The following is a 47,632-nucleotide window of genomic DNA, read 5'->3' as shown; positions in this document are numbered from 1 at the left end:
GTCCGCGACCTCATGTTCGGCGGCGCCCGCGTCCCCACCCGCCACCACCACTGAACCACCCGGCCCTCGCCCGGTCCGCGGGAGCGGCCCCGGCGGGCGTTACCGACGGGGCTGCTCCCGCGGCGGGGCTCAGCCGCCGGAGGGCGGCTCGGCGGCCCTCTCCTCGGTGCCGGACAGCGGACGGCCGGAACCGGAGGACCGGTGCCCCGGCCGGGGGGAGGCGGTGAGGCTGCCGAGGATGGCGAGCCGGTCGCGGGTACTCGACTCCGGCTGCGGCCGGTAGATCTTGACCAGCAGGTCCGGGGACGCGCTGGGCCGCAGCGTCTCGTAGGTGAGGTCGAGGTCGCCGACCTGCGGATGCCGCAGCAGCAGCGTGCCCGACGTCTTCTCGTGCACCTCCGCCTGCTGCCAATGGCGGGTGAATTCCTTGCTGTGCACCGTGAGTTCGCCGACGAGCGACCTCAGCTCGGTGTCGCCGAGGCGATGGCTGGCGGCGGCGCGCAGCGCGGCCACGGTGGAGGCCGCGACCGTCTCCCAGTCACGGAAGAAGGTATGAGAGGTGTCGTCGATGAACAGCAGCCGGGCGAGGTTGTCCGCGTGCGGATGACCGACGTACAGGGCGGCGCCGAGCGCGTTGGCCGCGACCACGTTCATGCAGTGGTCCGTGACGATGGCCGGGTGGGCACTCCAGTCGTCCAGCAGGGCGAGCAGGTTCGGTCCGACTTCCCGGCCGGCGGGCCGGGCGAGCCTACCGGCCGCATCGGGGGAGGCGAGCGCGAAGAGGTAACGCTGGGCGTCGGGGTTGAGTTGCAGCACCCGGGCCAGCGCCTTCAGCACGCTGGTCGAGGGGTGCCGCTCCCGGCCCTGTTCCAGCCGGGCGTAGTAGTCGGCGCTGAGACCGGCGAGCGCGGCGACCTCCTCGCGGCGCAGCCCCGGCACCCGCCGGTACCCGGTTCCCTCGATGAGTCCTGCCTGCGCGGGGGTGATCCGAGCACGCCTGGCCTTGAGATACTGTCCCAGCTCATTGCGCTCCTTCATACCGTTCAGGCTAAACGCCGCATCCGCGGCCAAGGGGGACGTGTCACACCCTGGAAGTCGCCGCAACTGGGGGACACGGGGTTCGCCGGTCGCCGGATCCGCGGGTCATCCGACGGTGACGACGACCTTGCCCAGGGCCCCGCCCTGCTCCAGCCTCCGGTAGGCGGCGTGCGCGTCCGGGAACTCGACGGTGGTGTCCAGCACGGGTTCGATACGGGGCTGCGCCACCGCGCGGACCATGTCCCGGAACGTCGCCACAGGACCGCAGTTCGTGCCCGTCAAGCGGATCGTCTTGAGATCGAGCGGCAGGCCCGGGAAACGCAGCTCGAAACCGCTGACGAATCCGACGACGCCGATCGTGCCGCCGACCGCGACCGCGGACAGGGACCGCGGGAACGTCTCGGCTCCCCGGTCTCGACGACCAGATCGGCTCAGCTTCGCGTCCGAGCAGGACGTGACGATCACCCTGGCCCCGGCGGCCTTGGCGAACTGCGGGGCGAACAGGCTCACCCCACCGGTTCCCAGCAGCAGGACCGTCGCCCCGGGGCGCACCTCACCGGCGCGCAGGACGCCCCAAGCGCTGGTCGCGGCCACCGGGAGCGTGGCCGCCTGCGCGTAGGTAGAGATGGGCAGGCACCGGTACGACGCTGCCGGCGGGAGCGAGCAGGTACTCGGCCAGGGTTCCCTGCTCCGTGACACCCCGCTGCCGAAGCGGGTTTGTCGAGGGTCATCGGGCCGCCCTTCCAGTCGGGCATGAAGTGCGGGATCACCCGTTGCGCCCGGTACGGGGGGCGTCGAGTAGTACGTTCGCAGATATGTTCCCAGGTGTCACATAACCTGGCAGACACCATTACTCACCTTTAAACTAGCAACCAAATGGAACTATGCCTCACAAGTGAGTATTAGGAGACGAATAATGTCAGTCTGGTTTGTCACTGGTGCTTCGCGAGGCCTGGGCCGCGCGATCGTGGAGGCCGCCGTCGCCGCCGGCGACCAGGTGGTGGCCGCGGTACGCGTCCCCGACTCCGTGGCCGACCTGGCCTCCGACCAGGTTCTCGTGGTTCCGCTGGACGTGCGGGAGGAGGCCCGGGCCGCCGCGGCGGTGGAGGCGGCCGTCGAGCGCTTCGGGCGTATCGACGTGCTCGTGAACAACGCGGGCTACGGCCTGCTCGGTCCCGTCGAGGAGACGAGTGATAAGGAGGCGCGCGAACTCTTCGACGCCAACTTCTTCGGCGTCCTCAACGTCACCCGACAGGTCCTCCCGGTGCTGCGGCGCCAGGGGTCCGGCCGTGTCATCAACATCAGTTCGGTGGGCGGCTTCACCGCGCTGCCGGGATCGGGCGTGTACGCCGCGACGAAGTTCGCGGTGGAGGCCGTCACCGAGGCCCTCGCGGCCGAACTCGTGGGCAGCGGCGTGACCGTGCACGTCGTGGAGCCGGGCGCGTTCCGCACCGACTTCCTGGACAAGTCGAGCATCCGCACCACGGCCGCCGAGCCGCTCGCCGCCTACGAGGCGACGGTGCACTCGGGCCGGCCCGCGTTCCTGGCGGCCAACGGTTCGCAGCCCGGCGACCCCGCCAAGGCGGCGCGGGCCATCCTGGCGCTCGCCACGACGGACCAGCCGCCGCTGCGCCTGCCGCTCGGCGCGGACAGCGTCAAGCGCGTGGAGGCGAAGCTGGAACTCGTCAAGCGGGAACTGGACGCCTGGCGCGAGCTGAGCCTGTCCACCGGGTACGACGACTGATCCGCCCGGCGCCGCCTGCCCGCCGGGCGGCGTCCTGCCCGCGCCGCGCCGCTCCCCCCGGTGCGGGCGGAGCGACGACCGCGCCCGGTGGGCTCCGAGAATGCCTCCGGACTGCGGCCGTCGACGCGCGAACGCCGCTGTCCGCGGCGAACCGGTGCGTCACCGGCACCGACCGTGGGACCGCAAGGCATCCGTGTACGACTTGCTCGAATGGGATGGGAAATGACTCTGCAGCGCTGGCGCGAGTTCACACGGTCTGAGACCGGTGGCACAGCATCGCTCACCGTGGCTGTGCTGACAGCGCTGATCTGGTCGAACACGAGCCTGGGCACCTACGAGGCCACCTGGTCCGCACGGTTGTCCGTCACTGTCGGGCCGTACGCGCTCGGACTGACGTTGCGGGAGTGGATAAACAGCGGGCTCATGGCGTTGTTCTTCTTCCTCGTCGGGCTCGACGCGCGCCGTGAGCTGGACATGGGCGAGCTGCGGGACCGGAGATGGGTGCTTCTCTGCGCGATCGGCGGCATCGGCAGCATGGCCGCACCCGCCCTGATCTACCTGTCCTTCAACGCCGGCCTGCCGAGTGCGCACGGCTGGGGCGTGGCCATGTCCACCGACACCGCCTTCGCACTGGCGGTCCTCTCCCTCGTCGGATCGCGTCTCCCGGCCTCACTGCGGGCCTTCATGCTGTCCATCTCGGTGATGGACGACGTCGTGGCGCTTGTGGTCATCGCCGTCTTCTACGGCCAGGGGTTCCGAGCCCTTCCCTTCCTGGTCGCCTCCGGAGCCGCCGCGGTCATCGTCTGTATGCGACTGGCGAATTTCCGCAGCGGCGTCGTCTGCTGCGCCGTCTCCCTGGTGATGTGGTGTGCCCTTCTCAAGGCGGGGGTCGATCCCGTCGTGACCGGTCTGACCGTGGGCCTCCTGGTGATCACCGCACCGGCGGGACGGGACGATCTGGAGCGCGCCACCGGCCTGGTCCGGAACTTCCGGGAGCAACCGACCGCGGAACTCCAGCAGACGGCGGTACGTGGGCTCGTAGCCGCGATCTCACAGAACGACCACCTTCAGAGCAAGTTCACCCCCTGGGTGAACTGTGCGATCGTCCCCCTCTTCGCGGTCGCCAACTCCGGTGTGCCACTCGGCCCCGGAACGGTCGTCGCGGCTTTCACCTCACCCATCACCTGGGGCATCGTCTGCGGGTACCTCGTCGGTAAGGTCATCGGAGTAGTCGGCTCCCTGTCCCTGGTGACGGCCCTGTCCGGCGGCCGGCTGCGGCCCAACGTCGGCTGGGGAGCGGCAACGGTGGGGGGCGCCGTATCGGGGGCCGCGTTCACCGTGTCACTGCTCATCGCCTCGAAGACGTTCACCGGAAGCGATCTCGCGTACGCACGGACAGCCATTCTGTCGACCGTCGTCGGAGCCATGGTGTCCGGTCGTATCACCACCGGAGTCATACAGCTCATGGCCCCGCGACGCCGCGCCCGGGCACTTCTGGGGCGGGCCCGGCCGCTGACCGATCTGGTCACGCCGGTGGACGCCATCCGCGATCGCATACGCGGCCCTGTCGACGCTCAGATCACCGTCGTCGAGTACGGAGATTTCGAATGCCCCCACTGCGGCCGGGCCGAACCGGACCTGCTTGACATGCTGGCGGGTGGCGACGACGTGAGATACGTGTGGCGCCATCTGCCGCTCCCGGATGTGCACCCGCATGCCCAGCAGGCGGCCGAAGCGGCCGAGGCCGCAGGTGACCAGGGCAGTTTCTGGGAGATGCACGACCTGCTCCTGCGGCACCAGGATCATCTCGCCGCGGCAGACCTGGTCGGATACGCCGAGCAGCTCGGGCTGGATGTGGAAAGGTTCCGCCAGCACATGAGAGCCCGTCGGGGACTGCGGCGCATAGAGGAGGACGTGAGCTCGGCGGAGCTGAGCGGTGCGGTGGGAACGCCCACCTTCTTCATCAATGGGCGCCGTCATTACGGATCCTTCGATTCCGACGCGCTCACCTCCGCCGTTCGACTGGCCCGGCAGCGCCTTCTCGCCCGCAAGGCCTCCAGCACCGTACGAGCCGGAAGCCCGGACGGAACCTGATCCGGAACCGACCGCCGTGGGGTTGTCCCGAAGATTCCGGATCGGGATCGTCCCAGCCCACCCTGGTGGCTGCCTGACAGTTTCGTGGCGAACGGCCTCGGAGACTGGGAATCGCTCCAAGAGAAAGGAGGCTGATCGTGAACTCGACCCGGTCGGCCACGATGACGGCGGCGGATGCGAACCCTGCACCGGACTGGGCGCCCACCGGCCGCACCGTGACGCTCCTGGCCTGCGCGGGTGTCCTCGTCGTCGGTCAGCTGTACACCGTCCTGGCCCTGTACCACTCGATGGCACGCGGTTTCGGCGTGCCGGCGTCCTCGGTGGCCTGGACCTCCACCGCGTTCGGATTCGCCTACGCGTTCGGTTTCCTCGTCGCCGGACCCTTGTCCGACCGGCTCGGCCCGCGGAAGGCGATCACGATCTGCCTGATCGCGACGGCGGCGACCACCGCCCTGGTGCCGGCGGCCACGACCCTCGCGGTCGCCGTGACGTTCCGGGCGCTCCAGGGACTGACCGCCGCCCTGTTCGCCCCGGCGGCGTACGCGTACGCCACCACGCACATACGTCCGCAGCGTCGGGCGGCGGCGCTCAGCGTGGTGGCGGCCAGCCTGCTCGCGGCGGCGGTCATCATGCAGGTGGCGGCGCAGTTGATCGGGGCAGCACTCGGTTGGCGGGCCGTGTTCCTCTTGTGCGCCCTGGCCTTCCTGGTCCTGGCGGCGTTCTCCTGGCGCATCCTGCTCCCCGCCGCTGCTCACCGCACCGTCCGGATGCGCGATGCCTTCGCGGCCATGCCCCGGCTGCTCACCACGCCGCGGCTCACGGTGCTCTACCTGGGCGCCATGACCCTGCTGGGCGGTTTCGTCGCGGTCTACGCGAGCATCGCCCTCGTCGGTCCCCGGGCGGTGACCGGTTCCCCCGGCGCACTGCTCGCGCTGCGGGCTTCCTCGCTCCCCGCCATGGTGGCGGTCCCCCTGGCAGCACCCCTGCTCGCCAGGACCAGTCCCGTCCGCCGCATAGCGGCGGCCATGACCACGGCGGCCCTCGCCGTGCTGGCCGCTGGGTTCGCCGCCGCCTCACCCGTCGGGCTGGCGGTGGCCGTGTTCGTGTTCGTCACGGCGGTCCTGGTGGCGGCTCCCGCGTACGTCGAGGCCATCGGCGCGCACGCCGGCGCCCACCGTGGCAGTGCGACGGCCCTGTACGCCTTCGCGATGTTCATCGGCGGCAGCGTCGAGAGCCAACTCGTCGGAAACTTCTCCCACCTCGGATTCTTCCCGATCGTCATCGGCGTCTCCGCCGTCCTGGGCGTGGGGGCGTTGCTCGGCTTCGTCTCCGTCCGGCGTCCATGACCCGTTGAGACAGGAATTCACGAAAGGAACCACGTCATGCGGTCAGTAACCATCGGCGGTCTGGTGGTGTCGGCGCAAGGGCTCGGTTGTATGGGCATGAGCGAGTACTACGGGCCCACCGACTGGGACGAGTCGATCGCCACGATCCATCGTGCGATCGACCTCGGCATCACCCTCTTCGACACCGCCGACCAGTACGGCAGCGGGCACAACGAGGTCCTTCTCGGCCGGGGTGTGGCCGGCCGTCGCGACAGGGTGTGTATCGCGACCAAGTTCGGGATCGACCGGAGTTCGGGCGACGCCGCCCGCACCGTCCGCGGTGACGCGCCCTATGTGAAGCGCTCCGCCGAAGCGTCCCTCACGCGCCTGGGAACCGACGTGATCGACCTGTACTACCTCCACCGCCCGCCGCAGAACGCCGAGATCGAGGAGACCGTCGGCGCCATGGCGGAACTCGTGAAGGAGGGCAAGGTGCGGTACCTCGGCCTGTCCGAGGTGGACGGCGATCTGCTGCGCCGGGCGTACGCCGTGCACCCGATCGCGGCCGTGCAGAGCGAGTACTCCCTGTGGACGCGTGACGTCGAGGCGCTCACTCCGGTGATGGCCGAACTCGGCGTGGGTCTGGTGCCCTACTCACCGTTGGGGCGAGGGTTCCTGACCGGCGCTTTCGACCCCGGCGCCGTTTCGGCGAACGATGTGCGCGCCCACAACGCCCGCTTCACGGGCAGCGATTACGAAGCCAACCAGGTCATCGCGGACACGGTACGCAAGATCGCCGCCGAGCGCGACCTGGAGCCGGCGCAAGTCGCGCTCGCCTGGGTCACCGCCCAGTCGGAGCGGCTCGCGGTGCCCGTCGTGCCCATCCCCGGCACGAAGCGCGTCCGTTGGCTGGAGCAGAACGCGGCGGCTGCCGACCTGACACTCGACGAGGACGCGCTCAGCCGCCTCCAGCCGCTTGGGGACATGGTCCACGGCAGCAGGCAGCTCACCGCCTACAGCGCCAGGAACAGCCGACCGTCGTCCTCGGCGGTCCAGCGGTCGCCGCACTCCCGCTGAGTGTGAGAACGGTGACCTGAAGGGGCGGCGGGCCGCCGACCCCGCTGCTGCGGACAGAGCCGCGGCCCGTGTCACCGCCGGCCGGGGACGTCGCGATCGCACGACCCCGTTCACCCGGTCGCCCGGCGGCGAGGGACTTCTTGTCCGCCGGCACTTCCGGGCGTCGGCCGGCGAGGTGCGGTCGGGCAGGGAGGTGAACGGCGTGCGCTCCGGGTACCGGGTGAACGCGCCCCGCACGGGGATGGCCGCGTTGTCCTCCTGATTCGTCGGGTGGACCCCGATCGCTCGTACGCACCGGGGACTTCCGTGTGTGGTGCGGCACCGGCCTTCCACCGGGCGGCGATTCGGACGGCCCGGCCACGGCCTCCGGCAAGGCGGCCCATGCTGGTGGCAGCGCGACCTACCGCCGGCCGACCTGACGGCACGTCGATCGGCAGCCGGTCGACGTGACGACACGTCAACCCGGTGACGGTGCGACCGAGAGGTTTCTCATGGCCGGCTCAGCTTCGTACGGCGATGTTCCCCCCTACGACAACGCCCCTCGCGGCGGGCCCGGTTACCAGTCGCCGTCCGGGCCGCGGTCCGTCGCGGCCGCCCGGCCGTGGGCGACCGGGGCCGCGACCGCGGTGGTCGCCGCCCTGGTCGCGGTGGTGGCGACGATGCTCGTGCGCGGGGTCCTCGGCATCGCGGTGTTCGCGCCACGGGAGGCGGGCGCCTGGGGGGACGCCACGACGGGGTACCTGGCCGCGTGGGCGGCGGCCGGTGCCGTCGTGGCCACCGGGCTGCTGCACCTGCTGCTGACCGTCGCCCGGCCGCGCGCCTTCTTCACCTGGATCGCCGGACTCGTGACCGTGGCGCTGGCCCTGCTGCCGTTCACGGCGGACCTCGCCCTCGCCGCCGAACTCGCCAGCGCCGCCGTGTTCCTGGCCGTCGGCGGCACGGTCACCGGCCTGCTCTCCGGTACGGCGTACCGCGTCGTGCCTGAACCGGAGCGGCGAAACCCGGTGACGGCGGGTGCGCCTTCCCACCGCCCGCCCATCAGACGGTGGACCAGAACTCCTCCAGCGCGGTGTTGAAGGGGACGCCGGTGTTCTGCACCGCGTGACCACCGGGCACGACCAGGCGGCGGGCGCCCAGTTGCTCGGCCAGGGCGTCGCTGATCCGCTCGAAGACCGGGCGCGCTCCCCCGCTGACGATCAGGACCGGGAAGGGCGCCGCGCGCAGTTCGCGGACCGGCACCACCGCCTCCCACGGCCAACGGGTGTCCGGCGAGAGCCGGCGGGCGGAACGGGACAGCTCTTCCGGCAGCGGCGCCGGATACCGGACGGTCGGATCGATCAGGGCGAGCAACTGGCGGAGGAAGGCGTCGGGGTCGGCGGGCGGACGGGTCACCAGCCGCCGGGCGGCCCGCTCATAGGCGTCGACGGCCTCACTGCCCCGGGCCGCCGCGCTGGCGGCGCTCTCCACCAGGGTGAGGGAGCGGACCGCCTCCGGGCGCCGGAGGGCGGCCAGCATGGCGCCGAGAGTGCCGTAGGAGTGCGCCACGACGTGGGTCGGCCGGGTCAGGAGTCCGGCCAGGAGCCGGCCGTCCGTGACGTAGTCCTCCGGGCCGTGCTCCTCGCTGCGGCCGTAGCCGGGCCGGGAGACGACCAGGAGGCGGTGGCGTGCGGCGAGGGGCTCCTGCGCCCGCCATGATCCGGGCCCGGCGAAGCCGCCGCCGTGCACCAGCAGCACCGGGTCCCCCGTGCCCCGCTCGACGACGTGCACGCCGCCGGGAGCGAAACGTTCGACGCCGGCGGGCACGGGAGCTGTCGGACCGCGGCCGACGGCGGCCGAAAGGCCGTCGAGACGGGCCGCCAGGTCGGTCAGGGTGGCTTGTTCGAGGAACCATTCCACGGGGGCGTCCACGCCCAGATCCGCGCAGAGCAGATCGCGCAGCTCCACACCGAGCAGCGAGTCCAGGCCCAGGTCGGTCAGCGGCGTCTCCACGTCGACCGGCGCGGAGGCACGCCGCCCGTCCGCGACGTCGACGGTGTCGGCGCCGAGCACCTGGGCCGTACGGCGTACCGCCAGGGCCAGTACGCCGCCGGCCTCCCGAGCCCGTGACCACGGCTCATCCGCGGGACCGGGGCCGACGGCTTCCGGGACGCCTGCGCCCGCTTCGGCGCGGAGGGTCGTGTCCGCACGGCGTCGGGGGCTCGCCTCCGGCCAGGGGCCCGCGTCGGACGAGGGGACTGTACCGGGCCGCGGACCGGACCCGGGCCGGGGTTCGGCGTCGGGCCGGAGTCCAGCGCCAGGTGACGGAGCGGCGGGACGGAGTCCGGTGTCACGCGACGGAGCGGTGGCAACCCGGGAACCGGCGCCACACGACGCGGTGGCGGAGTGCCTGGATCGGGCGGGTGGTGCGGAGTCCGCGAGGGACGCCGGGAGCGCGTAGGGCACGGGGGTCGTACGAGACACCCGGCCTGCCGGGGACGCGGAGTCCGCATGGGGTGCCGGGCCCGCCTGGACTCCGGGGCCGGCGGGCCGGTGTGAGGTATCGAGTGCGCGCAGGAGGGTGTCGCGGCCCGCGGCCCGCATCCGCACCCCGCGCAGTTCCGCCACCCGTCGGCCGTCGTCGAGGAGTTGGACATCGGCGGTGATCACGCCGCTGGACCGCGCGGTCGGCCGTACGGAGAAATGGCACAGCAACGGACCGCCGTCGTGGCCGTGGAAGGCGTACTCCTCCAGCGACACCAGCAGGTACACACGGTCGGCGGGGGCGTCCGGGCCCTCGCAGGCGAAGACGAGCTGGAGCGCGGAGTCGACCACGCCCGGATGCAGCGCGCAGCCGTCGGCCTCCTCCTCCGCGTCCGCGGCCCGCAGCACGGCGAGCGCCTCTCCGTCGCGCCGCGCGACACTGGTCAGCCAGCACGCCGACGGACCCAGGTGCAGGCCGCGCCGCCACAGGGCGCGGTAGTACGCGCGACCCGTCAGTGTCGTCGCGCACCGGCGCCTGATGGTGTCGAGGTCCGCCGCGCTCAGCCGGGCCGGGGGCCCGGAGCCGGGGAGCACCGTGCCGCGAGCGTGGGTGCGCCACGCCTCGTCCGGCGCGACACGGCCCTGGTGGGTGAAGTCCGTCCCGGCGCCGGTGGCCCGGGTGAGCGTCACGCGTGTGTGGACGCCGCCGTCCTGCGGCAGGAGCATGGCGTGCGGCAGGGTCAGACCCGTGAGACGTACGTGCGTGGTGCCGTACAGCTCCCGCGCGGCGCGTACGGCCGCCTCGATGTGGAAGCCGGCGTTGACCACGGCCGTACCGCCGCTGACACAGTCGCCGAGACCGGTGTGACCGTCGGCGGTGAGCAGCCGTTCATGCGGGGGACCAGCCGGCGGGACGGTTCGTTGCGAGGCGGGGGCGGGGGGTTCGGCGGGCTGGTCCGCGGAGTCCCGGGCCACCGGTGGGTCGGCCGGGCGGGCGGTGGGAGCCGGGGCGGACGAAGGGGCGGAGTGCCCGGAGGCGGACGACGGGCCGGCCGTCGGGGTGGTGTGTCCCGGGCCGGCCGGCCGGGCGGTGCGGGGAGCGGGCGGCGGTTCGGGGGTCCGCGGGCGCGTCGGGTACCAGTGGCGGTGACGGGTGAAGGGGTAGGGCGGGAGCGGCGCCCGGGCCCCGGCCATGCCCGCGTACACCTGTTCCCAGTCGAGCTCCGCCCCCAGGACGTAGAGCTCGGCGAGCGCGGGCAGGAGACCTGTGGGGTCGTCGGGGACGGGACACGGGGCCACGACGTGGCGGGGCGGGGCGGCCGGGGGCTCGTCGGCGGGAACGGGTCCCTGGGCGCCCACGTGCAGGTACAGGGCGCAGTCCAGAGCGTCCGGGCGGGGATGCGCGGCGGCGGGTTCCCCGCCCGGCCCGGCGGCGCGGTCGAGCATGTCGCGCACGGCCTGCCCGTTCCCCGCGACGAGTTCGCCGCTCTCCGCGCAGACCAGCGGCAGCCGGGGCGCCTCGCACGCGGCGTCCGCGGCCGGGTCGGCGATCAGCGCGAGGGCGTCCGCCAGGCAGACCGCGCCGGTCGCGACGGCGGCGACGTGGCTGCCGATGCCGCCACCGAGCACGGCGGCGGGACGTACGCCCCAGCGTTGCCACAGCCGGACCAGCCCGTACCGCACGGCGAACTCCGCGGCCCGTTCCCCGGTTCCACGGGCGACCGGGTCCGCGGCTCCGGTCCGCGCGAAGAGGACGTCCGACAGGCCGGGGCCGTGCGGGAACCGCTCGGCGAACAGGGTGTCGCACCGGTCGACATCGGCGCGGAACGCGGGATCGGCACCGTACAGCGCTCTGGCCGCCGCGGGGGACACGGCGCCCCGCCCGGTGAGCACCAGACCGATGCGCGGCGGGCGGGCGGGCGCACGGCCGACGCGCACCCCCGGGACCGGCCGGCCGTCGAGGTACGCCGTGAGGCGGGCACGGTACTCCTCGGGTGTCGCGGCCGTCACGGCGAGCCGGTGCCGGAAGTGCGTGCGGCCGGTGGCCGCGGTGCGGGCGAGGTCCGCGAGCGGGGCCGGCGCCGCCGCGCGATGGGCTTCGGCCAGCGCCCGCAGTGCCACCTCGTCGCGGGCGGACAGCACGATCAGCTGCTCACGTCGCGCCGGCCGTACGGCGGCCGGCTCCGGCTCCCGCTCCGGTGTGCGCGGGGCTTCCTCCAGGACGACGTGCACGTTGGTGCCGCTGGCGCCGAAGGAACTGACACCGGCGAGGCGGGGCCGCTCACCGCGTGACCACGGCCGCACGGCGGTCGGCAGGAGCAGCGGCAGCGCGTCGATGCCGATGGCCGGATTGACGGTGCGCAGATGGGCTATGGGGGCGATGCGCCCGGTGCGCAGGGTCTCGATGGCGTGGACGAGCCCGGCCAGCCCGGCCGCCGCCTCCAGGTGGCCCACGTTGCCCTTGATCGCGCCGAGGACCGCCGGGCTGCCGGTGGGGCGGCCCTCGGCGAGCACCTCGCCCAGGGACCGCAGCTCGATGGGGTCGCCCAGCGCGGTGCCGGTGCCGTGGGTCTCGACGTAGCCGATGTCGGCGGGGCGGACCCCGGCGTCGGCGAGCGCCTGGCGGACGACCGCACGCTGCGCGCCGCCGTTGGGCACGGTGACACCGCTGCTGGCGCCGTCGTGCCGGACCGCCGAGCCGCGGATCACGGCCAGGACCGGGTCACCGTCCGCGAGGGCGTCCGCCAGGGGGCGCAGCACCACCGCGACGCAGCCCTCCGCGCGGGCGTAGCCGTTCGCGGCGGCGTCGAACGGCTTGCACCGGCCGTCGGGGGACAGCATCCCGGCCCGGGACAGGACGACGAACGGTTCCGGGGCGAGCAGCGCGTTCACCCCGCCGACCAGCGCGGTCTCGCACTCGCCCGCCCGCAGGCTCCGGCAGGCCAGGTGCAGCGCGGTCAGGGAGGAGGAGCAGGCGGTGTCCACGGACAGGCTCGGCCCGTTCAGGCCCAGCCGGTGCGACAGCCGGCCCGTGGCGAAGGTGGAGGCGGCGCCGGTGAGGACGTAGCCGTCCAGGTCCTCGGGCGGCACGTGCTGGAAGGTGTTCTGGGTGTAGTCGGCACCGGTGATGCCGAGGAACACCCCGGTGCGGGCCCCGGCCAGCCGGTCCGCTGTCAGGCCGGCCGTCTCCAGCGCGTGCCAGCCGACTTCCAGGAACATCCGCTGCTGCGGGTCCATGAACGCCGCCTCGCGCGGCGCTATGCCGAAGAACGCGGCGTCGAAGGTGTCGATGTCCGGCAGGAGTCCGGCGCGCCTGGCGGTGATGGTGCCCGGGGCGCCGGGCGCGGCGGCGTGGAACCGCTCGGCGTCCCAGCGCCCGTCCGGGAGTTCGCGCAGGGCGTCCCCGCCCTCGAGCGCCAGTCGGTGCAGCGCCTCGGGACTGTCGGCGCCCGGCAGCCGGCAGGCCATGCCGATGACGGCGACGGGGACGGAGCCACCGGGGCGGGCGGCGGGTGGGGCCGTCGGCCCGGTGACGGGGGAGGTCGTGCCGGGGGCCGCCGTCCTGGCGCGGGTGGTCGCGCCGGCCCGGGTGGCGGACGGTCGCGTGGGGGGTGGGGGCGCGGGGGTTCGCGCGGTGGGGCGGGCGGCGGTGGGTGGGGGGAGGGAGGGGCCTGCGGCCGGGACGGAAACCGTGGGCTCCGCCGAGCCGACAGGGGCGGCGGAAGCCGGGGGCGCCGACTCGCCGGGCGGCGCGGCGGCTCGCACGGGTGGGGCAGCGGGCGTGCCCGCCACCCGGTCCGCCAGGTGGCGGGCCAGGTCGGCGGGGGTGGGGTGGTCGAAGCAGGCGGTGGGGCCCACCGACAGGCGCAGCCGGTCGCCGAGCAGCTCGCACAGCGAGGTGGCCGCGAGGGAGTCCATCCCCTGCGCGAAGAAGCCCTGGCCGGGGTCCACGGCGTCCTCGTCCACCCCGAGCAGGCTCGCTGTACGGCTCAGGACGACGGACAGCAGGGAGTCGTACGTGACGGCGGTGTCCGCCGCGACGGCCTCCGGGGCAGCGGGCTCCGCCACGACGGTCTCCGCGGCCGTGGTGCACGGCGTGCTCACGGCTTCCCGCCCCGGAGCCGGAACGGCCTGGGCCGACGGCACCCTCTCGGGCTCGGCCGCGGAACCCGCCCGGGCCCCCGCCGGCGCACCGCCCGTACGGAACTCGGGTGTCTGCTCCGCCGTCCACAAGCGCGTGCGCTGGAAGGCGTAGGTGGGCAGTTCGGCCGGTGGCCCGGGGATCGCCCGCGCCGGCCAGGAGACGGGGACCCCGGCGACCCACGCACGCGCCAGGACGTCCGCGAGGGTCGCCTGGCCGGGCGTGACGGGCACGGACAGCACCTGGGCCGACGCTCCCGCTGCCAGGGCCGCCTCGCGGACCAGGTCCGGCAGGTTCGTCTCACCGCCCGCGAAGCACACGGCCACGTGGTGCCCGGGACTCGCGAACGCCGTCCGCACCGCTGCGCCGTCCCGCCCGAGCCGCAGCAGCCGCTCGGGCACCATGCCGTACGCGCGCCAAGCGCTCGGCCCGCCGTCCGGGACCTCGGGGGCCAGGACGCCCAGGAGTACGGCCTCATGCCGGGGCACGCCCTCCACGGCCCACGCGCACCGCCTGCCCTGCGCCACCGCCAGCAGACCGTCGAGGAGCTGGGCCCGGGTGCCGGCGGTGACGACCGCACGGTGCCGGAAGGCTGAACGCCGGGCCAGGGAGCGGGCCACCTCGGCGGCGGTGAGACCGGGGCGCTCGGACAGCCAGGCGTGCAGGCGGCGGGCATTGGCGCGCAGCGCCGCGTCCGTATGGCCGGACAGCGGCCAGGCGACCGGCCCGGCCGGTACCGCATCCGGCGACGGAACACCACCGGCCCCGGACGACACCGGCGCGCCCGCCGGGGAAACACCACCGGCCCCGGACGGCCCCTGGGAACCCATCGGCCCCCCGGTCCCACCGGATGCCGGCAGTCCCCCCGGCGGGAAACCACCCGGCTCGACGGAGCCACCCGGCCCTGCGGACGCGGGCAGCCCAGCCGCGCCCGCGGCCCCCGCTGCCGCCGACGGAAAACCACCATCCGTCGCCAGGGCGGCCGGGAAAGCCGACGGCGCGGGTGCGTCCCGGGGCAGTGGCGCCGACCGGCCCTCAAGGACGACGTGGGCGTTGGTGCCGCTCATCCCGAAGGCGGACACCGCCGCCAGGCGTGGGCCCCGGCCGGTCCACTCACGGGCCTCGGTGAGCAGGCGGAGCCGTCCCGCGCCCCAGTCGACCCGGCTCGTGGGCCGTGCGGCGTGCAGGGTCGCCGGGAGGCGGCCGTGGCGCATCGCCATGACGGTCTTGATGACACCGCCGACACCCGCCGCCGCCATGGTGTGACCGACGTTGGACTTGAGCGACCCCAGCCAGGCCGGGCTCTCCCGGTCGGTGCCGTAGGTGGCCAGCAGGGCCTCGGCCTCCACCGGATCGCCCAGCCGGGTCCCGGTGCCGTGTGCCTCGATCAGGTCCACCTCCGCGGCGCGGACGCCGGCGGCGGCCAGTGCGTCGCGTATCACGGCCTGCTGCGCCGCGCCGTTGGGAGCCGACAGACCGTTGCCGGCACCGTCCTGGTTGACGGCGCTGCCGCGCACCACCGCGAGCACCGGGTGCCCGGCGGCGCGCGCGTCCGCCAGGCGTTCCAGGACCAGCACTCCCGCGCCCTCCGCCCACCCCGTGCCGTCGGCCTGTTCACCGAAGGCCTTGCACCGGCCGTCCGCGGCGAGACCGCCCAGGGCGTGGAACTCGATGAAGGCCTCGGGCGTCGCCAGTACGGTGGCGCCGCCGGCCAGGGCGAGCGTGCTCTCGCCCGAGCGGAGCGACTGGCAGGCCAGATGCAGGGCGACCAACGAGGACGAGCAGGCGGTGTCCACCGTGACCGCCGGGCCGTGGAGTCCCAGGTGGTAGGCGATCCGGCCGGAGGCGACGCTCGGCGCGGTGCCCAGGGCCCGGTGGCCGGCGGCGCCGGGGTCACACGGCCGGTAGTCCTGGAGGGCGATGCCGACGAAGACCCCGGTCCGGGAGCCACGCAGCGCCAGCGGGTCGAATCCGGCCCGCTCCAGGGCCTCCCACGAGACCTCCAGCAGCAGCCGGTGCTGCGGGTCCATCGCCGTGGCGTGCTGGGGGGAGATGCGGAAGAAGGAGGGGTCGAACGCTGCGACGTCGTCCAGGAAACCACCGCGCGCGGCACCGTCCGGCAGCCCGCTCACCAACCAACCCCGGTCCTCGGGGAAACCGGTGATCACGTCCCGTTCCCCGGCGACCACCTGCCACAGGTCCTCCGGGCCGGTGACACCGCCCGGATAGCGGCAGCCCATGCCGACGATCGCGATGGCGTCGTGGTCCGGGGCGCGGCGGGCATCGCCCGGCACGGGGCGGGGTGCTGGGGCGGATCCGGGGTGTCCGGCCGGTACCGGTGTCCGGCGCGCGAGCAGGTCGCCGAGGCGGGCGGCGAGGGCACGGGGGGTCGGGTGCGCGAAGAGCAGCCCGGTGGGCAGGGACAGGCCGGTGGCCTCGCGCAGCCGCTCGTGCAGCTCCGTCAGCCCCAGCGAGGTCAGTCCGAGGTCGCGGAACGCGGTGTCGGCGTCGACGAGCCGCCAGTCCTCGTGGCCCGCCACGGCCGCCACCGAGCTCTTCACCAGAACGTCCAGCCGCTCCGGCGCGCACCACTGCGGGGTCGCGGCCGGAGCACGGCCGGTGGTGGCCGTGGCCGCATCCGCTGTCACCCGGGCGTCCTGGACCACCCCCACGTCCATGGCCGCTCCCCCGTTTCCGGTCACCGCGCCGTCACCGGCCGCCCGTGCGCTCTCGGCCGCCACCGGCGTCTCGGTCTCCGCCGCGCTGCCGGGCTCGGGCACCGACACGTCCTTCGCCACCACACCGTCGTCAGCCGCCACACTCCGCACCGTGGCCGGGCCCTGGACGGGCGCCTCACCACCAGCGGCCGCGGCATCCGTCCGGGCAGCCCCACTCCCCACAGACCCCTCAAGCGCCGTACCGTCCCCGGCCCCCACACCGCCGGCCGGTGCCACGTCGTCAGTCACCGCCCCCGAGGCCGTCACCGCCGCGGCCACGGGGCCCACCGCCACGTCGTCGGCCCGCGTCACGACTCCGGCCGACGACGTGCGGGAACGCGGGGCCGGTGCGGCGGTGAGGGGCCACCAGTGGCGACGGGGGCGGAGGGGGTGCGTGGGCAGCGGCACCGTGCGGGGCGGCGCCGAGCCGAAGAAGGCGCTCCAGTCGACGTCGGCCCCTGCCTGGAAGCGCGCGGCCAGCTCACGGGCCTCCGCCAGGCCGGGGGCCCCGCCGACCTCCGAACCCGGCGCTCCGCCGACCTTCGACCCCTGGTACCCCGGTTCGCCGTCGGCGAGCCGGGCGAGCCCTTCCAGCAGGTCGTCCCGGGTCGCCGCCACCACGGCGGCGCGGTGCGGAAAGGGCGTGCGGCCGACGGCCAGCGTGCGGGCGACGGCCTCCGGCGACAGGTCCGGACGGTTCGCCAGATGAGCGAGCAGCGACGCCGCCTGCTCGGGCAGCGCTTCGGCCGTCCGCGTCGACAACGGGAACACGAGCGGCCGGCCGGCGCCGGACCCGGCGGACACACCCCCGGCGGCCGCCGGTCCGGTGGCGGGAGGCTCTTCGAGGATCACGTGGGCGTTGGTGCCGCTGAGCCCGAACGCGGACACGGCGGCGCGACGCGGCCGGCCGGGCCGCGGCCAGGCACGGGCCTCGGCGAGGATCCGGACCGCTCCCCGCGACCACCGAACGGCAGCGGTGGGCTCCTCCGCGTGGAGACTGCGCGGCATTCGCCCCGCCGCCATGGCCGTCACCGCCTTGATGACGCCGGTCACGCCGGCGGCGGCCTGGGTATGACCGACGTTGCCCTTGACCGAGCCGATCCAGAGCGGCTGGTCGTCCGCGCGGTCCTGACCGTAGGTGTCGATGAGCGCGTCGGCCTCCACGGGGTCGCCGAGCGGGGTTCCGGTGCCGTGTGCCTCGACCAGGTCCACGTCGGCGCCCGTGAGTCCGGCCCGGGTCAGGGCGGTGCGGATCAGGGCGCGCTGTGACGCGCCGTTCGGGGCGGTCAGCCCGTTGCTGGCGCCGTCGGAGTTGACGGCCGAGCCGCGTACGACGGCGAGCACGGGCAGGCCCAGGCGTTCGGCCGTGGACAGCCGAGCCAGCAACAGCATCCCCGCGCCCTCGCCCAGCACGGTCCCGTCGGCATCGGCACCGAACGCCTTGCAGCGCCCGTCCGCCGCCAGCGCGCCCTGCACGCCGAACTCCACGAGGGTCTGCGGGGTCGCCATGACGGTCGCGCCACCCGCCAGTGCCAGCTCGCACTCCCCCGACCGCAGGGACTGGACGGCCAGGTGAACGGCGACCAGGGAGGACGAGCAGGCCGTGTCCACGGTGATCGCCGGACCGTGCAACCCGAGGAGGTAGGCGATGCGGCCGGACACCAGGCTGGTGCCGGTCCCGGTGAGGACGTAGCCCTCGTATCCGTCGGGCACCCGGCCGAATCCGGGGTGGTAGTCGGAGGCCAGGACGCCGGTGAAGACACCGACCGGGCGTCCCGGCAGCGTGCCGGGCACGACCCCGGCGCGTTCCACGGCCTCCCAGGCCGTCGTCAGCAGGAGCCGCTGTTGCGGGTCCATCGCCGCGGCCTCGCGGGGGGTGATGCCGAAGAAGGCGGCGTCGAAGTCGGCGGCGTCCGCGAGGAATCCGCCGCGCCGGGTGCGCAAGGCCCGCTCGGGCCCGGTGCGGGACCCGGGCGGGGCGTCGAGGTCCCAGCCGCGGTCCTCGGGCAACGGACCGACGGCGCTCCCCCCGGTGGCGACCAGTTCCCACAGGTCTTCGGGAGTCCGCACGCCGCCCGGCAGCCGGCACGCCATGGAGACGACCGCCACCGGTTCGTCCAGTCGGTCCCTCAGCTCGGCGTACCGGCGGGCGAGTCGTCGGTTGTCACGCACCGACTTCCGCAACGCCGCCACGAGTCGCTCGTGGCCGACCTCTTCCTGGCCCGCCGTCATACCCCGACTCCCTTTCGATCGAAGTCAGTCAAGCAGCTACTGCTGAATGTTGACATAATGCTATGTTCACTGACGTGAGTAACCTGATGTCAGGTGTGAATGATGAGCCCATAGCTGTCATCGGTATCGCCTGTCGGATGCCGCAGGCACCGGACGCCCGCCGGTTCTGGCACCTGCTGGACGAGGGCCGGGACGCGGTGGTTCGAGTCCCGGCGGCGCGCCGTCCCGCCGTCGGGGCGCAGTTCGCCGCACTGCTGGGCGACCTGGCGGATTTCGACCCTGATCTCTTCGGGATCTCGCCGCGCGAGGCGGCCGCCATGGACCCGCGGCAACGACTCATGCTCGAACTGTCCTGGGAGGCCCTGGAGGACGCGCGCACCCCGCCCGCGGTCCTGCGCCGTGGTCCGGCCGGCGTGTTCGTCGGCGCCATGGCCGGTCCGTCGCCCGTCACCGGCCCCGGCGGTAGCGGTGTCACCGCCCACACCCTGGCGGGGACGAGTCACGCCATGCTGGCCAACCGCGTCTCCCACGCCCTGGGGCTGCGCGGCCCCAGTTTCACCGTGGACTCCGGCCAGTCCTCCTCGCTGGTCGCCGTACACCTCGCCTGTGAGAGCCTGCGGCGCGGCGAGTCGCACACCGCGGTGGCCGCCGGCGTCAACCTGCTTCTGAGCGAGACCGGCGCACTCGGCACACAGCGCTTCGGTGCCCTGTCGCCGGACGGGCGCTGCTACACCTTCGACGCCCGGGCCAACGGGTACGTCCGCGGCGAGGGCGGCGCGGCCGTGGTCCTCAAACCGCTGTCCCGCGCACTCGCCGACGGGGACCGCGTCCACTGCGTGGTGCTGGGCGGGGCGGTCAACAACGACGGCGCCGACGAGGACCTGACCACCCCGAGCCGCGCGGCGCAGGAGGAGGTCCTGCGCGACGCCTGGCAGCGCAGCGGCGTCCGTCCGGAGCAACTGTCGTACGTCGAACTGCACGGCAGCGGCACCCGGGCCGGCGACCCGGTCGAGGCGCGCGCCCTCGGCGCGGCACTGGGCTCCCACCGGACCGACCCGCTGGCGGTGGGCTCGGTCAAGACCAACATCGGCCACTTGGAGGGCGCCGCGGGCATCGCGGGACTGGCCAAGGTGGCGCTCGCCCTCCGGCACGGGCGACTCCCCGCCTCCCTGAACTTCGCCGCGGCACACCCGGACATCCCGCTGGCCGAGCTGGGGCTGAGCGTGCGGCGGGAGGGCGGGGCCTGGCCACGGGGAGCCGGTCCCCGCGTCGCCGGCGTGTCCTCCTTCGGTATGGGCGGCACCAACTGCCACCTGGTGCTCGCCGAAGCGCCGCGGGCGCGGCGGCGCGCCGACGGGGTGCCGCACACCTGGGTGCTGTCGGGGGCGACGCCCGGAGCGCTGCGTGCCCAGGCGGCCCGGCTGCGCGGCCACCTGGAGGCGGCCGGTCCGCTCCCGCCGGCCGCCGTCGCCCGGACCCTGGCGACCGGGCGGGCGCACCTGGCCCACCGGGCCGCCGTCGTCGGCCGGGACTCCGCCGGACTCACCGCGGGTCTCGACGCCCTGACCGGCGGCCGGGCCAGTGGTGACTTCGTGCTGGGCACCGCGTTCCGCCCTGCCCGTACGGCCCTGTTGCTGCGGGCCGGTGTGTCCCTGGAAGCGGCCGAGGTGCGCGCTCTGCTCGCCGCCGAACCGGCGTTCGCCGCCGCCGTCGCCCGCTGTGACCGGGCCCTCGCCGCCGTCACCGGCCGGTCGGTTCGGACCGGCCTGCTCTCCCCCTCGGGGGTCCACGACCCCTCGGGCCTCCACGACGAAGAGGCCGCGTTCACCCTGACGATGGCGCTCGGCACACTGTGGCAGGCACGCGGCCTGCGCGTCGACGCGGTCCTGGGCGAGGACGGGGCGGAACTCGCCGCCGCGTGTCTGACGGGGTACCTTTCGCTGCCGGAAGCGGTACGGCTTCTGGTCACGGACCGGTCCGCGGCCGCGCCCCCGAAACGGGCCCGCAGACGCGGGCGGACAAGCGCGCTGTACTCGTCGGTGACGGGCGCCGCCGTGGTGGGGGACCGGCTGGCCCCTGACCACTGGAGCCGGCGCCCGGCGCCCGGCGGATGGGCGGGTGCCGTGCACGCGCTGCGGGAAGCGGGGCACGACCTGTTCGTGACGGTCGGCCCGCCACCGACCACCGCGGGGACGGGGCCGGTCGCCGTCCCGAGCGGACACGGCGACACCGGACACCTCCTCGTACCAGAGGGCACCGACGCAGCGGTCCCGGACACCGCCGTACGGCTGGTGTCCACCTTCGACGGGCACGACGACTGCGTGACCCGGTTCCACCGCGCCCTGGCCACCGCGCACGCGCTGGGCGCCGACATCGACTGGTCGGGGCACTTCACCGGTGGGCCCGCGCCCGCGGACCTGCCGTCGTACGCCTTCCAGCGGCGCTCGTACGCGGTCGCGGACGGGCGGGAAGCGGCCGAGCGGGAGGCGGCCGAGCGGGCGGACACCGGTGCGGCGCCGGTCCCAGACCCCACCCGCACGACGTCCGAAGCGTCCACCGGTCCGGCCACCGGGACACCGGCCACCGACCGGGAACGGACGGGCAGCGGGGTTCCCGTCCCCACAGGCGCGGGTTCGGGGGAACCCGGCGACGCCGACGCCCTCACCACTGCGTCCGGGAGGGCCGTCGCCGTCACCACCGCTCCCGCCGGCGTACCCACGCCCCCCGGCGAGCGGGAGGCCCGGCGGCTCGTACGGGAACTGACGGCGCGGGTGCTCGGGCATGACGGTGCCGGGGACATCGATCCCGCACGGCCCTTCCGCGACCTCGGCCTCGACTCGTCGCTGTCCCTGGAACTGTGCCGGCGGCTCAGCACCGCCACGGGAATCACGGTCACGGCAGCGGCACTGTTCGACCATCCGACCCCGGCCGCGCTCGGCGCCCGTCTCGCCCGCGCCGACAGTACCGGCGGGCCCCACCCGCCGGGCACCGTGCGCGCGGCCGGCACCGCGAACACCGCACCGCGCGGCGACGAGCCGGTCGCCGTGGTGGCCATGTCCTGCCGGTTCCCCGGTGGCATCGCCTCACCGGAGGACCTGTGGCAGGCCCTGGCCGAGGGCCGGGACACCGCCGGTCCGCTGCCCGCCGGCCGGGGCTGGCCCGCGGGGCCGGGCGGGCTGGGGCCGGCCGGCGTCCGCGAAGGCGGGTTCCTGCACGACGCCGACCGGTTCGACGCGGACTTCTTCGGCATCGGTCCGCGCGAGGCCGACGCGCTCGACCCGCAGCAGCGGATCCTGCTGGAGCTGGCCTGGGAGACGTTCGAACGCGCCGGACTGGACCCCACCGGACTGCGCGGCGAACGCGTGGGAGTGTTCATCGGCGGCACCGGCCACGAGTACGGCCCCCGTACCGCGGACGGTTCCCCCGGGCACGACGGCTACCTCTTCACCGGCACCACCCCGGCGCTGCTCTCCGGCCGGATCGCCTACGTCCTCGGCCTGGAGGGCCCCGCCCTCACGATCGACACCGCCTGCTCCTCCTCGCTGGTCGCCCTGCACCAGGCGGCGCAGGCCCTGCGGCTCGGCGAGTGCCGGCTCGCCCTGGCGGGCGGGGTCACCGTCATGGGCGCGCCCGGCGTCATCACCGAACTCGGCCGCAGGCAGGCGCTGGCACCCGACGGCCGGTGCAAGGCGTTCTCGGCCGACGCCGACGGCACCGCCTTCGGCGAGGGCGCGGGGCTGGTGCTGTTGGAGCCCCTGTCCGAGGCCCGGCGCCACGGTCACCCCGTCCTCGCGGTCGTCTGCGGCAGCGCCGTCAACTCCGACGGTGCCAGCAACGGACTGGCGGCACCCAGCGGCCGTGCGCAGCGGCGGGTGATCCGTCAGGCGCTCGACGCCGCCGGACTCGGTCCGGGCGGCGTGGACGCGGTCGAGGCGCACGGCACCGGCACGGCCCTCGGAGACCCTGTCGAGGCCGGCGCGCTCCTCGCCGTCTACGGCAGGGACCGCGACCCGGTCCACCCGCTGTGGCTCGGTTCGGTCAAGTCGAACCTGGGCCACACCCAGGCGGCGGCCGGCGTCGCCGGGGTCATCAAGGTCGTCGAGGCGCTGCGCCACCGGGAGCTGCCCGCGACCCTGCACGTGACGGAACCGACGCGCGAGGTGGACTGGGGCGGCGGCCCGGTACGGCTGCTGACCCGTGCCCGGCCGTGGCCCGACCGGGACCGGCCGCGCCGGGCGGGAGTGTCGTCGTTCGGCATCAGCGGCACCAACGCCCACCTGATCCTCGCGGAGCCTCCACCCCTCCCGCCCGCGCCGGACGCGGGTGAGCCGGACGCCCAGCCGGCCGGGGCCGGTACGCGGGAGCCGGGCGGCCCGGACCCGGCGGGCGTGCCCCGCCCGGCTCCCGCGCTGTGGCTGCTGTCCGCCCACACGCCCGCCGCGCTGCGCGCGCAAGCCCGCGCCTTGGCCCAGTACACCGTGGACCATCCCGAGGCCGACGTAGGGCAGGTCGCGCACGCCCTCGGCACCGGCCGGGCCCATTTGTCCCATCGGGCGGCGGTGTGGGGCCGTGAAGCGGAGGAACTGCGTACCGGCTTGCGTGCGGTGGCGGACCGTACGCCCCACGCCCGTGGTGAGAGCGGGACCGCCGGCGGTCATGACGGGGTGGCCCTGGTCTTTCCCGGACAGGGCGGCGAGTGGCCCGGCATGGCACGCGCCCTGTACGCGGAGTCGCCCGCGTTCGCCCGGCGGCTGCGTACGGCCGTCGAGGCGCTCGCCGCCCACAGCGACCTGACCCTGCGGCACCTCCTGGGCGACGAGTCCGGCACGATGCTCGGCCGGGTCGATCTGGTGCAGCCCGCGCTGTTCGCCGTGTCGGTGTCGGTAGCCGGGCTGTGGAGCGACCACGGCGTGCCGGTCACCGCCGTCGTCGGGCACTCGCAGGGGGAGATCGCCGCCGCCCACATCGCCGGGGCCCTGAGCCTGGAGGAGGCGGCGCGGATCGTGGCGGTGCGGGCCCGCGTCCTGGCCGAGCCGGCGCCGGACACCGGCGGCATGGCGTCCGTGGCTCTCGGCGAGCAGGAGGTGCGCGCGCATCTCGCCGCCCGGGGCTGCGAAGCCCGCGTGGCGGTCGTCAACGGACCGCGTGCCACCGTACTGGCCGGCGACCGGACCGAACTGCGCGCGCTGGTGGCCGAGTGGGAGGCGCGCGGCACGCCCGCCCGGCTGCTGGGCGTCGGCTACGCCAGCCACTCCCCGTGGATGGAGCGGCTGCGGGAGAAGCTGACCGCGGCCCTGTCCGGGCCCGCCCCCGCCGGGACGACGGTGCCCTTCTACTCGGCCACCACCGGTGCCCGCTGCCCCGGCACCGCCCTCGACGCCGGCTACTGGTTCCGCAATCTGCGCGAGCCGGTCCGGCTCGACCGGGCGGTGCGCGCCATGCTGGCCGACGGTCACCGGCTGTTCGTGGAGGTGGGACCCCACCCGGTGCTCGGGGACGCGGTCGAGCAGATCGCCGAGGAGACGGGCGCGGAGGTCACCGTCCTGCCGTCGCTGCGCCGGGACGGCGCGGACGTGGACCACTTCACCCGCGCGATCGCCCGCGCGTGGACGGCCGGCGCACCGGTCGACGGGCACCGGCTCGTGCCGGCGCCGTCCGGTCCGCCGCCCGTCCCACTGCCGACGTACCCGTTCCAGCGGCGGCGCCACTGGCTGGCGCCCGCCGCGCGCCCGGCGGCGGCTGCGGGCGGCCACGGCCTGTTCGGCACGCCCGTCGATGTGGCCGGCTCCGGCACCACCGTGCTCACGGCTGAACTGTCCCTCGCCTCCCATCCCTGGCTGGCCGGTCACACCGTGGCCGGCCGCGTCCTCCTGCCGGCCTCGGCGTACGCCGAGGCGGCCCTGTGGGCCGGCCGGCGGGCCGGGACGCCCCTGCTGCGCGACCTGGTCATCGACACGCCGGTAGTCCTGCCGGAGACCGGCGCTGTCACCATGCAGGCGGTGCTCGGCGACGAGGATGACGGCCGGCGCACCGTCACCCTGTCCTCCCGCCCGGCCGGGCCGCGACACGCTGGTGCGTGGACCGTCCACGCCACGGGCGTCCTGACGGCCGATCCGGCACCGCGGTCCGGCGACGGCGCGTCCTCCTGGGCGCCGCCCGGGGAGCCGGAGGCCCCTGACGGGTGGTACGAGGACCTGCTCGCCGCCGGTTACGCCTACGACGGGCCGTTTCGCGCCCTGGCCGGAGTGTGGCCGGCCGGGGACGAGGACGGCGGCCTCTCCTTCGCGGCGGCCCGCCTGCCCGACGCGTACGCGGTCGCCGGGTTCGCACTGCATCCGGCCCTGCTGGACGCCGTACTGCAACCGCTGCTGCGCGGCGCGGGCGGAGCGGACGGGGACCTGCTGTTGCCGTACTCCTTCAAAGACGTCCGCGTCCTGGCTGCGGAGGCCCGCGATCTGCGGGTGCGGGCCGTCGCGCTGGGTCCTGGCACCCACCGGGTGCTGGCCACCGACACCTCTGGGACGCCGGTGCTGGAGATCGGCGAGGTGACGTTGCGTCCCGCGCCCCGGTCCGGAGCAGGCGACCGGGACCTGTACCGCCTGCTGTGGCGCGAGACGGCCGGGCCGGGGACCCGCGGCGCGGACGCGGACGACGACGTCCTGGAGATGGTGCACTGTGACGGCACAGGCGGCGCCGACCCGGCCGCCGCCGCGCACGAGACGGCCCGGTCCGCGCTGGCCGCCGTGCGCGCCTGGCGGGCGCGGGGCGAACGTGGACGGCTACTGATCAGCACCCGCCGGGCCGTGGCCGTCGCGGACGGGGAACCGGTCCTCGATCCCGGGGCCGCGGCAGTGTGGGGGCTGCTGCGGTGCGTCCAGCGCGAGCATCCCGGCCGGCTGGTGCTGGTGGACCTGGACGAGCCGGCCCCCTCCACCGACGCGCTGTCCGCTTCCGGTACGGGTACGGGTGGTGCCGGTGACGGGAACGCCGGCACCGACGCCGATGGCGGCGGACACACGGCCGGCGGCGGTGACGAGCCGGTGGACCCGGCCGACCGCACCGCGCTGCGGGCCGCCGCGGCCTGCGGCGCGGACCAGGTCGCGGTGCGCCGCGGGCGGCTGTTCACGCCGTGTCTGACCCTCCTCACCGTCACGGAGCCGGTGGTGCCGGCTCCCGAGCCGCCGACGCCCGCCCCGGAGCACGCCACGGCACCGGCACCCGCACCGGCCACCCCGCCCGGCAGCCCGGGGTACGCGCCCGAACGTGTTCCGGGCCGGGCCAGGGAACCGCGGGCGTCGGACCCGGCCGGGGCCTCCGCGCCGGAGCCGCCCGCCCCGGGCCCGGCCGGTGGCCCCGGCCGGGGTCACGCCGTTCCCGGCACACCCGACCGGAACGGCACCGTTGTGATCACCGGGGGCACCGGGACGCTCGGCGCGCTGGTGGCCCGGCACCTGCGCGCACGGGGCTTCCGGCACCTGCTGCTGCTCAGCCGCCAGGGCCCCGCGGCGCCCGGCGCCCAACGGTTGCCGGCCGAGCTGGGGCCCGGCGCACGAATCGTCGCGTGCGACGCGGCCGACCGGGACGCCCTCGGCGCGGTCCTGGCCGGCATACCCGCCGCGCACCCGCTGACCGCGGTCGTGCACGCGGCAGGCGTCCTCGACGACGCGACGATGACGACCCTCACCACGCGGCAGCTGCGCACCGTCCTGCGGGCCAAGGCGGACAGCGCCTGGCACCTGCACACGCTCACCCGCGCGGCGCGGCCCGCCGCGTTCGTGCTCTTCTCCTCCGTCGTCGGCACCCTCGGCGCCGAGGGCCAGGCCAACTACGGCGCGGCCAACGCCTTCCTCGACGCGCTGGCGGTGCTGCGGCGCGCCGAAGGGCTGCCCGCCACCTCGGTGGCGTGGGGACTGTGGGAGCGCGAGAGCGCCATGACCCGCGCCATGGGGCACGCGGGCCGTGCCCGCTTCGGGCGCCGTGGCATCGCCCCGCTCACCGACGAGGACGGACTGCGGGTGCTGGACGCCGTGCTGGCCGGCGGCCTTCCCGCGCACGTGATCGGGGCCCGTCTGGACCCGGTGCGGGCGCAGGCACCGGAGCGCCTCGCCGCGGAACCGGCGGACGAGAACTGGCGGGAATGCCTGCGGGACCTGCCCGAGGACCGCCGCCGGGCCACCGCGCTCGCTCTGGTCCGCCGCCTGACGGCCGAGGTCCTGGGGCACGAGGACCCCGCCGCCGTGGAGCCCGGCCGCGCCTTTCGCGACCTCGGGCTGGACTCGCTCACCGCCACGGAGCTGCGGCGCCGACTCGGCGCGGCGACCGGCCTGCGGCTGCGGACCACGGTGGTGTTCGACCACCCCACCGCCGCCGCTCTGGCCGGCCATCTGGTGTCGGCGGCCCTGTCCGGCCGGGAGTCTCCCCGCCACGGGGCGGCCGACGGGACCGGCGCGTCAGCGGTGGGTCCGGCCGGGCGGGGAGCCGGTGAGCCGATCGCCGTCGTGGCGATGGCCTGCCGCTTCCCGGGCGCGGTGCGCTCGCCGGAGGACCTGTGGCGCGTGGTCACGGACGGCGTCGATACGCTCACGCCCCTGCCCGCGGACCGGGGCTGGCCCCGGACCGCCCTGGCGACCGCGCGCGGCGGTTTCCTGTCCGACGCCGACCGCTTCGACGCCGCCTTCTTCGGCGTCTCGACGCGGGAGGCCCTCGCGATGGACCCGCAGCAGCGGCTGCTGCTGGAGGTCGGCTGGGAGACGCTGGAACGCGCCGGCCTCGTCCCCGCCGACCTGCGGGGCAGCAGGACAGGGGTGTTCACCGGCGTCATGGCCCAGGAGTACGGGCCCCGGCTCGCGGACGCCGGGGAGAGCGGCGGGCACCTGCTGACCGGCACCTCCGCGAGCGTGGCGTCAGGACGGCTCGCCTACACCTTCGGGTTCGAGGGCCCCGCCATCACGGTGGACACCGCCTGCTCCTCCTCCCTGGTCGCCCTGCACCTGGCCGCCCAGTCCCTGCGGTCGGGCGAGTGCGACCTGGCGCTGGCCGGCGGTGCCACCGTCATGGCCACACCCGGCGTGCTCGCCGAGTTCACCCGGCAGGGCGGGCTCGCCCCCGACGGGCGCTGCAAGTCCTTCGCCGACGCCGCCGACGGCACCGGATTCGCCGAGGGCGCGGGCCTGGTGCTGCTGGAACGCCTCAGTGACGCCGTCGCCGCCGGACATCCCGTGCTGGCCGTGATCCGGGGCAGCGCCGTCAACTCCGACGGCGGGGGCAACGGGCTGACCGCCCCGCACGGCGCGGCCCAGGAACGCGTGATCCGGCAGGCCCTGGCCGCGGCCGGGCTCGGACCGCACGAGGTGGACGCCGTCGAGGCACACGGCACCGGCACGGTCCTGGGCGATCCGATCGAGGCGTCCGCCCTGATCTCCGCCTACGGCGGTGACCGCCGCGCGCCGCTGTGGATCGGCTCGGTGAAGTCCGTCCTCGGGCACACCCAGGCCGCCGCGGGTGTGGCCGGTGTCATCAAGACGGTGCAGGCGCTGCGGCACGGCGTGCTGCCGCGCACCCTGCACGTGGACCGGCCCACCGGCAAGGTCGACTGGGACGGCGGCGGGGTCGCGGTCCTCACGGAGTCCCGGCCCTGGCCGAGGTCCTCGGCGCCGCGCCGGGCCGGTGTGTCGGCCTTCGGCATCAGCGGCACCAACGCCCACCTCATCCTGGAGGAACCGCCGGCTCCCGGCGGCTCGGCCGACGCGGTGGCCGGGCGGGCCGCCCCGCACCGCGCCGGAACCGGGAAAGTGGACGAGCGGCCGCTGCCCTGGCTGTTGTCCGCCCGGGACGAGACCGCCCTGCGCGAGCAGGCCGCGCGGCTGGCTCGCCACCTGGCCGCCGCGCCCGGCACACCGCCCGCCGACGTGGCACGCACGCTGGCCGGTCACCGGTCCCGCTTCGCCGTACGGGCCGCGGTGGTCGCCGCCGGCCGCGACCTGCTCGTCGAAGGACTGGAGGCCTTGGCGGCGGGACGTACCACGCCTGCGGTGGTGCGCGCCCCCGCGGCCGAGCCCGGCGGCACGGCCGTCCTGTTCACCGGCCAGGGCAGCCAGCGGCTCGGCATGGGGCGGGAACTGTACGCGGCGTTCCCCGCGTTCGCGGCGGCCTTCGACGAGGTCTGCGATCTCCTCGATCCGGGTCTGGACCGCCCGCTGCGCGAAGTCATGTGGCGGGACGAGGCGGCGCTGAACCGCACCCGGTACACCCAGCCGGCGCTGTTCGCGCTGGAGACGGCCCTGTTCCGGCTGCTGAGCGGTTGGGGGCTGCGGCCCGACCGTCTCATCGGCCACTCCGTCGGCGAGATCGCCGCGGCGCACGCCGCAGGCGTGCTCGGCCTGGCGGACGCCTGCGCGCTGGTGTGCGCCCGCGGCCGTCTGGTGGAGGAGCGCTCGCCGGCCGGTGCCATGCTCGCGGTGTTCGCCGCCGAGCACGAGGTCGTGCCCTTCCTCGCCAGGCGCGCCGTCTGGATCGCCGCCGTCAACGGCGACCGCTCGCTCACGGTTTCCGGGGAGCCGGCGGCCGTCGAGGAACTGGCCGCCGCCCTGGCCGCGGCCGGCGTACGGGCGGTCCGTCTGCCGGGCGACCGGGCCTTCCACTCGCCGTTGCTGAAGGAGGCCGTCGGCGACTTCCACCGGGTGCTGGCCGGCCTGGAGTTCCGGCCGGCCACGGTTCCGGTCGTCTCCACGCTGACCGGCCGCCCGGCCACCGCCGACGAACTGTCCTCGCCCGGTTACTGGACCCGGCAACTGCTCGGCCCGGTGAGGTTCCTGGAGGCGTCCCGCGCCCTCGCCGCCGAGGGCGTGACCGTCCTCATGGAGGCCGGTCCGGACTCCACCCTGAGCCGGATGGTGCCGGACGCCGTCACCGTGCCGCTGCTGGGCGGGACCGGCACCGAGCCGCACCGCCTGGCCTCGGCACTGGCGCGCGCCCACTGCGCCGGCGCGTCCCTGGACTGGGCGGCCGTACTGCCGGGCCGGCTCACGGATCTGCCGACGTACCCCTTCGGGGGTACCCGCTTCTGGCTGACGGACGGAGCGGCGGGGCCCGACGTCGCCGAGGACCGGCCGGCCCCGCTCCATCGGGAACGGCCGGAGACGCACGCAGACCCGCGACCCGCCGGTACGGCCACGGGGCACGCCGATGCGCCCGGCACACGCCCTGAGCTCTCCGATGCGCCCGGAACGCACCCCGGGCTGTCGGCCACGCCCCGCACGAGTCCCGGAAAACCCGGCGGGCGTCCTGATTCGCCCGTCACGGCCTCCACCCCGTGCACGGCCGCACCCGGTACACCCGGTCCCGCCCGCTACCACGTCGTCTGGCACCGTCGGACCGCCGGACCGGCGGGGGTCCCCGCGGACACCGGTCCCTCGGACACCGGTGAAGACACCACGCGGACGGCCGTCCGCGGCCACTGGGCCCTGCTCGTACCGGACGGGACGGAGGGAAGGACCCCATCGGCGGACCCGTCGGCCGAATCCCCGGCCGCGGACCTGGCCCCGGCTCTGTCCGAGGCGCTCGCGGACGCCGGCGCGCGGATCACCCGGCTCACCGTCACGGGGCACACGGAGCGGGCCGGGCTGGCCGCGCGATTGCGCGAGGCCGGGCCGCTGGACGGTGTACTGTCCTTGCTCGCCCTGGACGCGCGGGCCCATCCGGTACTCCCGGATCTGCGCGCGGGTACGGCCGCTACCCTCCTGCTGCTGGGAGCGGCCGGTGACGCCGCGCCCGGGACACCGTTGTGGCTGCTCACCCGCGGCGCCGTCGGCACGGGCGGGGACCCGGTGACCTCTCCGGCGCAGGCGGCGGTGTGGGGGCTGGTGCGAGCCGCGGCGCTGGAGGATCGGGCCCGGCGCCACGTGCTGGTCGACCTGCCGGCCGTGACCGACCGCGCGACCGTCGGCCGGCTGGTGCGGGTGCTGGACCACGCCGGCCCGGAGGAGGCGCTGGCCCTGCGCGCGGACGGTCTCCACGTACGCCGGCTCGCCGTCGCACCACCACCCGCCGCGGTCCGCGGCTGGCGGCCGCGCGGCACCGCGTTGGTGACCGGCGGAGCGGGGGCGCTCGGCGGTCGCACCGCCGAGTGGCTGGTCCGCCACGGCACCCGGCATGTCGTCCTGCTCAGCCGCCGTGGTCCGGGCGCCCCCGGCGCCACGGAGCTGACCCGGCGGTTGCTCTCCGCCGGTGCCACGGTCTCCCATGTCGCCTGCGACGTGAGCGACCGCGCGGCTCTCACCGCGGCGTGGGAGCGGGCCGAGGCGGAACACGGCCCGATCCGCACCGTGGTGCACGCCGCCGGGGTGGACCACCGGGCCCCGGTGGCCGGCACCGGCGCCAGTGAGCTGGCGGCGGCGCTGGCGGCCAAGGCGACCGGGGCCGTTCTGCTGGACGAACTCGCCGGTGACGCCGTGGACGCGTTCGTCGTCTTCTCGTCGGCCGCCGGGGTGTGGGGCGGGGTGGAACAGGGCGCCTACGCGGCTGCCAACGCCTGCGCCGACGCCGTGGCCGAGCGTCGGTTCCAGCGTGGTCTTCCCGCCACCTCGGTGGCCTGGGGCCCCTGGTCCGGCGGCGGCATGGCGCGGGAGGAGCGGCTGGCCGACCGGCTGCTGCGCGGCGGCCTGCGCCTCCTCGCACCGGACGCGGCCCTCGCGGCGATGCGGGAGGCCGTCGAGGACGGGCGGCCCACCGTGACCGTGGCCGATGTCGACTGGCCCCGCTTCGCCGCCGTCCTGCGGGCGGCCGGGCCCCGGCCGTTGCTGGACCTGGTCGTGCCGTCGGCCGCCGTCCGCGACGGCCGGCGGCCGACGGGGCCGCTCCCGCGGCGAACGGCAAAGACACCGGCACGCATGCGTGATCTGGTCGTCGCACAAGTCGCGGCGGTCACCGGCCATCCGGTGGCCGGGATCGATCCGGCCCTCCCGTTCCACGCGCTGGGTGTGGACTCGCTCCTCGCCGTCGACCTGCGTGACCGGCTGACCGCCGAGACCGGCGCACCCCTGCCGGCCACGCTGGTCTACGACCACCCCACCCCGGACGCCGTCGCCCGCCTGCTGGCGGACGCGCCTGCGCCCACGCGCTCCGACGGGTACGCCGCCGGGGAGGGGGGCGCTCCGGCGGACCACGACACCGACGCGTGCCGCACGACGTCCGCCACCGGCCTCACGGAAGACACGGAAGGCGCGAAGGACACCGACGGCGCACGAGCCGGGAACGACGCCCCGAGTACGACCGGCTCCCCCACGGCGACCGGCATCCCCGCCACGGACGGCACCCCGGCGCACGAGGAGCGGACGAGGACCGGCGCCCTGACGGCGGGCGGCGGCCGGGCAGCGGACGAGGACCCGGCCGGGGACCACGGCCGCGGCGGAGCGGACGGCCGTGTACGGGACACCTGCCGCACCGACGCCGAGGACCGCGTCGAGGCGGAGGACAGCGGAACCGGCGGCCACCGTGACACCGCCGGCGCGGGCGATGGCGGCGTGGAGCCCATCGCGATCGTCGGCATGGCCTGTCGTCTACCGGGCGGCGCGCACTCGCCGGACGAGTTGTGGCAGTTGCTGGCGCGGGGCGAGGACGTCATCGGGCCCTTCCCCACCGACCGCGGCTGGGACCTCGCCGCCCTCCACTCCCCCGTCGCCCCGCTCGGCGCGGACGCCGGCGTGCCGGCACCCGGGCGCAGCTACGTACGCGAGGGTGGCTTCCTGGCGGACGCGGCGGGCTTCGACGCGGAGTTCTTCGGGATCACCCCGCGCGAGGCACGGGCGATGGACCCGCAACAGCGGATCCTCCTGGAAGTCGCCTGGGAGGCCCTGGAGCACGGCGGGATCGACCCGGCGGCCCTGCGCGGCACATCGACGGGTGTCTTCGTCGGCGCCTGGACGCAGGACTACGACGCGGAAGGAGCCGTATCCGGCACTTCGGGCCACCACGTCACCGGCACCGCCTCCAGTGTCGTCTCCGGACGGGTGGCGTACACGCTCGGACTGCACGGGCCGGCCCTCACCGTCGACACCGCCTGTTCTTCCTCGCTGGTCGCCGTCCACCTGGCGAGCCAGGCCCTGCGCGCGCGGGAATGCTCGTTGGCCCTGGCCGGCGGGGTCACCGTGATGGCGGGGCCGGGCCCCTTCCAGGAGTTCAGCCGGCAGCGCGGACTCGCACCGGACGGCCGGTGCAAGCCGTTCGCGGCCGCCGCCGACGGCACCGGGTGGAGCGAGGGCGCCGGGCTCCTCGTCCTCGAACGGCTGTCGGACGCCGTGCGCGCCGGACACCGGGTACTGGCCCTGCTGCGCGGCAGCGCCGTCAACTCCGACGGCGCCAGCAACGGCCTGACCGCGCCCAACGGGCCCGCTCAGGAGCGGGTCGTCCGTCAGGCCCTGGCCATGGCCGCGCTCGTCCCCGGGGATGTCGACGCCGTCGAGGCGCACGGCACCGGGACCACACTCGGGGACCCCGTCGAGGCCCGCGCCCTGCACGCGGTCTACGGCGAACGTCACCCGGGCGGCGAGCCGCTGCTCATCGGCTCGGCCAAGTCCAACCTGGGCCACACCCAGGCCGCCGCCGGCGTGACCGGGATCATCAAGATGGTGCAGGCCATGCGGAACGGCGTACTGCCGCGCACCCTGCACGTGGACCGGCCCACGCCGTACGTCGACTGGGACGAGCGGCGGGTACGGCTGCTGACCGCGACGACGCCGTGGCCGCAGACCGGGCGGCCCCGCCGGGCCGGTGTGTCGGCGTTCGGGCTCAGCGGCACCAACGCCCACGTCGTCCTCGAACAAGCCCCGGTACACACATCGGGACCCGTACCGGCCGTCGCGCCGGGCGCGCTCGTCGTGTGGCCGCTTTCCGCCCGTTCCGACGCGGCGCTGCGCGTGGCGGCCCGGGCCCTGGCCGCGCGGGAGCCGGCCCCGCCGGCCGCGGTCGCGCACGCGCTCGCCACCACCCGGCACGTGTTCGAGGAGCGGGCGGCCGTGGTCGCGCGCACCCCCGAGGAGTTCACGGCGGCGCTGGAGCGCTTGGCGGACGGGGCCGACGACCCCCGCCTGGTGCGTGGGCGGGCGCGGGGCCGGCAGCGCCTCGGACTGCTGCTGCCCGGTGAGTCGCACCGGCCGGACGCCGGCCGTGAACTCGCGAGGGCGCACCCGGTGTTCGCGGCGGCGTGGCGGGAGGAGGCCGGTCGCCTGGGGCTGCCCCCCGACGCGTCGGCGGGCGGGGACCCCGCCGCCCGGGCCTTCGCGTTCGCCGTGGCGCTCGCCCGGACGCTCGCCCGGCACGGCGTGCGCCCCTCCTTCGTCGGGGGCCGCGGGCCGGGACGCGTCGCCGCCGCCCGGCTGGCGGGAGTGCTGACCCCCGAGGGCGCCGCCGCCCTGGTCACCGCCGGCGACCGGATCGCCGAGGTGGTGGCGGGGCTGGAGTTCCGGCCGCCCGGGCTGCCGGTGGTGTCGGAGGTGACCGGTGAGGAGGTGGGGCCGCACGTCCTGCGCTCGGCCACGTACTGGACAGCGCGGGAACCGCGTGCCCCGCACGCCCCGGCGGACTCGCCCGCGCTGCTGCTGGGCGAGGGGCCATGGACTTCCGTGGCACGCGCGGACGGCGGGGCCGGCGAGCAGGGCCGGGTCGTCCTGGTCCGGCCCGGCCGGACGGAACCGGACGCGCTGGCGTGGGCCCTCGCCGAGGCCTACGCGGCCGGGGTCGCGGTGGCCTGGTACCCCGGCTACGGACCCTCCGCGCGGGAGCTGCCCCTCTACCCGTTCCAGCACACCCGGTTCTGGGCCGGGGACGCCACGGCGCCGGCCGGGCATCCGCTGCTGGAGTCGTCGTACACACAGGAGGACGGCACGGTGGTGCACACCGGCCGTGTGTCCGTCACCGCCCAGCCGTGGATCGCCGACCACCAGGTGCTGGGGCGGACCGTGGTGCCGGGCACCACCTGGCTGGAACTGTGCGCCTGGGCGGGAGGCCGGGCCGGCTGCCCGCACGTCGCCGAGCTGACCCATCACGCACCACTGGTCCTCGCCGGGGACGCCTATGCGCGCATCGAACTGCGGCTGGGCCCGGAGAGCTCCGGCAGCCGGGCGGTGACCCTGGTGCACCACGGGGACAGCCCCGCCGGGGCGACCGTGCTGGCGCGGGGCGCGCTCACCACCGGCTCCGGCACCGCCTGGGCCCCCTGGACCGGAGCGCAGGCGTGGCCGCCACCGGGCGCGGTCGAGGTCCCGGCCGACGCCTTCTACGACGCTCACGCCGCCCTGGGCGCTTATCGCTGGGGGCCCTCTTTCCGTTCACTGGTCCGCTGCTGGCGCCGCGGGGAGGAACTGTTCGCGGAGCTTCGCGCCCAGCCCGGCGTGTACGGGGCCGCGACCGGGGTCCACCCGGTGCTGCTGGACGGGGCGCTGCACGCCCTCGGGCTCGACGGCGTCCCGGAACGGCTGACACCGCTGCTGGGCGGTTCCGGGCCCGAGGCGCGGCTGCTGCCGCACATCCCGTTCGTGTGGCGCGGGTTCACGATCCACCGGCCGGCGTCCGGCGTCCTGCGCGTGGCCTTGCGCCCCCATGACGGCGGGGAGATGAGCGTGGACATCGCCGACGGCCGGGGGGAGCCGGTCGCGTCCGTGGAGGCGCTGCTCCTCCTGCCGATCTCCCGGGATCGCCTCCTGTCCCGGTCCGCCGGCGGCGTGACGCACGGCTCGGTCGCGCCCTCGCCGCCGCCCTCCGGATCGCACCTCCCGGCACGCCCCGACGAAGACGCACGGCACGATCCGGCCGTACCCTCACCACGATCCGCTCCGTCCGCGCGCACCCGAGGGGTGCCGCACGACCCGGCCGGACCCTCGCCGCGGCCGCCCGTCGACGGCCTGCTGCACCGGCCGGGCTGGGTGCCGCTCCCGCGCCCCGCGGCGGGCGTTCCCGAGCCGGTCACCGTGTGCGGCCCCGACCCCGCACGGGCACTGGGCGCTGTGCCAGCCGGTCCCGGGGCCGTGGTGGTGGAGCTGCCGGTTCCCGAGGGCCCCGGTCCGCGGGCCGTGCACTCCGTGACCCGTACGGCGCTGGAGATCGTACGGATCTGGCTGGCGCGGCCGGAGCCCGACGACGCCCATCTGGTGGTCGTCACGCGGGGCGCGGTGGCCGTGCCTCCGGCCGGGACGGCGGACCCGGCGCACGCCGCCTGCTGGGGGCTGCTCGCCTCGGTCCAGTCCGAGCATCCGGGCAGGTTCACGGTGGTGGACGTGGATGGCACCGAGGTGTCCCGGGCGGTGCTGCCGGCCGCGGTGGCGGACTCGCGTGCGGTGGGCCGGTCCCGGCTGGCACTGCGCGCCGGGGCCGTCTTCGGAGAGGCCGTGGTGCCGCTTCCCGCGCCGGCGCTCCCCGTCGTGCCTTCCCTGGATCCGGACGGGACGGTCCTGATCACCGGGGGCGACGGTGCGCTCGCCGCGGTGTTCGCCCGGCACTTGGTCACCGCCCACGGCGCCCGGCACCTGCTGCTGGCCGGCCGGCGCGGCGCGGACCCCCGCGGACTGGTGGCCGAGCTCGGCGCGCTCGGTGCCCGGGTCACCGTGGCGGTCTGCGACGTCACGGACCCGGACGCACTGGCCCGGCTGGTCGCGGGTGTACCGGCGTACCGTCCGCTGACGGCGGTGCTGCACACCGCGGGGACGCTCGGCGACGCGGTCGTCACGGCGCTGAGCCCGGAGCGGCTGACCCGGGTACTGCGTCCCAAGGTCGATGCCGCGTGGACGCTGCACGAGCTGACGCGGGACCGGCCGCCGGCGATGTTCGTGCTGTTCTCCTCTGCGGCGGGCATCCTGGGAACCGCCGGGCAGGCCGCCTACGCCGCCGCCAACCGGTCACTGGACGCGTTGGCCCGGCACCGGCGTTCCCTCGGGCTGCCGGCGGTATCGCTGGCGTGGGGGCTGTGGGAACCGGTGGCAGGCATGGGGGCCGCGCTGGGCGACGCGGACCTGGCCCGCATCCGGCGCGGCGGCATGTTGCCCATCACCGCCGAAGAGGGCGTGGTGCTCTTCGACGCGGCGCTGGCGGCCGGGGACCCGGTCCTGTTGCCGGGTCGGCTGACCGGTGACCGGCGGCCATCCACCGTCACCGCCCCGGAGACGGGAGCGCGCGAGAACGCCCGGGCGGAACCGCGTCGGGGAGCGGAACTGCTGGATCTGGTCCTGGACGCGGTCGCGGAGATCACCGGTCACCGCCGGGGCTTCCTCGACCCCGGCCGGCAGTTCCACGCCCTGGGACTGGACTCGCTGATGACGGTCGAGCTGCGCAACCGGCTGTCCGGGGCGACGGGTCTGTCCCTGCCGGCCGCACTCGCGTTCAGCCACCCCACACCGGCGGCGGTCGCCGGCCATCTGGAGCGGTTGCTGGCACCCGGCCAGGAGCCGGAACCGTCCGGTCACGGAGGGGGCGGCCACTCGGAAGCACGGCCGTCCAGCGGGGAGGACGACGCCGATCTGGCGGAGTTGACCGCGGACGAACTGGTCGTCCTGGCGTTGAGCGAGTCCTACGACGACCTGTGACGGCTTCCGCGATGCGGGCCGGCCGGGTCATGGCCCGGCCGGCCCGCGGTCACGTCGTCTCAGGCGTGTTCGGGCTGTTCGACGACCTCGGCGATCGCCGCGATCGGGTCGTACTGCGCCATCTCCGCCTGGAGGGCGCTCGCCTGGCTGCGGAAGTTCGGCTCGTTCAGCACGGTTCCCACCGCCGTGCGCAGGGTCTCCTCGTCCGGAGCGTCGGTGCGCAGGTTGACGCCGGCGCCGGCCCATTCGACCCGGGCGGCCACCTCCGGCTTGTCCTCGGTGGTACCGGCCACGACGAGGGGGACGCCGTGGCGCAGGGCGGTGTGCACGCCGCCGTAGCCGCCGTTGGTGACGAGCACGTCGCTGAGCGGGAGCAGCCGGTCGAAGGGGATGTATCCCCCGAGCAGGACGTTGGCGGGCAGCTCGCCGAGCGCGGCCCGTACCGCCTCGGGACCGCCGGGGCGGGCAGTGGCGGCCACGACGGTCACGTCGAGGTCGGCCAGCGCCCGCAGGGTGGGCAGCAGCAGGGGCGAGAAGTCCGCGTTGTCCACGGTTCCCTGGGTGACGGTGACCACCGGACCGTTCCGCTGGACCAGGTCGTCCCACCATTCGGGCAGTTCCGCGTCCGTACCGGGCTCGGACGGGAGCACCCCGACGAACCGGAGGGAGGCCGGGGCGTCGCTGCGCGGGTACTCGAAACCGGGCACGGTCAGCTGGAGGAAGTGGTCCGCCGCCGCGGCCGACTCGCTGAAGAGCGACCGGGTGAGTGCCACCCCGAGTCCGGCCAGCACCTTGCCCACATGGCCTTCCGCGTCCGCGAACACCTCGCGCGCCTGGGCGTACATCGCCTCGTTGCGCGCCCGGCCTTCCGCTCCCGGCAGGGGCGGCACGCCGAAGCCGAACGGCGCGGTGTCGACGCTGTCGACCGGGACGGGGGAGATGCCCATGGTCACCGTGGTGGGCCGGTCCCTGCGGGGGGTGCCCATCGAGAGCGGCAGGGATCCGAAGAACAGGAGGTCACTGATGACGGTGGAGGCGGGGAACTCGGCCAGGAGTGACTGGAGCGCGGAGAACTGGTCCGGGATCGCGTCACCGAAGAGGTTCTTGATGTCGAAGATCAGCCGGCCGGGCCCCTGGGCCGCCGCCCGGCCCGGGAACTGCACATCGAGTGCGCGGTCGTCGTAGTCCGCCTGCCCCGGGAGGGGAACGAACGCGGCGCCGGCAGCGCGCACCCGGTCCGCGTACCGGGTGCTGGTGAGGAAGCGGACCTCGTGTCCACGCCGCACCAGGCCCTGGGCGACGGCGAGCATGGGAGTGACATGTCCGTGCAGAGGAGTCGACGCCACGATGACTTTGGCCATCCGTGCAGTCCTGACCTTTCAGTCGGTGAAGGGCCGGGGCATGACCCGTGATGGTGAGAACAAGTAGGTGCGGCTGATGTCAGCCTAGTTGATGATGGAGCAGGTCATTTGTTCAGCTGCCCGGGACACTGTCCTCCCCAAGGCCGCATACGCTGATGCCATGACTGAGTTACACACATCTTCCGGTCGCCAACTCGTACGCCTGGATGCCGTCTTCAAGGCGAACGCCCAGGCCGAGTACGCCCGTCTGCGCGCGGCGGGTCCCGTGCACCGGGCACTGCTCCCCTCGGGCATCGAAGGCTGGCTCGTCGTCGGCTACGACGAGGCGCGCGCGGCTCTCACCCACCCCGCGCTGCTCAAGGATCCGGTACCCGCCGCAGAGGCGCTCACGGCCGCCGGATACATCCTCAACCAGCCGGGTGTCGGACTCGGCGGTCAGATGCTGGAGGCCGATCCCCCGGAGCACACCCGGCTGCGCCGCCTGGTCTCCGCCGCGTTCACCCCGAGGCGCACGGCCGCTCTGGCGCCGCGCGTCGAGCAGATCGCGCACGAGCTGATCGACGCGCTGCCGCCGTCCGGGGAGACGGACCTGATCGACTCGTTCACGGCGCCCCTGCCGGTCACGGTGATCGCGGAACTCCTCGGCATCCCCACGGCCGATCGCGCCGATTTCCGTGCCTGGAGCAGCAAGGCACTGGAGGTGGGCACGGACGGACACCGGGAGGCGGTGGCCGGTCTGCACCGGCTGCTGGGCCGACTCATCGCGGACAAGCGCCGGGAGCCGGCGGACGACCTGCTGTCCGCGCTGGTCGCCGCGCGTGACGAGGAAGACGGGCGGCTGTCCGAGGAGGAGCTGGTGGGCACCGCCCTGCTGCTGGTCGTCGCGGGGCACGAGACCACCGTCAATCTGCTCGGCAACGGCGTCGTGGCGCTCCTGCGCCACCCCGGCCAGCTGCGGCTGCTGCGCGAGCGGCCCGATCTGCTGCCCGGCGCGGTGGAGGAACTGCTCCGGTACGACACGTCCGTGGAACTGACCACGCACCGGTTCGCCGCGCAGGACCTCGTGCTCGCCGGCGTCCCGATTCCGCGGGGCGACGTCGTCGTCGTGTCCCTGGTGTCCGCGAGCCGGGACGCTCCCCTGCCGGACGGCGCGGACCCGGCCGCTCTGGACGTCACGCGCCCGTCCGTCCGCCATCTCTCCTTCGGGCACGGCATCCACCACTGCCTGGGCGCGCCGCTCGCCCGCCTGGAGATCCAGATCGCGCTGCGGACGCTTCTGCACCGCTTCACCCGCCTTGAACCCACGACGCCCCTGGAGTCGCTGGGCTGGATCCCGGCGGGGATGATGCGCGGTCCGGTGAGCCTGCCGGTGCGCTACGAAACCGGCTGACCTGTCGGTCTGTGCCACGACGGCGCGCGCGGCGTCCGGCGCGGTGCACACCGGGCGGCGCCGGCGCACGGAGACCGCCACCGCGCTGTGACACGATCCACCGCCCCCGGGCTGCGCGTCACCGGCCGGCCGGGGGGCGGTCGCCGGCCGTACACCGTCAGTCCGCGTGGATCGGCGGACAGGCGAGCCCGGCGAACCCAGTCGCACGGGCGCCGACCCCGACCGGTCACGCCGAGCCGAGCCGGGCCCGGCGCCGCGGCCAGCGCCGCACCGCGACGGACCGGCCAGGTGCGGTCACCCTCTTCTCCCGTTGGCTCTCGCGTACCGCCGATGACTCCGGAACCGGTCTCATCGAGGGGTTCACGCGGGGGACCGTACGGCGGTGGGCGCCCGGCCCCCGGGCAACCGCGTGGCAGCCGGCACCGCCGTGACGCGGAGCGTTCCCGGGCGCACGACAGTCACCGCACCGTCGGATGACAGATGCGCCCGGTGGCGCGCGAGCGGAGAGTCGGGAAGGGGCGCAACAGGTGCCGTGGATCACCGACGGCCCGTAACGCCCGGGTTTCACAGGAGGGGAGAACCTCCGTACGGGGCACGGCCCGCTGGTGCTGGTGCACGGCACCTTCTACCGCGCCTCCGCCGCACTCGGTCGTCGCGGCCGGTCCCGCCGTCCGCGACACGGCCTTCTCCGACGCCTACAGTCCCTGGACCGTCCGACGTCGATACGCGCCCGGTGCCGTTCAGGTGAGCGATCACCACGCGAACGGCACGGTCACCGACGTCCTCACCGCGCCCGCAGCGGATGCAACCCGGTGGCACCGTCCGAGCCCGGGAAAGGACACGCATCCGCGTGTTCACTCCTGCGACCAATTCCGCGTATTCACCGTCGGCCGTGACAGCCTCTGCAATACACCGGAAATTTTTCTTTCGGGTGCGACCCGCGCGCGAAATCAACCGCTTGAAGCACGGAAAGGCGGCAGGACCGGGTTAACGAAGCAACGTAGTACACTGCTGTGGAAAAGTTACTGGCTGTGTCGTGTAGCTCCGGCAGGACCCGCCCAGGACCGTCCACCCGCTCATCCATCGGTTTAGTTTCTGGGGCGTTTCCCATGGAGGTGCCGGCGATGCGGTTTCCCGCCGACGCACTGTTCGGCCGTGAGAACGAGACGGCCTTCCTGCAAGACCGTATCGACGGCCTGTCCCGACAAGGGGGCGCCGTTCTCGTGCACGGCGAACCCGGAATCGGGAAGACCGCGCTCCTGGAGGAGGCGGCACGGCACGGCACACAGGGCCGGCACCGCGTGCTGACCACGGTCGGCGTGGAGTCGGAGACGCTGCTGCCGTTCTCCGGACTGCACCAGCTCATCTTCCCGTTCCGGTCCCTGATCGGCGATCTGCCGAACAACGAGCGGGACGCGCTCCAGGCGGCGCTCGGCATCACGGACGCACCCGTCCACGACGTGTTCCTGGTGGCGCTCGCCGCCCTGAATCTGCTGGCACGGGCCGCGGCCGACACACCGTTGCTGCTCGTCGTGGACGACGTCCACTGGCTCGACGGGGCCAGCGCCGAGGTCCTCTCCTTCCTCTCCCGGCGCCTGGAATCGGAGCCCATCCTGCTGATGGCCGCCATGCGGGACGGCTATCCCTCGCATCTGACCCGCGCCGACATCCCCGGCCTGGCAGTGGGGCCGCTGTCCGCAGAGGCGTCCGCCCTCCTTCTGGACGAGCGGGCGCCCGGCCTGGCCCGCGTGGCCCGCCAGCAGCTGCTGAAGGAAGCGGCCGGCAACCCGCTCGCGCTGACCGAGCTGGCGACCGACGCCCCGGGGCACGAGACCATCTCCCCCGACGCTCCGTGGACCCCGATGTCTCGGCGGCTCCAGGACGCGTTCACCGCTCGGCTGCGCACCCTGCCGGACACGACCCGCCGCATCCTGCTCACGGCCGCCTGCGACGACAGCCCGTCGCTCACCGAGATCCTGAGCGTCGCCTCTCCGCGTCCCGCTGCCGCGGTGACGGCCGCGGACCTGGCTCCCGCCGTCTCGGCCCGGCTGGTCGAGACGGCCGGGGACACGGTGCGCTTCCGGCACCCGCTGATGCGCTCGGCGATCCGGCAGGCGGCCCCCGCGGCCCTCCGCCGGGAGGTCCACGCGGCCCTGGCACGCTGCCTGCCACCCGGATCCGACCGCCGGACCTGGCACGAGGCGGCGGCCACGGTCCGGCCCGACGCGCGGCTTGCGGACCGGCTGGAGGCCGCCGCCGACCGCGCCTACCGCCGGGGCGGTGCCGCCGACTCCGTGTTCGCCCTGGAACAGGCCGCACGCCTCAGCGACGAGGCCAGTCAGCGGATCGAACGGCTGCTCAAGGCCGCCGACCAGGCCGTGGACACCGGCCAGCAGCACCTGCTGACCCGGCTGCTGGACGCGGCGACCCCGTGGGCCACCACCCCGCAGCAGCGGGCCCGCATCCAGTGGATCAAGGGTGGCCTGGAGGACGGCATGCGGGACGCCTCCGAGGGCACCGCCCTGCTGACCCGGTTGGTGCGGACCGTCATGGCCCAGGACGACCACGACCTCGCCGTACGGATCCTGTGGAGCGCCGCGCTGCGCTGCTTCTGGTCCGAACCCGGCGACGCGGCCCGCCGTGACATCGTCGCCCTCGCCGACGCGCTGCCCTTCCCCGACGACGATCCCCGCATCCTGGCGATCCTCGCCTATGCCCAGCCGGTGACCAGCGGGAGCCGGGTCCTGACGCATCTGCGGCGGGCGGCCGGGCGGACGGCGGGCGACGCCCAGGCGGACCGGCTGGTCGGGAGCGCGGCCGTGCTGGTCGGCGACTTCGAGCTGGCGGAGGAACTGTCCGAGGTCTCCGTGCCCGGACTGCGCGCGCAGGGCCGGCTTGGCCTGCTCGCCCGGGCCCTGGGCGCTCAGGCCTGGAGCGGCGCCCAGTTGGCACGCCTGTCCTCCACCATCCCCGTCGCCGAGGAGGCCAGCCGGCTGGCCCGGGAAACAGGACAAACGTTTCTGCATGGCATCAACGTCGCCACCGAGGCCCGTACGGCCGCGCTCCAGGGGCGGCATGACAGCGCCATGGAGCTGGCGGCCCAGGCCGAGCGGATCGGATTGCCCGTCGCCGCCCGGCCGGTACTGGCGACCGCCCAGATCGCCCGGGGACTGGCCGCCATGGGAGCGGGCCGCCACGAAGAGGCGTACGCCCATCTGCTGCGCATGCACGACCCGACCGACCCGGCCCACCAGCCGGCCCTGCGCTGCTACGCCCTCATCGAGCTGGTGGACGCCGCTGTCCACAGCGGTGACACCCGGCGCGCCCGGTCGGTGATCGCGGAGATGGAGACGGCCGCCTCGCGCAGCACGTCGCCTGCCCTGCGCAGCGGCCTGTGCTACGCCCGCGCGGTCCTCGCCGACGACAACGGCGCGGAGGCGCTGTTCGAACGGGCACTGGCCGACGGCGGGTGCGCCTGGCCCTTCGACCGGGCCCGAGTTCAGCTCGCCTACGGCCAGTGGCTGCGCCGCCAGCGTCGCGTGACGGACGCCCGGGTCCAGCTGCGGGCCGCCCGCGAGGCCTTCGACGCGCTGGGCACCGCCCCGTGGGGCGACCGCGCCCGCCGGGAGCTGCTCGCCTCCGGTGAGACCAGCCGGCGTCGCGAGCCCGACGCCCGGGACCGGCTGACCCCGCAGGAACTCCAGATCGCGCAGATGGCCGCCGAGGGACTGACGAACCGGGAGATCGGGCAGCGCCTGTACCTCTCCCACCGCACGGTGAGTACCCATCTGCACCGGGTGTTCCCGAAGCTGGGCATCTCGTCGCGCGCCGAACTGGCGTCGGTCTTCCCGCCCGTCCGGTGACGGCCCGGCGCGGGAAGGCCCGCCATCACTGGACGGCAGACCCGGCTCCGGCACTCCACCGGTGCCCCGCGCAGGCCCTGACCAGACTCGACCGAGCAGGTAACAGGTAGGGGAGCGAGCACGGTGACATTCATCGGGCGTGAGGGGCCCATCGCCACCTTGCGGGACGTCATCGACCGGGGACTTGCCGGATCCGGCGGAGCCCTGCTGGTGACCGGCGAGCCGGGAATCGGCAAGACTGCCCTGCTGCACCATGTCCTGGGTTCGCTGGAGGAGGACGGGCCGCAGGTCCTGACCGCCGTCGCCACGGAACCGGGCTCCCGCCACCCGTTCGCCGCGCTCGCCGAACTGCTGCGGCCGGTCCGCGTCTTCGACGGCCGGCTGCCTCCGGGCCAGCGCGAGGTGCTGAGGGTCTGCCTGGACACGCGCACGGCACCCGACGCCGGCCCCTTCCAGGTGGCGTCGGCCACGCTCAACCTGCTCGCCGAGGCGGCGGCACGACGCCCGGTACTCCAGGTGATCGAGAACATGCACTGGCTGGACGCGGCCACCGCCGCCGTCGTGACCTTCGCGGCCCGCCGGCTCTCGTCCGAGCCCATCGTGCTGCTGGCCACGCTGCGCGAGGGCTTCCGTTCCCCGGCGGACACCACGGGCCTGCCGGTGCTGCCGCTGGATCCGCTCGGCGCCGCCGAGGCCGCGGCTCTCGTCGACGCCCGGGCACCCGGCCTCTCCCCCGTCCTGCGGGCACGCGTCCTGGCGGAGGGCGACGGCAATCCGCTCGTGCTGGTCAAGCTGGCCCGCGTCGCCCGTGAGGCGTACGGCGAAGCGACGACGACCGCGTCGCCCCCGCCCGTGCCCCGGGTGGAGAGCGCCTTCCGCGCCAGGCTGGCCGGCCTGCCGCCGCTCACCCGGCTGCTGCTGCTGATCGCGGCGGTTCACCAGGGCAGCGGCGTCACGGCTGTGGTGGAGGCCGCACAGGTGATCGCCGGCGAGTCCGTCCATCCCGACGATCTCGCTCCGGCCGTGCGCGGGCGCCTGATCACGGTCCACGGGGGCGAGTTGCGGTTCCGGCACTCGGTCATCCGCGAGGCGGTGCTGTCCGGGGCGAGCCCCGAGGAACACCGCCGCGTACGTGCCGCCGTCGACCGTACGCCGTCCAGGCCCGGGCCTGCCCGCGAGCCGGTCCCGGCCGCCGGGCCGGGCCCGGACGACGACGCGGACGCCGCCCTCGAAGCGGCGGCCGAGCACACGGAACGCGGCGGTGTCCTGGCCGCGGTCGCAGCGCTGGACGACGCCGCGCAGCTCACCGACTGCCCGGAGCGCCGTGCCGAGCTGCTCCTGCGCGCGGCCGACCTCGCGGTGGAGGCCGGGCGGCGCGACGAGGTGGCCCGGCTTGTGGACCGCGCGGATGCCGGTCCGTTGTCCGCGCGGCAGCGGGCCCTGGCCGCGTGGACGGCGGCCCGTTTCCACCACGACCTGCCCGAGGGCACCGACGTCGTCACGCTGACCGAGCTGGCCGAGGACGTGGCCGCCGACGGGGACGGCGCACTCGCCCTGCGCATCCTGTGGACGGCGGCACTGCACTGTGTGTGGGAGGACGGCGGTCACACGGCCGCCGGACGCGTGGCCGCCCTCGCCGAACGCCTGGAACCGGCCGACGAGCCGCTGGCACTGGCCGTCATGGCCTGCGCGGCGCCGTTGGAGCACGGCGCGCGCGTCCTCGCCCGGCTCCGCCACTGGGCCGCGCACCCCAGCGGGGACGCGGTGACCGACCAGACGCTGGGTACGGCCGCCGTCCTGGTCGGCGCCTTCGAGCTGGCCGCGAGCTTCTCCGCCGCCGCCCTGAACGGCCTGCGGGCCCAGGGCCGGTTCGGTCTACTGGCCAAGGCGCTGACGGTCCGGGCGTGGAGCGCCGCGCTGCTGTGCGACCTGACGGTGGCCGTCCCGTCGGCCGACGCGGCGCTCCAGCTGGCCACGGAGACCTCCCAGCCGGTGCTGCGGGCGACGATCCGCGCCACCCAGGCGCTGATCGCCGCGCTGGGCGGGCGGTTCGCGGAGGTGGAGGAACTGGCCACGGAGGCGATCGGTCTCGGCGGCGCGTACCGCACCCGCCCCGTCCTGGCGACCGCCCACCTGGCGCTCGCGCAGGTCGCCGCCGCGCAGGACTGCCTGGACGGTGCTTTGGACCGGCTCCGGCAGCCGCACGATCCGGCGTCGCCGGCGTTCCACCCCTCCGCGCTGCACTACGGGCTGATGGACCTGGTGGACGTGGCGCTGCGCGCGCACCGTGCGGAGGAGGTCCGCGGGATCGTCGGCCGCGCGGAGGAGGTCGCGGCCGTCCATCCGTCGCCGGCGCTGCACATCGGAGTGCGCTTCGCGCGCGCGGTCCTCGCCGACGACGCCGACGCGGAACGCCTGTTCTCCGAGGCACTGGCCGCCGACCTGACGCGCTGGCCCTTCGCCCGCGCCCGGACGCAACTGGCCTACGGCGAGTGGTTGCGCCGCAGACGCCGCGACGCCCTCGCGCGCACCCCGCTGCGGGCCGCCCGGGACGCTTTCGACGCTCTGGGCGCTGTCACGTTCGCCGAGCGGGCCCGCCGCGAACTGCGCGCTTCCGGCGAAGCGAGCGCCAAGGGGGTGCCCGACGCGCGGGAGCTGCTGAGCCCGCAGGAACTGGAGATCGCCCTGATGGTGGCCGAAGGGCTCACCAACCGGGAGATCGGCGAGCGTCTCTACGTCTCCCACCGGACGGTCAGCAGCCACCTGCACCGCATCTTCCCGAAGCTGGGCGTCACCTCCCGCACGGCTTTGGGCCGCCTCCTGCGCTCCTCACCCTGAAACCCGTGCCGGCCGGCTCCCGGAACAGTGTCCGTACCGCCGCACCCTCACCGCCGCGACCGCAGCCAACGCCGTGCCGCGGGCAGGATCACCTCGACGTCGCCGCTTCGTGAAGAGACCTCCGGCCACGCGAGACAGCCGCCCCGCGCCAAGACCAGCACCTCGCCGGAACACTCACCGGCCACGGTGAACAGCTAGCTCGTCCACGACGGTACGGGGTCCTCCGGTGGGCGCCGGCCCCGTCCAGTTCCGGTCGGGCAACCCCTGCGGCACCCCCCGCGCCGCCGGCGGCGGGGGCCTGGCAGCGGCCCGCCACCAGGCCCGGCGTGCCATCACCCCCGCCACCACCCCGCTCAAGTCCGCCGGTGGCCAGGCTTCTCCAGGAAGCCGCCTCGCGGCGAGCCGGTGCAGGCAGGTCGACCGGCTCCCGGCGCGTCGCCCCGGCCCCGTCGTCTGTTACGACGTGATCGGCCCCGCTCCGGCGCACGCGACCCGAGGAGGTCCGGCCGACGGCAGACGACTCATCACGACGCACTCGTCGGATGCCTTTGCGTACCCGCTCCCAGGCACTTCCGTACCTCGTCGCCGCCGCGGAGGCGCACGGCGGCACGGTGCCGGACGCGGCGAGTGGGAAGATCGTCGACGGGGTCGAGTCAGGGATGCTCAAGGACAGGGAGACCACTGTTGTCCGGACGTACCGTGCTGATCACAGGAGCAACGAAGGGGATCGGCCTCGCCACCGCGCGGCGGCTCGCCGACCGCGGACACCGGGTGCTGGGGATC

At 75.1% G+C, this 47,632-nt stretch carries 13 protein-coding genes; 9 read left to right on the top strand and 4 right to left on the bottom strand.

Annotated elements, in window-relative coordinates; genetic code table 11:
* Positions 1 to 129 precede the first annotated feature (129 nt).
* Complete coding sequence (locus IE294_RS40195; protein WP_189894336.1) at positions 130 to 1,038, bottom strand: helix-turn-helix domain-containing protein; 909 nt, start codon at positions 1,036 to 1,038, stop codon at positions 130 to 132.
* Positions 1,039 to 1,143: 105 nt separating this feature from the next.
* Positions 1,144 to 1,632, bottom strand: coding sequence for a zinc-binding dehydrogenase (locus IE294_RS40190; RefSeq protein WP_189894335.1), 489 nt, complete (start codon positions 1,630 to 1,632; stop codon positions 1,144 to 1,146).
* A gap of 322 nt (positions 1,633 to 1,954) precedes the next feature.
* Here IE294_RS40190 and IE294_RS40185 point away from each other — a divergent pair, with 322 nt between their 5' ends.
* From IE294_RS40185 to IE294_RS40165, 5 genes are all read left to right on the top strand, one after another.
* Complete coding sequence (locus IE294_RS40185; protein WP_189894334.1) at positions 1,955 to 2,782, top strand: oxidoreductase; 828 nt, start codon at positions 1,955 to 1,957, stop codon at positions 2,780 to 2,782.
* Between the two features lie 210 nt (positions 2,783 to 2,992).
* Positions 2,993 to 4,876 carry a Na+/H+ antiporter NhaA gene (locus IE294_RS40180; RefSeq protein ID WP_189894333.1) on the top strand — a complete coding sequence of 628 codons (1,884 nt, stop codon included), beginning with the start codon at positions 2,993 to 2,995 and terminating at the stop codon, positions 4,874 to 4,876.
* A 137-nt stretch (positions 4,877 to 5,013) separates the two neighbouring features.
* Positions 5,014 to 6,222: an MFS transporter gene (locus IE294_RS40175; protein ID WP_229917834.1), complete on the top strand. Its 1,209-nt coding sequence runs from the start codon at positions 5,014 to 5,016 to the stop codon at positions 6,220 to 6,222.
* 36 nt (positions 6,223 to 6,258) lie between these two features.
* The gene (locus IE294_RS40170) at positions 6,259 to 7,278 is read left to right on the top strand and encodes an aldo/keto reductase (protein WP_189894332.1); all 1,020 of its coding nucleotides are present in this window, start codon (positions 6,259 to 6,261) and stop codon (positions 7,276 to 7,278) included.
* A 491-nt stretch (positions 7,279 to 7,769) separates the two neighbouring features.
* Entirely contained in the window at positions 7,770 to 8,354 is a 585-nt protein-coding gene (locus IE294_RS40165; RefSeq protein ID WP_229917833.1) for a DUF6069 family protein, read from the top strand.
* Here the strand turns inward: IE294_RS40165 and IE294_RS48265 are convergent.
* The gene (locus IE294_RS48265; protein WP_229917831.1) at positions 8,317 to 18,828 is read right to left on the bottom strand and encodes a type I polyketide synthase; all 10,512 of its coding nucleotides are present in this window, start codon (positions 18,826 to 18,828) and stop codon (positions 8,317 to 8,319) included. The genes IE294_RS40165 and IE294_RS48265 overlap by 38 nt on opposite strands.
* A gap of 62 nt (positions 18,829 to 18,890) precedes the next feature.
* On the opposite strand from IE294_RS48265, the gene IE294_RS49180 reads away from it, so the two are divergent.
* Positions 18,891 to 37,397 (top strand): SDR family NAD(P)-dependent oxidoreductase, encoded by an 18,507-nt coding sequence (locus IE294_RS49180; RefSeq protein ID WP_306433518.1) that lies wholly within the window; start codon positions 18,891 to 18,893, stop codon positions 37,395 to 37,397.
* 59 nt (positions 37,398 to 37,456) lie between these two features.
* Here the strand turns inward: IE294_RS49180 and IE294_RS40120 are convergent, their stop codons facing one another.
* On the bottom strand, positions 37,457 to 38,758 hold the full coding sequence (locus IE294_RS40120) for a glycosyltransferase (RefSeq protein ID WP_189894330.1): 1,302 nt from the start codon (positions 38,756 to 38,758) through the stop codon (positions 37,457 to 37,459).
* Between the two features lie 160 nt (positions 38,759 to 38,918).
* On the opposite strand from IE294_RS40120, the gene IE294_RS40115 reads away from it, so the two are divergent.
* The 3 genes from IE294_RS40115 to IE294_RS40105 all read left to right on the top strand — a co-directional run bounded on the left by IE294_RS40115 (position 38,919) and on the right by IE294_RS40105 (position 46,849).
* Positions 38,919 to 40,148, top strand: coding sequence for a cytochrome P450 family protein (locus IE294_RS40115; RefSeq protein WP_189894329.1), 1,230 nt, complete (start codon positions 38,919 to 38,921; stop codon positions 40,146 to 40,148).
* 1,124 nt (positions 40,149 to 41,272) lie between these two features.
* On the top strand, positions 41,273 to 44,011 hold the full coding sequence (locus tag IE294_RS40110; protein ID WP_189894328.1) for an ATP-binding protein: 2,739 nt from the start codon (positions 41,273 to 41,275) through the stop codon (positions 44,009 to 44,011).
* Between the two features lie 123 nt (positions 44,012 to 44,134).
* On the top strand, positions 44,135 to 46,849 hold the full coding sequence (locus tag IE294_RS40105; protein WP_189894327.1) for a helix-turn-helix transcriptional regulator: 2,715 nt from the start codon (positions 44,135 to 44,137) through the stop codon (positions 46,847 to 46,849).
* The last annotated feature ends 783 nt before the right edge of the window (positions 46,850 to 47,632 follow it).

Origin of the sequence: Streptomyces canarius (assembly GCF_014650735.1) — a bacterium.
GTDB classification, from domain to species: domain Bacteria; phylum Actinomycetota; class Actinomycetes; order Streptomycetales; family Streptomycetaceae; genus Streptomyces; species Streptomyces olivaceoviridis.
Note: the sequence above shows the minus strand (reverse complement) of the source record. Positions and strands in the feature narration are given on the sequence as shown.

Bases quoted from the DNA above. Each gene is read 5' to 3' on its own strand.
- IE294_RS49180 (WP_306433518.1), top strand. From the start codon at position 18,891: ATGTTCACTGACGTGAGTAACCTGATGTCAGGTGTGAATGATGAGCCC.
- IE294_RS40120 (WP_189894330.1), bottom strand. From the start codon at position 38,758: ATGGCCAAAGTCATCGTGGCGTCGACTCCTCTGCACGGACATGTCACT.
- IE294_RS40170 (WP_189894332.1), top strand. From the start codon at position 6,259: ATGCGGTCAGTAACCATCGGCGGTCTGGTGGTGTCGGCGCAAGGGCTC.
- IE294_RS40165 (WP_229917833.1), top strand. From the start codon at position 7,770: ATGGCCGGCTCAGCTTCGTACGGCGATGTTCCCCCCTACGACAACGCC.
- IE294_RS40115 (WP_189894329.1), top strand. From the start codon at position 38,919: ATGACTGAGTTACACACATCTTCCGGTCGCCAACTCGTACGCCTGGAT.
- IE294_RS40195 (WP_189894336.1), bottom strand. From the start codon at position 1,038: ATGAAGGAGCGCAATGAGCTGGGACAGTATCTCAAGGCCAGGCGTGCT.
- IE294_RS40180 (WP_189894333.1), top strand. From the start codon at position 2,993: ATGGGATGGGAAATGACTCTGCAGCGCTGGCGCGAGTTCACACGGTCT.
- IE294_RS40110 (WP_189894328.1), top strand. From the start codon at position 41,273: ATGCGGTTTCCCGCCGACGCACTGTTCGGCCGTGAGAACGAGACGGCC.
- IE294_RS48265 (WP_229917831.1), bottom strand. From the start codon at position 18,828: ATGACGGCGGGCCAGGAAGAGGTCGGCCACGAGCGACTCGTGGCGGCG.
- IE294_RS40185 (WP_189894334.1), top strand. From the start codon at position 1,955: ATGTCAGTCTGGTTTGTCACTGGTGCTTCGCGAGGCCTGGGCCGCGCG.